Origin of the sequence: Pseudomonas putida, assembly GCF_001636055.1 — a bacterium.
Taxonomy (GTDB): domain Bacteria; phylum Pseudomonadota; class Gammaproteobacteria; order Pseudomonadales; family Pseudomonadaceae; genus Aquipseudomonas; species Aquipseudomonas machongensis.
Genome location: NZ_CP011789.1, coordinates 1,538,743 through 1,594,675, shown reverse-complemented (window position 1 = coordinate 1,594,675; position 55,933 = coordinate 1,538,743). Strand labels below are relative to the sequence as shown.

General features: G+C 64.2%; 57 protein-coding genes (2 of these 57 running past the window's edge). 28 read left to right on the top strand and 29 right to left on the bottom strand.

Annotated features, from left to right (window positions below):
- Together AB688_RS07320 and AB688_RS07315 are read right to left on the bottom strand one after the other, a co-directional pair.
- Positions 1-65, bottom strand: the beginning of a protein-coding gene (locus tag AB688_RS07320) for an amino acid permease (RefSeq protein WP_063543144.1). 1,297 nt of this gene lie to the left of the window's left edge; only the first 65 of its 1,362 coding nucleotides appear in the window; its start codon is at positions 63-65; its stop codon lies off the left edge, out of view.
- A gap of 52 nt (positions 66-117) precedes the next feature.
- Positions 118-1,059 (bottom strand): AEC family transporter, encoded by a 942-nt coding sequence (locus AB688_RS07315; protein WP_054894405.1) that lies wholly within the window; start codon positions 1,057-1,059, stop codon positions 118-120.
- 190 nt (positions 1,060-1,249) lie between these two features.
- Here AB688_RS07315 and AB688_RS07310 point away from each other — a divergent pair, with 190 nt between their 5' ends.
- Both AB688_RS07310 and AB688_RS07305 read left to right on the top strand, forming a co-directional pair.
- Positions 1,250-2,875 (top strand): phospholipase, encoded by a 1,626-nt coding sequence (locus AB688_RS07310; protein ID WP_155738191.1) that lies wholly within the window; start codon positions 1,250-1,252, stop codon positions 2,873-2,875.
- 14 nt (positions 2,876-2,889) lie between these two features.
- Positions 2,890-3,078 (top strand): hypothetical protein, encoded by a 189-nt coding sequence (locus AB688_RS07305; protein ID WP_063543140.1) that lies wholly within the window; start codon positions 2,890-2,892, stop codon positions 3,076-3,078.
- Between the two features lie 58 nt (positions 3,079-3,136).
- On the opposite strand, the gene AB688_RS07300 is transcribed toward AB688_RS07305, so the two are convergent.
- Both AB688_RS07300 and AB688_RS07295 read right to left on the bottom strand, forming a co-directional pair.
- Positions 3,137-3,697, bottom strand: coding sequence for a response regulator transcription factor (locus AB688_RS07300; RefSeq protein ID WP_054894408.1), 561 nt, complete (start codon positions 3,695-3,697; stop codon positions 3,137-3,139).
- Positions 3,694-4,953 carry an ATP-binding protein gene (locus AB688_RS07295; protein WP_054894409.1) on the bottom strand — a complete coding sequence of 420 codons (1,260 nt, stop codon included), beginning with the start codon at positions 4,951-4,953 and terminating at the stop codon, positions 3,694-3,696. Before AB688_RS07295 ends, AB688_RS07300 begins: the two co-directional genes overlap by 4 nt.
- Before the next feature lie 199 nt (positions 4,954-5,152).
- On the opposite strand from AB688_RS07295, the gene AB688_RS07290 reads away from it, so the two are divergent.
- The 9 genes from AB688_RS07290 to AB688_RS07250 all read left to right on the top strand — a co-directional run bounded on the left by AB688_RS07290 (position 5,153) and on the right by AB688_RS07250 (position 16,834).
- The gene (locus AB688_RS07290) at positions 5,153-5,866 is read left to right on the top strand and encodes an SIMPL domain-containing protein (RefSeq protein WP_063543138.1); all 714 of its coding nucleotides are present in this window, start codon (positions 5,153-5,155) and stop codon (positions 5,864-5,866) included.
- A 374-nt stretch (positions 5,867-6,240) separates the two neighbouring features.
- Complete coding sequence (locus AB688_RS07285) at positions 6,241-7,866, top strand: ABC transporter substrate-binding protein (protein ID WP_063543137.1); 1,626 nt, start codon at positions 6,241-6,243, stop codon at positions 7,864-7,866.
- Positions 7,867-8,070: 204 nt separating this feature from the next.
- A complete protein-coding gene (locus AB688_RS07280; RefSeq protein WP_063543135.1) occupies positions 8,071-9,663 on the top strand; it encodes an ABC transporter substrate-binding protein in 1,593 nt (530 codons plus the stop codon).
- A gap of 159 nt (positions 9,664-9,822) precedes the next feature.
- Positions 9,823-11,202 (top strand): OprD family porin, encoded by a 1,380-nt coding sequence (locus tag AB688_RS07275; protein ID WP_063543133.1) that lies wholly within the window; start codon positions 9,823-9,825, stop codon positions 11,200-11,202.
- A 69-nt stretch (positions 11,203-11,271) separates the two neighbouring features.
- The gene (locus AB688_RS07270) at positions 11,272-12,867 is read left to right on the top strand and encodes an ABC transporter substrate-binding protein (protein WP_054893479.1); all 1,596 of its coding nucleotides are present in this window, start codon (positions 11,272-11,274) and stop codon (positions 12,865-12,867) included.
- 72 nt (positions 12,868-12,939) lie between these two features.
- Positions 12,940-13,950, top strand: a complete 1,011-nt coding sequence (locus tag AB688_RS07265; protein ID WP_054893480.1) for an ABC transporter permease subunit — start codon at positions 12,940-12,942, stop codon at positions 13,948-13,950.
- Between the two features lie 10 nt (positions 13,951-13,960).
- Positions 13,961-14,887 (top strand): ABC transporter permease subunit, encoded by a 927-nt coding sequence (locus AB688_RS07260; protein ID WP_054893481.1) that lies wholly within the window; start codon positions 13,961-13,963, stop codon positions 14,885-14,887.
- Positions 14,888-14,897: 10 nt separating this feature from the next.
- Positions 14,898-15,866 carry an ABC transporter ATP-binding protein gene (locus tag AB688_RS07255; RefSeq protein ID WP_063543131.1) on the top strand — a complete coding sequence of 323 codons (969 nt, stop codon included), beginning with the start codon at positions 14,898-14,900 and terminating at the stop codon, positions 15,864-15,866.
- Positions 15,866-16,834 (top strand): peptide ABC transporter ATP-binding protein, encoded by a 969-nt coding sequence (locus AB688_RS07250; RefSeq protein ID WP_063543129.1) that lies wholly within the window; start codon positions 15,866-15,868, stop codon positions 16,832-16,834. The genes AB688_RS07255 and AB688_RS07250 overlap by 1 nt, the downstream gene beginning before the upstream one ends.
- 169 nt (positions 16,835-17,003) lie before the next feature.
- Here AB688_RS07250 and AB688_RS07245 read toward each other — a convergent pair whose 3' ends face one another.
- A complete protein-coding gene (locus AB688_RS07245) occupies positions 17,004-17,942 on the bottom strand; it encodes a hypothetical protein (RefSeq protein WP_063543127.1) in 939 nt (312 codons plus the stop codon).
- Between the two features lie 241 nt (positions 17,943-18,183).
- Between AB688_RS07245 and AB688_RS07240 the strand changes: the two genes are divergently transcribed.
- From AB688_RS07240 to AB688_RS07225, 4 genes are all read left to right on the top strand, one after another.
- Positions 18,184-19,008, top strand: coding sequence for an AraC family transcriptional regulator (locus AB688_RS07240; RefSeq protein WP_172964791.1), 825 nt, complete (start codon positions 18,184-18,186; stop codon positions 19,006-19,008).
- 67 nt (positions 19,009-19,075) lie between these two features.
- Positions 19,076-20,482 (top strand): NAD(P)/FAD-dependent oxidoreductase, encoded by a 1,407-nt coding sequence (locus AB688_RS07235; protein ID WP_063543125.1) that lies wholly within the window; start codon positions 19,076-19,078, stop codon positions 20,480-20,482.
- 33 nt (positions 20,483-20,515) lie between these two features.
- Positions 20,516-20,857 (top strand): cupin domain-containing protein, encoded by a 342-nt coding sequence (locus tag AB688_RS07230; protein ID WP_054893487.1) that lies wholly within the window; start codon positions 20,516-20,518, stop codon positions 20,855-20,857.
- A 56-nt stretch (positions 20,858-20,913) separates the two neighbouring features.
- The gene (locus tag AB688_RS07225) at positions 20,914-21,993 is read left to right on the top strand and encodes a polyamine ABC transporter substrate-binding protein (RefSeq protein ID WP_054893488.1); all 1,080 of its coding nucleotides are present in this window, start codon (positions 20,914-20,916) and stop codon (positions 21,991-21,993) included.
- 54 nt (positions 21,994-22,047) lie between these two features.
- Here AB688_RS07225 and AB688_RS07220 read toward each other — a convergent pair whose 3' ends face one another.
- From AB688_RS07220 to AB688_RS07200, 5 genes are read right to left on the bottom strand one after another with little or no spacing between them, the layout of a single operon-like run.
- Positions 22,048-23,025 (bottom strand): FecR family protein, encoded by a 978-nt coding sequence (locus tag AB688_RS07220; RefSeq protein WP_063543123.1) that lies wholly within the window; start codon positions 23,023-23,025, stop codon positions 22,048-22,050.
- A complete protein-coding gene (locus tag AB688_RS07215; protein ID WP_063543121.1) occupies positions 23,022-23,579 on the bottom strand; it encodes an RNA polymerase sigma factor in 558 nt (185 codons plus the stop codon). The genes AB688_RS07220 and AB688_RS07215 overlap by 4 nt, the downstream gene beginning before the upstream one ends.
- Entirely contained in the window at positions 23,576-23,902 is a 327-nt protein-coding gene (locus AB688_RS07210; protein ID WP_063543119.1) for a DUF3325 domain-containing protein, read from the bottom strand. Before AB688_RS07210 ends, AB688_RS07215 begins: the two co-directional genes overlap by 4 nt.
- Complete coding sequence (locus tag AB688_RS07205) at positions 23,902-25,473, bottom strand: PepSY-associated TM helix domain-containing protein (RefSeq protein WP_063543117.1); 1,572 nt, start codon at positions 25,471-25,473, stop codon at positions 23,902-23,904. The genes AB688_RS07210 and AB688_RS07205 overlap by 1 nt, the downstream gene beginning before the upstream one ends.
- Positions 25,470-25,775, bottom strand: a complete 306-nt coding sequence (locus AB688_RS07200) for a DUF3649 domain-containing protein (protein ID WP_054893493.1) — start codon at positions 25,773-25,775, stop codon at positions 25,470-25,472. Before AB688_RS07200 ends, AB688_RS07205 begins: the two co-directional genes overlap by 4 nt.
- Before the next feature lie 215 nt (positions 25,776-25,990).
- Here AB688_RS07200 and AB688_RS07195 point away from each other — a divergent pair, with 215 nt between their 5' ends.
- From AB688_RS07195 to AB688_RS07175, 5 genes are all read left to right on the top strand, one after another.
- Positions 25,991-26,485 (top strand): sigma-70 family RNA polymerase sigma factor, encoded by a 495-nt coding sequence (locus AB688_RS07195; protein ID WP_063543115.1) that lies wholly within the window; start codon positions 25,991-25,993, stop codon positions 26,483-26,485.
- On the top strand, positions 26,482-27,405 hold the full coding sequence (locus tag AB688_RS07190; protein WP_063543113.1) for a FecR domain-containing protein: 924 nt from the start codon (positions 26,482-26,484) through the stop codon (positions 27,403-27,405). Before AB688_RS07195 ends, AB688_RS07190 begins: the two co-directional genes overlap by 4 nt.
- 93 nt (positions 27,406-27,498) lie before the next feature.
- Positions 27,499-29,814, top strand: coding sequence for a TonB-dependent Fe(3+) dicitrate receptor FecA (gene fecA / locus AB688_RS07185; protein WP_063543111.1), 2,316 nt, complete (start codon positions 27,499-27,501; stop codon positions 29,812-29,814).
- Between the two features lie 368 nt (positions 29,815-30,182).
- Complete coding sequence (locus AB688_RS07180) at positions 30,183-30,527, top strand: HPF/RaiA family ribosome-associated protein (RefSeq protein ID WP_054893497.1); 345 nt, start codon at positions 30,183-30,185, stop codon at positions 30,525-30,527.
- 158 nt (positions 30,528-30,685) lie between these two features.
- Positions 30,686-30,985: a DUF3509 domain-containing protein gene (locus AB688_RS07175; RefSeq protein ID WP_063543109.1), complete on the top strand. Its 300-nt coding sequence runs from the start codon at positions 30,686-30,688 to the stop codon at positions 30,983-30,985.
- A 59-nt stretch (positions 30,986-31,044) separates the two neighbouring features.
- Here the strand turns inward: AB688_RS07175 and AB688_RS07170 are convergent, their stop codons facing one another.
- From AB688_RS07170 to AB688_RS07135, 8 genes are all read right to left on the bottom strand, one after another.
- Positions 31,045-31,971, bottom strand: a complete 927-nt coding sequence (locus tag AB688_RS07170; protein WP_063543107.1) for an aliphatic sulfonate ABC transporter substrate-binding protein — start codon at positions 31,969-31,971, stop codon at positions 31,045-31,047.
- Complete coding sequence (locus AB688_RS07165; RefSeq protein ID WP_063543105.1) at positions 31,968-32,984, bottom strand: ABC transporter substrate-binding protein; 1,017 nt, start codon at positions 32,982-32,984, stop codon at positions 31,968-31,970. The genes AB688_RS07170 and AB688_RS07165 overlap by 4 nt, the downstream gene beginning before the upstream one ends.
- Before the next feature lie 18 nt (positions 32,985-33,002).
- Positions 33,003-35,672, bottom strand: coding sequence for a TonB-dependent receptor domain-containing protein (locus AB688_RS07160; protein WP_419555262.1), 2,670 nt, complete (start codon positions 35,670-35,672; stop codon positions 33,003-33,005).
- A gap of 138 nt (positions 35,673-35,810) precedes the next feature.
- Positions 35,811-36,761 carry a DUF4880 domain-containing protein gene (locus AB688_RS07155; protein WP_063543103.1) on the bottom strand — a complete coding sequence of 317 codons (951 nt, stop codon included), beginning with the start codon at positions 36,759-36,761 and terminating at the stop codon, positions 35,811-35,813.
- A gap of 1 nt (position 36,762) precedes the next feature.
- On the bottom strand, positions 36,763-37,269 hold the full coding sequence (locus AB688_RS07150; protein ID WP_054893502.1) for a sigma-70 family RNA polymerase sigma factor: 507 nt from the start codon (positions 37,267-37,269) through the stop codon (positions 36,763-36,765).
- Between the two features lie 114 nt (positions 37,270-37,383).
- Positions 37,384-38,175, bottom strand: coding sequence for a phosphate/phosphite/phosphonate ABC transporter substrate-binding protein (locus AB688_RS07145; protein ID WP_063543101.1), 792 nt, complete (start codon positions 38,173-38,175; stop codon positions 37,384-37,386).
- 14 nt (positions 38,176-38,189) lie between these two features.
- The gene (locus AB688_RS07140) at positions 38,190-39,131 is read right to left on the bottom strand and encodes a fatty acid desaturase (RefSeq protein ID WP_063543099.1); all 942 of its coding nucleotides are present in this window, start codon (positions 39,129-39,131) and stop codon (positions 38,190-38,192) included.
- Between the two features lie 151 nt (positions 39,132-39,282).
- Positions 39,283-39,756 (bottom strand): phosphate-starvation-inducible protein PsiE, encoded by a 474-nt coding sequence (locus tag AB688_RS07135; protein WP_054893505.1) that lies wholly within the window; start codon positions 39,754-39,756, stop codon positions 39,283-39,285.
- 256 nt (positions 39,757-40,012) lie between these two features.
- Here AB688_RS07135 and AB688_RS07130 point away from each other — a divergent pair, with 256 nt between their 5' ends.
- Positions 40,013-40,276: a YebG family protein gene (locus AB688_RS07130; protein ID WP_054893506.1), complete on the top strand. Its 264-nt coding sequence runs from the start codon at positions 40,013-40,015 to the stop codon at positions 40,274-40,276.
- Between the two features lie 64 nt (positions 40,277-40,340).
- Here the strand turns inward: AB688_RS07130 and AB688_RS07125 are convergent, their stop codons facing one another.
- Positions 40,341-41,360 carry a Leu/Phe/Val dehydrogenase gene (locus AB688_RS07125; RefSeq protein ID WP_063543097.1) on the bottom strand — a complete coding sequence of 340 codons (1,020 nt, stop codon included), beginning with the start codon at positions 41,358-41,360 and terminating at the stop codon, positions 40,341-40,343.
- A 123-nt stretch (positions 41,361-41,483) separates the two neighbouring features.
- On the opposite strand from AB688_RS07125, the gene AB688_RS07120 reads away from it, so the two are divergent.
- Positions 41,484-42,290 carry a SirB1 family protein gene (locus AB688_RS07120; RefSeq protein ID WP_063543095.1) on the top strand — a complete coding sequence of 269 codons (807 nt, stop codon included), beginning with the start codon at positions 41,484-41,486 and terminating at the stop codon, positions 42,288-42,290.
- On the opposite strand, the gene AB688_RS07115 is transcribed toward AB688_RS07120, so the two are convergent.
- From AB688_RS07115 to hmgA, 4 genes are all read right to left on the bottom strand, one after another.
- Positions 42,279-43,613 (bottom strand): MFS transporter, encoded by a 1,335-nt coding sequence (locus tag AB688_RS07115; RefSeq protein WP_063543093.1) that lies wholly within the window; start codon positions 43,611-43,613, stop codon positions 42,279-42,281. The two genes, AB688_RS07120 and AB688_RS07115, sit on opposite strands and share 12 nt — an antisense overlap.
- A 91-nt stretch (positions 43,614-43,704) precedes the next feature.
- Positions 43,705-44,331 (bottom strand): maleylacetoacetate isomerase, encoded by a 627-nt coding sequence (gene maiA / locus AB688_RS07110; protein ID WP_063543091.1) that lies wholly within the window; start codon positions 44,329-44,331, stop codon positions 43,705-43,707.
- Between the two features lie 12 nt (positions 44,332-44,343).
- Entirely contained in the window at positions 44,344-45,636 is a 1,293-nt protein-coding gene (gene fahA / locus AB688_RS07105) for a fumarylacetoacetase (RefSeq protein WP_063543089.1), read from the bottom strand.
- Positions 45,637-45,639: 3 nt separating this feature from the next.
- Positions 45,640-46,941 carry a homogentisate 1,2-dioxygenase gene (gene hmgA / locus AB688_RS07100; RefSeq protein WP_063543087.1) on the bottom strand — a complete coding sequence of 434 codons (1,302 nt, stop codon included), beginning with the start codon at positions 46,939-46,941 and terminating at the stop codon, positions 45,640-45,642.
- Between the two features lie 199 nt (positions 46,942-47,140).
- Here hmgA and AB688_RS07095 point away from each other — a divergent pair, with 199 nt between their 5' ends.
- The gene (locus AB688_RS07095; RefSeq protein ID WP_054893513.1) at positions 47,141-47,917 is read left to right on the top strand and encodes an IclR family transcriptional regulator; all 777 of its coding nucleotides are present in this window, start codon (positions 47,141-47,143) and stop codon (positions 47,915-47,917) included.
- A 270-nt stretch (positions 47,918-48,187) separates the two neighbouring features.
- Here AB688_RS07095 and AB688_RS07090 read toward each other — a convergent pair whose 3' ends face one another.
- From AB688_RS07090 to AB688_RS07075, 4 genes are all read right to left on the bottom strand, one after another.
- On the bottom strand, positions 48,188-49,102 hold the full coding sequence (locus AB688_RS07090) for an SDR family oxidoreductase (RefSeq protein ID WP_063543085.1): 915 nt from the start codon (positions 49,100-49,102) through the stop codon (positions 48,188-48,190).
- 118 nt (positions 49,103-49,220) lie between these two features.
- The gene (locus AB688_RS07085; protein WP_063543083.1) at positions 49,221-50,126 is read right to left on the bottom strand and encodes an alpha/beta fold hydrolase; all 906 of its coding nucleotides are present in this window, start codon (positions 50,124-50,126) and stop codon (positions 49,221-49,223) included.
- A gap of 176 nt (positions 50,127-50,302) precedes the next feature.
- Complete coding sequence (locus AB688_RS07080; RefSeq protein WP_063543081.1) at positions 50,303-50,989, bottom strand: LrgB family protein; 687 nt, start codon at positions 50,987-50,989, stop codon at positions 50,303-50,305.
- Positions 50,979-51,365 carry a CidA/LrgA family protein gene (locus AB688_RS07075; protein WP_063543079.1) on the bottom strand — a complete coding sequence of 129 codons (387 nt, stop codon included), beginning with the start codon at positions 51,363-51,365 and terminating at the stop codon, positions 50,979-50,981. Before AB688_RS07075 ends, AB688_RS07080 begins: the two co-directional genes overlap by 11 nt.
- Positions 51,366-51,462: 97 nt before the next feature.
- On the opposite strand from AB688_RS07075, the gene AB688_RS07070 reads away from it, so the two are divergent.
- Positions 51,463-52,347 (top strand): LysR family transcriptional regulator, encoded by an 885-nt coding sequence (locus AB688_RS07070; RefSeq protein WP_063543077.1) that lies wholly within the window; start codon positions 51,463-51,465, stop codon positions 52,345-52,347.
- A gap of 69 nt (positions 52,348-52,416) precedes the next feature.
- On the opposite strand, the gene AB688_RS07065 is transcribed toward AB688_RS07070, so the two are convergent.
- Complete coding sequence (locus AB688_RS07065) at positions 52,417-52,872, bottom strand: flavodoxin (protein WP_054893519.1); 456 nt, start codon at positions 52,870-52,872, stop codon at positions 52,417-52,419.
- A 92-nt stretch (positions 52,873-52,964) separates the two neighbouring features.
- Here AB688_RS07065 and AB688_RS07060 point away from each other — a divergent pair, with 92 nt between their 5' ends.
- Positions 52,965-53,396 carry a PAS domain S-box protein gene (locus AB688_RS07060; protein WP_063543075.1) on the top strand — a complete coding sequence of 144 codons (432 nt, stop codon included), beginning with the start codon at positions 52,965-52,967 and terminating at the stop codon, positions 53,394-53,396.
- Between the two features lie 73 nt (positions 53,397-53,469).
- Entirely contained in the window at positions 53,470-54,087 is a 618-nt protein-coding gene (locus tag AB688_RS07055) for a hypothetical protein (RefSeq protein WP_063543073.1), read from the top strand.
- On the opposite strand, the gene AB688_RS07050 is transcribed toward AB688_RS07055, so the two are convergent.
- Positions 54,072-55,013 carry a MerR family transcriptional regulator gene (locus tag AB688_RS07050; RefSeq protein ID WP_063543071.1) on the bottom strand — a complete coding sequence of 314 codons (942 nt, stop codon included), beginning with the start codon at positions 55,011-55,013 and terminating at the stop codon, positions 54,072-54,074. The genes AB688_RS07055 and AB688_RS07050 overlap by 16 nt on opposite strands.
- Positions 55,014-55,227: 214 nt before the next feature.
- Between AB688_RS07050 and AB688_RS07045 the strand changes: the two genes are divergently transcribed.
- Both AB688_RS07045 and folM read left to right on the top strand, forming a co-directional pair.
- Positions 55,228-55,800, top strand: coding sequence for a hypothetical protein (locus tag AB688_RS07045; protein ID WP_063543069.1), 573 nt, complete (start codon positions 55,228-55,230; stop codon positions 55,798-55,800).
- Between the two features lie 74 nt (positions 55,801-55,874).
- A protein-coding gene (folM, locus tag AB688_RS07040) for a dihydromonapterin reductase (RefSeq protein ID WP_414154815.1) crosses the window boundary here: on the top strand, positions 55,875-55,933 show its start. It continues 634 nt past the right edge of the window; 59 of the gene's 693 nt are visible here — the first part of the coding sequence; it begins with the start codon at positions 55,875-55,877; the stop codon falls past the right edge of the window.

Here is a 55,933-nt window from a genome sequence, read left to right as displayed (position 1 = left end):
ATCAACTGGATATGGCGATTCTTCAGCCCGCGTTGCAACCCCGCGGGCGTGCTCTGGTCTTGCATGAAGTGTCCTTTAGTTCAGGAGGCAGTGTTGTTGTGTTGTGGCGGCCAGCATCTAGATCCACCCGCCCCATTGCAAGATGAATATGCCGATATTGGTGGTGATCGCCGCCATTAGCGTCGTGATCACGATGATAGACGCAGCCAGCTCGTGATTGCCATTGGCTGCGCGGGCCATGACATAACTGGCCGCCGCCGTCGGGCTGCCAATGTAGAGAAACAGGATCCCCAGCTCCGCGCCGCGAAACCCGCACAGCCAGGCGCCCAGGGTGGCCACCAGCGGCAGCCAGACCATCTTCACCAGGCTGGCATCCACCGCGAGCTTGCCGCTGTCGCGCAGGGCCGCCAGCGACAGGGTGCCGCCGATGCAGATCAGCGCCAGTGGCAGGGTCATCTGCGCCAGGTAGTCGCCCGAGGTCAGCAACCAGTTGGGCAGGGGCACCTGCCCATACGCCATGGGCGTCGCTGCCAGCACGCTGATGATCAGCGGGTTGCTGAAGATGCTCTTGCACAGGCTCCACGGGTCGGATTTCAAGCTCGGGCTGTACACCGCCAACACCACCGTCGACAGCGAGTTGTAGAGCAGGATTACCAGCCCGGCGAGTACCGCACCGAGGGAAATCCCGTAGTCGCCATAGAGGCTGGCCGCCAGTGCCAGGCCGATCACTCCGTTGTTGCCGCGAAACGCACCTTGCGTGTAGATGCCGCGGTCCTCTGGCGGGCTGCGCCAGATCGCCAGCCCCCAGGAGAGCGCAAAGCACACCAGGGTCGCGAGGATGAAGTAGAGGATGACCCCGGGCTTGACCGCCGTCGACAGGTCGGCGTGATAGATACCCAGGAACAGCAGCGCCGGCATGCAGGTGTTGAACACCAGCGAGGACGCGACCTTGATGAAGTTGTCGTCGATCAAGCGGATGCGCTTGAGGAGCACGCCCATGAACAGCATGGCGAAAACCGGAGCCGTGATGTTCAACGTCTGGATAAGAAGGGCGAGCATTGCGCGCGATCCTGGAGAAGGTTGCCGATAGGGGGCTAATCATACGTCAGTGCCACGTGATTGCGTCCGCCATGGATGAAGGATCTGTCCACAAACAGATCTTGACGTAGAAAATTTCCATCCTATTATCAAAACAACTGTATATACGTACAGTTAATTGGAATTTTTCAGACATCGCATGGAGCAAACAATGTCAGAAATGCAATCACTGCCCGCAACCGGCCAGGCCAATCTGCTGGTCGCGGACCTCGACCGCTTGTTCGACCCTGAGGGCGTCCCCCTGGAGGGAGCGCACACGCATCTGGTGCTGGTGGTGGACGGCCATCACACCGTCAAATATCACCGCCTGCCGCCACTCGACACACCGAAGCCCAGCGGGCCCGAGCTGCGTTTCGAAGGCGGCGAACACACCGCCATCGGCGACAACGTCCTGCTGCGCTTTGCCGCCAACCAACCACCGGTCGTGGCGCACCAGTCACCCCTGCCGTTGCCCAATGGCCTGAGCCTGACCTACGGCCAAGTGGTGGCTCTGGGCGGTGACTTCTATGGTGTGCCCGAACGCCCCATCGCCGATGGAGCAACACCCTCCGAGCGCATCGAACGTTTCCTCCAGGCTTTCGACTCCTTGGCCCGCCTGCCGGCCTCCCGTGCCGAAGCCCAGGACATTCTGGCGGTCATGCAGGAAGAGATCTCGGCGGCCAATCGCGCCATCAAGGACGGCCGTCAACCCCATGAAGCCTATGACGCACTGGGCGACAGCCTGTCGGCGCGCTGGAATCGCATCACCGGAGGCGGCAGCGTGGCTTCGGATCTACTGCCACTGGGCCGCTACCTGAAACTGGCCGCCAGCAACTGGGACCATTTCGGCCGGTCGGCCCTGCTGGCTTACCAGGCCGGCCACGGCGCAGCACTGCAGCAGGCACTGCGCGCCCGTGACAGCGGCGACGAACGCGACCTGCAACTGGCCTATGCCATGAACGCCTTCGCCGACCACTTCCTTACCGACCTGTTCTCCGCCGGCCACCTGCGCGTACCGCGCAAGGCCCTGGCCGACACGGTCACGCCGAGCGATATCGGCTCGCTGGTGTCGCGCTTCATGCATGACGAGGACAGCAAGTATGGCCTGCGCGTACGCAATGCCGAAGGCGAGCAATGGCGGGCCTATGGCGACAAGCGTTATTTCGACAGCGTCGATGTGGCCAACCGACGCCAGGTCGGCCGCGCGGTACAGCGTTCGGCCGACGAAGTGCTCCAAGCCTTCGACAAGGGGCAGGCCACGTCGCCGGAGCAGTACGCCGCCCTGCGCCTGACGCCAGACCTGCAGGCAGCCGAACAGGACCTGGTGCCCGGCAATTTCGCTCCGCTCTACCGCCAGCAAGGCTCGACGGTGCTGCGACGCAAGAATGTGGCCGACCTCAACGACAGCCAGTACACCCGTGATTGGTGGGGCTGGAGCACTTACCTGCTGCTCAAGGACTACAAGCCCAACCGCCCGACGGGCTTCATCGATGCCCCGACAGCCTCGCCAGCCATCGTTGCCAACGGTTGGCAACGCCGCGAGCCGGATGGCCTGAACTGGCGTCGGGGTAACGCCGTGCGCTATGCCTTCAGTGTCGACGAGGGCATCAACGAATCCTATATCGGCCCTTGGAATCCCTATAGCGAGCTGGGCGAGCAGTTCCACCCGACCGTGCAACTACCGCTCGATGCCCAACGCCGTGGGCGCAACCTGTTCCGCCAGTTTCGCGATGGCGCACCAGAGCTGATCGCTCGCCTCGACGGGCAGGCCACCACCTATATCGACCGTAACGCGTGACAAGGAGGTCACCGATGAACATCAGGATCAAACTGGAACTGGCTTCAGGCCAGTCGCTGCGAGGGATGCCGCTGGAGTTGCTGCGCGATGGGCAAGTGGTCGGGCGGGCGCAGGTGGCGCGGGATGGGGAGGTGTCGTTCGCGGTCGAGCCAGGCACGGGTGCGCTGGCGGTGCGAATGGATCGAGCAGTGATCGGGGGCTGATCTTCGCGGCGCCTGCTTCAACGGCAAGTCGGAGCAGACGCCGCGGTCTACCGATGGATCAGCGCCGCACCGGGCGCTTCTGCAGCTTGCGCTGCAAGGTGCGCCGGTGCATGCCCAGCGCCCGCGCCGTCGCCGAGATATTGCCCTCGTGCTCGGTCAACACGCGCTGGATGTGTTCCCACTGCAGACGGTCCACCGACATCGGGTTTTCCGGCACCAGGGTATCGAGGTCGGCATGTTCGGACAGCAGCGCCGCCAGCACATCGTCGGCGTCGGCCGGCTTGCACAGGTAGTTGCAAGCACCGCGCTTGATCGCCTCAACCGCAGTGGCGATGCTCGAATAGCCGGTCAGGATCAGCACGCGCATCTCCGGGTCCAGTTCCAGCAGCTTGGGCAACAGGACCAGGCCCGAGTCGCCCTCCATCTTCAAGTCCAGCGTGGCGTAGTCCGGCAAGTCCTGCTGCGCCAGGATCAATCCCTCTTCGGCGCTGGCGGCGGTGCTCACCCGAAAACCGCGGCGGCTCATGGCACGGGCCATCACCCGGGTAAAGGTGGCGTCATCATCCACCAGCAGCAGGTGCGGCAGCTCTTCGCCTTCGATCTGGTTCTCGTCGCTCATCGTTCATCTCCTCGCTTGCCATGGGGCAGGCGCAGCTCGGTCAGGGTGCCGCCCTCTTCATGACTATAGAGTTTCACCGAGCCCCCCGCGCGGGTCACGCTGGCCTTGCTCAGGAACAGGCCCAGGCCGAAGCCTTTGCCCTTGGTGGTAAAGAAAGGTTTGCCGATCGCCTCGGCGATGGCCACCGGTACGCCGGCGCCATGGTCGCGGATGCTGATCAGGATATCCTGTGCATCCCAGTCCAGACGCACTTCGAGGTCATTCGGACAGGCATCGGCGGCGTTGTTCAGCAGGTTGAGCAGCGCCTGGGTGAGGTCGGGTGGCGGAATCAGCCGCGGCACCTCGCCATCGCGCAGGCGCTGGAAGCGGTAACTGGCTTCAGGGCGCATCAGGTGCCAGCGGTTGAGCGCCTCGTCGAGCCAGGCGGTGACCTCCTGCTCCTGCACATTCATGCGCCGGTTGGCTTCGGCGGCACGCACCAGTTGCTGCAGCGTCTGCTTGCACAGCTTGACCTGGTCCTGCAGTACCGCAAGGTCTTCCTGCAACTGCGGATCGGTATGGTCCTGGCGCATCTCGTTGATCAGCACGCTCATGGTCGCCAACGGCGTGCCCAGCTCGTGGGCGGCCCCAGCCGCCTGGGTGGCCACGGCCAGCAACTGTTCATCGCGCAGGCTTTCCTCGCGCCGCTCGGCACGCATCTGCTCCTGGCGGCGCAGCTCTTCGGCCATGCGCGCGGCGAAGAAGGTAATGACAGCAGCGGCCAGGGCGATGCTCAGCCACATGCCATACACCTGCATGGTGTCGCGCGCCAGCGGCAGCGTCTCCAGCGGGTAGAACTGCACCAGCAGCAGGCTGTAGGCGACCAGCGCAATGCCCGACAACACCAGTGAATAGATCCACGGCAGGGTCACGGCAGCAATCGCCAGCGGCACCAGGTAATAGGACACGAAGGGGTTGGTCGAGCCCCCCGAGTAGTACAGCAAGGCACTGTGGATCAGCAGGTCACAGGCCAGTTGCAGGGCGTACTCCATCTCCGTGACCGGCAAGGTCAGGCGCAGCCGCAAGGCGGTGAAGGCACACAGCAGCGACGATAGCGCCAGGGTTGCCACCAGCGACAGCCATGGCAGCGGCAGCAACTCGGTCCAGTAGGCCACGCCCACGGAGCCGGCCTGGGCGGCCAGGACCAGGATGCGAATGATGGTCAGGCGCCAGAGGTTCTGGCGAGTGGCGGACATTGGGTGTGCGGGGGCGAGCATGAGCTCTCCTGATGAGTGCTCCAGGACAATCGGCTGGAGTATACCGAAGCCATGGCCCCCGCTGCAGCAATGCGGCAAAGCGCCACACTCTGTCACAAAGTCATGATGGCATTGTTGAACCCACTCCACTGTTTCCGGTCTGATTGGCCATGCGTGGAATGGACATCATCCCCACGCTTTCTATTTGAAGGAGTCATACATGCACATTTCCCGTCGCAGCGCCGCGTTCGTCCTGTCTTGTGGCATGCTCGCCAGCCTGCCGGCCCTGGCCGCAGACGAGCCACGCTACAACCAGGTTTCGCTGCGCGCCGAGGTCAGCAAGGAAGTGGCCCGCGACCTGATGGTCGTCACCCTTTACAGCGAAGCGCAGAACACCGACCCGGGCAAGCTCGCCAAGCAGATCACCGAGACCATGAACAAGGCGGTCCAGCAGGCCCGCGAAGTCAAGGACGTGAAGATCAGCCAAGGCAGCCGTAACAGCTATCCGGTCTACGACACCAAGGGCCAGAAGATCACCGGCTGGCGCGAGCGCGCCGAACTGCGCCTGGAAAGCGCCGACTTCCCTGCCCTGTCCAAGCTCACCGGTGAACTGCTGCAGGAACTGAAGATGGGCGGCATGGACTTCTCCATCGCCCCGGCCACCCGCAAGGCCAGTGAAGACGAGCTGCTCAAGGATGCAGTCAACGCCTTCAAGGCCCGCGCCCAACTGGCCACCGAGGCCCTCGGCGGCAAAGGCTACAAAGTGGTCAGCCTGAACCTCAACAGCAGCGGCTACCCGCGCCCTTACATGCGCAGCGCACCGATGGCGATGAAAGCCATGGCTGCGGATGAAGCGGCCTCGCCGGATATCGAAGCGGGCACCAGCGAAGTCAGCATGAATGCCGACGGGCTGATCGAAGTACAGATGCCGTGATCGCGGCTGCGCTCGATTGAGCGACCGGGGCCGCCGCCAGGACGGCCCCTTCCCTCCCCATCTCGCCGCACCTGTCGCAATGACAGCGGCGAAGCCCATACCGCAGCTCTTCAGATGAATATTCCTACGCACCCTTAAAGTGCATCCTACATCCCTCAACGCTTCGAAACATGTCGCAAAATGCCAGCTTTTTTCTTGCGCAAACGTTCAACCTACGCAAAATTTACATGAATGCGACATCCATGTACGACCGTGCCACATTTCTGGCGCCGACTATCCTGTTGAGTGTTGCAATGGGTACACCCCCTGCATAAGTATCCGCAGGTCGGCTCACGAGGCCACCTCAAATCAAAAATGACAACAATGAGGCCACCATGCTCAAACACGCAGTCATTCCGTTCCTGGTAGGCGCAGGCCTGCTGGCTGGCGCCCCTGCCGCCCTCGCCGCGTCCAACCTGGTGTTCTGCTCCGAAGGCAGCCCCGCGGGTTTCGACCCGGGCCAATACACCACCGGAACCGACTTCGACGCCTCGGCCGAAACGATCTTCAACCGCCTGACCCAGTTCGAACGTGGCGGCACCGCCGTCGTCCCCGGTCTGGCCACCAAATGGGACGTTTCCGACGACGGCAAGACCTATACCTTCCACCTGCGTGAAGGGGTCAAGTTCCACACCACCGACTACTTCAAGCCAAGCCGTGAATTCAACGCCGACGACGTGCTGTTCACCTTCAACCGCATGCTCGACAAGGACATGCCGTTCCGCAAGGCCTACCCCACCGAATTCCCGTACTTCACCGACATGGGCATGGACAAGAACATCGCCAAGCTCGAGAAGGTCGACGAACACACCGTACGCTTCACCCTCAACGAAGTGGACGCCGCGTTCATCCAGAACCTGGCGATGAGCTTCGCCTCGATCCAGTCCGCCGAGTACGCCGACCAGCTGCTCAAGCAGGGCAAGGCCGCCGACATCAACCAGAAGCCGATCGGCACCGGTCCATTCGTGTTCAACAGGTACCAGAAGGACGCGCTGATCCGCTACAAGGGCAACAAGGACTACTGGAAACCGGACGACGTGAAGATCGACAACCTGGTCTTCGCCATCAGCACCGACGCCTCGGTGCGCATACAGAAGCTCAAGCGCGACGAGTGCCAGGTCACGCTGTTCCCACGCCCAGCCGATATCGAGCCGCTGAAGAAGGATCCGAAGCTGCAGATGCCTGAACAGGCCGGCTTCAACCTCGGCTACATCGCCTACAACGTGATGGACAAGATCAAGGGCAGCAACGAGCCCAACCCCATGGCCCAGCTCAAGGTGCGCGAGGCGCTGGACATGGCGGTGAACAAGCAGCAGATCATCGATTCGGTGTACCAGGGCGCCGGCCAGCTGGCGGTAAATGCCATGCCACCGACCCAGTGGTCCTACGACACCACCATCAAGGACGCCAAGTACGATCCGGAGAAAGCCAGGCAGTTGCTCAAGGAGGCCGGCGTCAAGGAGGGCACCGAGATCACCCTGTGGGCCATGCCGGTGCAACGCCCCTACAACCCCAACGCCAAGCTGATGGCCGAGATGCTGCAGTCGGACTGGTCCAAGATCGGCATCAAGGCCAAGATCGTCAGCTACGAATGGGGCGAGTACATCAAGCGCTCCAAGGGCGGCGAAAACGGCGCCATGCTGATCGGCTGGAGCGGCGACAACGGTGACCCGGACAACTGGCTCGGCACCCTGTTCGGTTGCGACGCACTGGAGGGCAACAACTTCTCCAAGTGGTGCTACAAGCCGTACGACGACATCATCAAGCAGGCCAAGGCCACCTCCGACCAGGCCAAGCGCACGGAGCTGTACAAGCAAGCGCAGCACATCATCAAGGAGCAGGTGCCGATGACCCCTATCGCCCACTCCACTGTCTATCAGCCGATGAGTGCGAAAGTGAAGGACTTCAAGATCAGCCCGTTCGGACTGAACTCCTTCTATGGCGTAAGCGTGGAGAAATAGCGCCCAGCCAGCCCCGTCATCTGTCGGGGCTGGCGTGAGCACGGCGGGGCGCCGAAATTTCTCGGCAAACTTCCGAAATTTCTTACGCCACTAGACATATTCATTACCTGTCTCGCCCTTCCTGATGCCGCTAACGTCAGGAACGGGCTTCTGTTGCCGCCCGTTCAGTGTGCGGCAGCGCAAACAGATGAGGAAAGGATCGCCATGCGCCATACCACACTGCTCGGCACCGTGCTGGGCCTGGGACTGCTCAGCCAGGCCCTCCCTGCCCAGGCCAACAACCTGGTGTTCTGCTCCGAAGGCAGCCCGGCGGGCTTCGACACCGCTCAATACACCTCGGCCACCGACAACGATGCCGCCGAACCGATCTACAACCGCCTGGTCGAGTTCGAGCGTGGGGGCACCGCTGTGCAGCCAGGCCTGGCCACCGACTGGCAGGTCTCCGAAGACGGCCTGCGCTACACCTTCCACCTGCGGCCCGGGGTGAAGTTCCACCACAACAAGGACTTCAAGCCCACCCGCGACTTCAACGCCGACGACGTGCTGTTCACCTTCAACCGCATGCTCGACAAGGACCATCCGTTCCGCAAGGCCTACCCGACCGAGTTCCCCTACTTCATCAGCATGGGCCTGGACAAGAACATCGCCAAGGTCGAGAAAACCGACCCGCTCACGGTGGTCTTCAGCCTCAACACGGTCGATGCCGCGTTCATCCAGAACATCGCCATGGCCTTCGCCTCCATACTCTCCGCCGAATACGCCGAGCACCTGCTGGCCAGCGGCAGGCCCAGCGACATCAACCAGAAGCCGATCGGCACCGGCCCGTTCGTGTTCCAGCGCTACCAGAAGGACTCGCAGATCCGCTTCAAGGGCAACAAGGACTACTGGGCGCCTGACCGGGTGAAGATCGACAACCTGGTGTTCTCGATCAACATCGACCCTTCGGTGCGCATCCAGAAGCTGCGCCGCAACGAGTGCCAGGTCACCCTTCACCCACGCCCGGCCGATCTGCCTGCGCTCAAGCAGGACAGCAAGCTGCAGGTCATGACGCAGCCCGGCTTCAACCTCGGCTACATCGCCTACAACACCCAGCACCCACCGTTCGATCGACTTGAAGTGCGCCAGGCGATGGACATGGCGGTCAACAAGCAGGCGATCATCCAGGCGGTCTACCAGGACGCCGGGCAAACGGCAGTCAACGCCATGCCTCCCACCCAATGGTCCTACGACGATACGCTCAAGGACGCGCCGTTCGATCCGCAAAAGGCCAAGCAGGTGCTGGAGCAGGCCGGGGTCAAGCCAGGCACGGAAATCACCCTCTGGGCCATGCCGGTGCAACGCCCTTACAACCCCAATGCCAAGCTCATGGCCGAAATGCTCCAGGCCGACTGGAGCAAGCTCGGCTTCAAGGTCCGTATCGTCAGCTACGAATGGGGCGAATACCTCAAGCGCATGAAAAATGGCGAACACGACATCGCCCTGATCGGTTGGACCGGCGACAACGGCGACCCGGACAACTGGCTTGGAACCCTGTTCAGCTGCGATGCCATTGGCAGCAACAACTACTCGCAGTGGTGCGACAGCCAGTACGACGAACTGGTCAAGAAGGCCAAGCAGGTCACCGACCGCGAACAGCGCACCCACCTCTACCAGCAGGCCCAGCAACGCCTCAAGCAGCAGGTACCGATTACCCCGGTGGCCCATTCGACGGTCAACCAACCCCTCAGCATCAGTGTGAAAGACTTCAAGGTCAGCCCCTTCGGACGCAACGTTTTCTCCGGCGTCAGCATCGATTGACCCTGTATCGCCAGACCGGGAGTGCCCCACTCCCGCGACCGCGTGCAGCCCGGATTTGCCTGGCAATCCCAGGTGAACACCCGCAGTACCGCGTCACCGAGCCAAGCCCGACCCACAAGATCGGGCCACAGATATAAGAATAGAAAGGGAGCTTTAACCTTGAAACGAACCACCAAAACCGCGCTGGCCCTGTCCATCGGCGCCTTCTGCGCCGCCGCCCAGGCAGAACCTGTCAGCCAGGACTTCTACCCGCTGAGCCTCAAGTCGGGCAGCGAGCAGGCCGATGCCTCGGGCTTCTTCGAAGGCCAGAGCCTTTCCGGCAGCACCCGCAACTGGTACGCCCGCGAACGCGCCACCCGTGCGCCGCTGTGGAAGTACTACAAGAGCGACGGCACCCGCCACGACACCCACAGCCGTGACAACTGGGTACAGGGCACCATCCTCAACTACAGTTCGGGCTTTACGCAGGGCACCGTGGGCTTCGCCACCGAAGTCGCCGCCTACAACGCCATCGCCCTCGAGCGTGGTCGCGCAGCGATTGCCGGGCCGAACAACCGTACCCTGACCCATAGCGATGGCGACCCTGTCGGCCAGTGGAGCAAGGCGGGCCTGGCCAACGTCAAGGCGCGCATCTCCAACACCACCCTCACCGTCGGCCGCCAGTCCCTGGACACGCCGATGATCGCCTACATCGGCAACCGTGCCCTGCCTTCGAGCTTCCAGGGCGTGGCGTTGCACAGCGCCGAGTTCGACAACCTGTCGTTCGACATCGGCACCTTCGACCGCGTCTCGCCGCGTACCGAACAGAGCCTGAGCAAATTCCGCTCCGAATACAGCGCCACCGGCGTGGAAACCGACCGTGCCAGCACCGCCGGCATCAACTACCAGCCGTTCAAGAGCCTGACCACCAGCCTGTACGCCACCAAGGTCGACGACTTCTGGAACCAGTACTACTTCGGCGCCAACCACGTGTTGGGCGACAGCGCGGTGCTGAGCCTGACCACCGGCCTGAACTACTACAAAACGGTCGATGCCGGCAGCAAGAAGATGGGCGATATTGACAACGATACCTACAGCCTGTCGTTCGGCCTCACCCACCAGGCGCACACGCTCACCGCCTCCTGGCAGCAGGTCAACGGCAACGAGTACTTCGACTACCTGCACGAAACCAACGGTATCTACCTGGCCAACTCCCTGCTGTCGGACTTCAACGGCCCGAACGAGAAATCCCTGCAGATTTCCTACGTGCTGAACATGGCCCAGTACGGCGTACCAGGCCTGAAGTTCAACCTGTACAACGCCCGCGGCTGGGGCATCGACGGTACCCACTACCGCGGTACCGCCTACGACGTGCGTGGCATGGATGGCGAGACCCACTACGAGTGGGGCATCGGCACCAGCTATGCGGTGCAGAGCGGCATGCTGAAGGACACCAGCATCCGCGCCACCTATACCGCTCACCGCGCCAGCAAGGCCCAGGCCGATGGCAGCCTGGACGAGCTGCGCATCGTGACCACCATTCCGTTCAACATTCTCTGACCGCCAACGCCATGGCCCGGACTATCCGGGCCGTGACGTCTACGCTGGAGTCATTCGCAGGGAGGTTCCATGAAATCGCTTCCGCTACGCGCTGCCCTGGCAGCGATCATCCTGGGCGCTGCCGGCAACCTCGCGGCCAAGCCACTGGTGGTGTGCACCGAAGCCAGCCCCGAAGGTTTCGATATCGTTCAATACACCACCGCGGTCACCGCCGACGCCTCGGCCGAAACCGTGTTCAACCGCCTGGTCGACTTCAAGCCCGGCACCACCGATATCCAGCCGGCCCTGGCCGACAGCTGGGAAATCAGCGCCGACGGCCTGACCTACACCTTCCACCTGCGCCAGGGTGTGAAGTTCCACACCACCGACTACTTCACCCCCACCCGCGACTTCAATGCCGATGACGTGCTGTGGAGCCTGAACCGTCAGTTCGATGCCAAGCATCCGTGGCATGACAAGACCAGCGTCGGCTACCCCTATTTCGAGAGCATGGCCTTCGGGCAACTGCTCAAGTCGGTGAGCAAGACCGACGACCACACCGTGGTGATCACCCTGACCCGCCCCGAAGCGCCGTTCCTGCGTGACCTGGCCATGGCCTTCACCTCGATCTACTCCGCCGAATACGGCGACCAGTTGCTCAAGGCCGGCAAGACCGGCGACCTCAACAGCAAGCCGATCGGCACCGGGCCATTCGTGTTCCAGCGCTACAACAAGGACGCCCAGGTCCGCTTCAAGGCCAACCCCGACTATTTCCGCGGCAAGCCGCCCAGCGAAACGCTGGTGTTCGCCATCGCCACCGACAACAACGTGCGCCTGCAGAAACTGCGGGCCAACGAATGCCAGATCGCCCTGTACCCCAAACCCGACGACGTCCCGGCGATCAAGACCGATCCCAAGCTCAAGGTCGCCGAGATCGAGGCCCTGGTCACCGGCTACATCGCCATGAATACCGAGCACAAGTACCTGAGCGACGTGCGTGTGCGCAAGGCGATCAACATCGCCTTCGACCGCCAGACCCACGTCGACCAGTTGTTCGGCAAGGGCAACGCGCTGGTCGGGGTCAACCCCTACCCGCCGACCATGATCGGCTACAACACCGCCAACAAGAACCCGCCGCGCGACCTCGACAAGGCCCGCGCCCTGCTCAAGGAAGCCGGCGTCCCCGAGGGCACCGCCATCACCCTGTTCACCCGCAACGGTGGCGGCCCGACCAACCCCAATCCGCGTTTGTCGGCAGAGATGCTGCAGGCCGACCTTGCCAGGATCGGGCTCAAGCTCGACATCCGCGTGATGGAGTGGGCCGAGATGCTGCGCCGCGCCAAGAAGGGCGAGGCGGACCTGGTCTCCGCCGGCTGGGCCGGCGACAACGGTGACCCGGACAACTTCCTGACACCAATGCTCAGCTGTGATGCCGCCAAGACCGGCGAGAACTATGCGCGCTGGTGCAACCCTAAGTTCCAGGAACTGATCACCCGTGCCCGCGAGATCATCGACAACGATGAGCGTGCCAAGCTCTATAGCGAGGCGCTGGCGGTGTACGATGAGGATCAACCGTGGATCAGCATGGCCCACCCGAAGATGTTCACGGCCATGCGCGACAACGTAGAGGGATATGTCATCAACCCTCTGACCAATAACAACTTCGCCACCACCAAGGTGAAGTAGAAGAAAAACATGACCGCCGGCCTCTGCAAGGGCCGGCGGCTGCCTTGACCGGCCGATGAGGTACCTCCGACGATGTTGAGTTTTATTGCCCGGCGCCTGGGCCTGCTGATACCGACCTTCTTCGGTATCACCCTGCTGACCTTCGCGCTCATACGCCTGATCCCCGGCGACCCGGTGGAAGTGATGATGGGCGAGCGCAGGGTGGACCCTGAAATGCACGCCCAAGCCATGGAACGCCTTGGCCTGAACAAACCCCTGCCAGCCCAGTACATGGATTACATCGGCAAGCTCGCCCAGGGCGATCTCGGCGAATCGCTGCGCTCGCGCGAGAGCGTGTGGAACGAGTTCACCACGCTGTTCCCCGCGACGCTGGAGTTGGCGTTCTGCGCATTGATCTTCGCCGGGGTCTTCGGCCTGTTGGCCGGGGTGATCGCGGCGCTCAAGCGCGGATCGTTATTCGACCATGGGGTGATGGGCGTCTCGCTCGCCGGCTATTCCATGCCCATTTTCTGGTGGGGCCTGATCCTCATCATGTTCTCGTCGGTGAGCATGGGCTGGACGCCCGTGTCCGGGCGCATCGACCCGCTGTACGACGTCGAGCCGGTGACCGGCTTCATGCTGATCGACACGCTGCTGGTGGGCGATGAAGGCTCGTTCAAGGATGCGTTCATGCACCTGATCCTGCCGACCATCGTGCTCGGGACCATCCCGCTGGCGGTGATCGCCCGCATGACTCGCTCCTCGATGCTCGAGGTGCTGCGCGAAGACTACATCCGTACCGCCCGCGCCAAGGGCCTGTCGCCGGCCCGCGTGGTGTTCGTGCACGGCTTGCGCAATGCGCTGATCCCGGTGCTGACGGTGTTCGGCCTGCAGGTCGGCACACTGCTCGCCGGTGCCGTGCTCACCGAAACCATCTTCTCCTGGCCGGGCATTGGCAAATGGCTGATCGAAGCCATCGGCGCCCGTGACTACCCCGTGGTCCAGAACGGCATCCTGTTGATCGCCTGCCTGGTGATCCTGGTCAACTTCGTCGTGGATATCCTCTACGGCCTGGCCAACCCACGCATCCGTCATCAGCGCTGAGGGCCCCGCCATGACTAACCCGACTTCCAACGCTGTGACCCAGGCTCCCACCGCCGACCACAGCCAGCTCTACCCCTCCCCGTACAAGGAGTTCTGGCAGGCCTTCTCGCGCAACAAGGGCGCAGTGGCAGGCCTGGTCTTCATGTGCCTGATCGTGTTCTGTGCGCTGTTCGCCCCCTGGGTCGCGCCACACAACCCCAGCGAGCAATACCGCGACTTTCTGCTGACCCCGCCGGTCTGGCTCGAGGGCGGCACCTGGCAATTCATCCTCGGCACCGACGAACTGGGCCGCGACCTGCTCTCGCGCCTTATTCAGGGCGCACGCCTGTCGCTGCTGATCGGCCTGTCATCGGTGGTGATGTCGCTGATCCCCGGCATCCTGCTGGGCTTGTTCGCCGGTTTCTTCCCGCGTCTGCTCGGCCCGTCGATCATGCGCCTGATGGACGTGATGCTGGCCCTGCCTTCGCTGCTGCTGGCCGTGGCCATCGTCGCCATCCTCGGCCCTGGCCTGATCAACACCGTGATCGCCATTGCCGTGGTGTCGCTGCCCTCCTACGTACGCCTGACCCGTGCCGCGGTGATGGGCGAGCTGAACCGTGACTACGTCACCGCCGCACGTCTGGCCGGTGCCAGCCTGCCACGCCTGATGTTCGTCACCGTGCTGCCCAACTGCATGGCACCGCTGATCGTGCAGGCTACCTTGAGCTTCTCCTCGGCGATCCTCGACGCCGCTGCCCTGGGCTTCCTCGGCCTCGGCGTCCAGCCGCCCACGCCTGAGTGGGGCACCATGCTGGCCTCTGCTCGCGACTACATCGAGCGCGCCTGGTGGGTGGTGAGCCTGCCTGGCCTGACGATCCTGCTCAGCGTGCTGGCAATCAACCTGATGGGCGACGGCCTGCGCGACGCGCTGGACCCGAAACTCAAGAACGCCGCCTGAGGAGAGCGCCATGTCACTGTTGCAGATCAACAACCTGAACGTGCGCTTCGGCGACACCAATGCCGTACCTGTGGTAGACGGCCTCGACCTGTCGGTGGACGCCGGCGAGATCCTCGCCATCGTCGGCGAGTCCGGCTCCGGCAAGTCGGTGACCATGATGGCCCTGATGGGCCTGATCGACGCCCCCGGCCGCATCACCGCCGACAGCCTCACCTTCGACGGCACCGACATGCTCAAGCTCAGCGGTCGTCAACGGCGCAAGGTGGTAGGCAAGGACATCGCCATGGTCTTCCAGGACCCGATGACCGCACTCAATCCCAGCTACACCGTGGGCTACCAGATCGAGGAAGTGCTACGCCAACACCTCGGTCTGAAGGGCAAGGCGGCGCGCCAGCGCGCGTTGGAGCTGCTCAAGAAAGTCGAGATCCCGGCCGCCGAAAGCCGTCTTGACGCTTACCCGCACCAGCTCTCCGGCGGCATGAGCCAGCGCGTCGCGATCGCCATGGCGATTGCTGGCGAACCCAAGCTGCTGATCGCCGACGAACCGACCACCGCCCTCGATGTGACCATTCAGGCACAGATCATGGAACTGCTGGTCAACCTGCAGAAGGAGCGCAACATGGCGCTCATCCTGATCACCCACGACCTGGCAGTGGTCGCCGAAACCGCCAGGCGTGTGTGCGTGATGTATGCAGGACAGGCAGTGGAAGTGGGCCAGGTGCCGGAACTGTTCGACATCCCCGCACACCCTTACAGCGAAGCGCTGCTGGCGGCGATCCCCGAGCACAGCATCGGCGCCGAACGGCTGGCCACACTGCCCGGCATCGTGCCTGGGCGCTATGACCGCCCCCAGGGTTGCCTGCTGTCGCCGCGCTGCCCTTATGTCCGTGACAACTGCCGGGCACAGCGTCCGGCCCTCGATCCCCAGGCCCACAGCCTGGTGCGCTGCTTCTACCCGTTGAACCAGGAGGTGGCGTGATGACTGTCGTTCTGTCCGCCCGTGAACTGACCCGTCACTACGAAGTCTCCCGCGGCCTGTTCAAGGGCCATGCACTGGTGCGCGCGCTCAATGGCGTGTCGTTCGAACTGGAGGCCGGCAAGACCCTGGCCGTGGTCGGCGAGTCTGGCTGCGGCAAGTCCACCCTCGCCCGTGCCCTGACCCTGATCGAAGAGCCGTCCTCAGGCTCGCTGCAAATTGCCGGCACCGAGGTCAACGGCGCCGACAAGGCCCAGCGCAAGCAACTGCGCCGTGATGTGCAGATGGTCTTCCAGAGCCCCTATGCCTCACTCAATCCGCGGCAGAAGATCGGCGACCAACTGGCCGAGCCGCTGCTGATCAATACCTCGCTGAGCAAGACCGAGCGCCGCAACAAAGTGCAGAAGATGATGCAGCAGGTCGGTCTGCGCCCCGAGCACTACCAGCGCTACCCGCACATGTTCTCCGGCGGTCAGCGCCAGCGTATCGCCCTGGCCCGGGCCATGATGCTGCAGCCCAAGGTACTGGTCGCGGACGAACCCACCTCGGCGCTCGATGTGTCGATCCAGGCCCAGGTCCTGAACCTGTTCATGGACCTGCAGAAAGAGTTCAACACCGCCTATGTGTTCATCTCGCACAACCTCGCGGTGGTGCGGCATGTCGCTGACCAGGTGCTGGTGATGTACCTGGGGCGCCCGGCGGAAATGGGGCCGAAGGAAGATATCTACGAGAAGCCGCTGCATCCCTACACCCAGGCACTGCTCTCGGCGACTCCGGCCATTCACCCCGACCCGCTGAAGCCGAAGATCCGCATCGCCGGTGAGCTGCCCAACCCGCTGAACCCGCCTGATGGCTGCGCCTTCCACAAGCGCTGCCCCTATGCCACCGAGCGTTGTGGCAAGGAGATTCCGGCGTTCAGGCAGGTCGGGACGCGGCAGGTGGCGTGTCACTATGCTGAGCAGTTCCTGTAAAGCGGCATAAAGCCGCTTCTGCGGGTTTTACAGTTGCGAGAAGGGCCGCATTAGCGGCCCTTTTCTATTAGTGCATGAAGATCGCGATCAGAATGATCACCGGGATTGGCACCCCAAGCATCCAGAGCAGAATCGAGCGCATGATGGTTCCTCCAGTCGTGAATTCGAATTAACGGACAACAGTGGTCGAAGCATGCAGGGCACGCGGGTCTTCTTCGACCCAACGAGCACGGTCACGCAGGCGACCACCGAACAAGGCTGCGAAGCTTGCGAAGAACGCACCGCACAGCAGGGCAATGAAGGTCCAGATGGCGGTCCAGGCCGCAACCTTCGCTGCTGTCTCGGCAGCTTCCTGCGCAGCCTGCTTGGCCTGCGCGGCATCCTGACGCGCCTCTTCATAGACTTGCTCGACGCGGGCCTGGGCCTCGGCCTGGGTCAGGCGAGTACGCTGGGCCACCAGTTGCGCCAGGTAGGTGCGATCCTCGGCAGCCATCCCGCCATCGGCAGCCAGGCCGCGGATCAGGATCCGGCTGGCCACGCCATTGGCCGCATCCTCGCTTACCGCGACCGGGCCGTCGCCACGGAATAGACGATCTACGTAGTAGCCCATAGGGTCGGCGGCGCCTGAAGGCTTGCTCTTGTCATCATTCATGGAAACGCTGGCCACGGCACCCGAGGCGGCAGCAGCACCCGCCGAAGCACCAGCACTGGCAAGCCCCCCTGCCGAAGACACGACCATCAACACCGTGACCAGGGTCGCGATGGCCCAAGACAGGAAGCCATGGGCGGTATCGCGGAAATACACCTCGTCACCGTGCAGGTTGGCCCACTTCACTCGCAAGCGGCCAGCCATGTACCCGCCCAGCCCGGAGGCGAGGATCTGGGTAATCAGCAGCCACACAATGGTGGATATCCCCAGCGCCTTGGCGCTGGCACCTTCGTTGGCCCAAGGCGAGGAGGCGGCAAAGCCCAGGCCCGCGCCCAGTATCACGAGGATCAACGACAACGCAGCCGCAGCAGCGGCACCGGCGAAGATGGCAGCCCAGGAAACGCCCGAGCGGTTCGGGGCCTCGGAGACAGCAGTTGGCAGATCGGCAGTGGTAATCATGATTCGGCGCCTTATGAGGGTGAGCAAAACTTCCGTTTTGTTTGCCACTCGATTGGTGCAGCGCGCGTGCCAGTTGTGACAAAAAATGACTCCCAACTAAATCAAGCACTTAGGCAAAAACCACTTCCTAGGATCGTGCGAATCGCCCGAACCCACCCAGTTGAACAGGGCGTTATGCAGTATCCACAGCCCTCGGGCCTCAACGGTCAGACTGCACGCCCTTGTCGGCTGAAGCAGCCCGATGCATTATCGGCCCATGACCGCCACTCTCCTTCCAGACGGCCCCGCCCAGACCCCGCTCACTGCGGAAGTCGTCATGCGCTACCACTTGTGCTGGAAGCATCGTGACCTGGATGGGGTCATGGCGCTGTATCACCCGGAAATCCAATACCACGACTTTTTCCAGAACCGCGTGCTCGGCTTCGATGAGCTGCGCGAGTACGTGCGCGTCTCGTTGCCGCACGAAGCGGGGGAGGACATCGTCCACAGCGACCGCATCCGGGTCGACGGTTGCACAGCCTTCATCCAGTACCAGGTGACGGTCCAGGGCGGTGAAGGCCTGGTGGCTTTCCAGTCCAGCGAGGCGATCACGGTCAAGGACAACCTGATCTGGCGGGTCAATGAATACGGCACGCTGATCCGCCGCGACGGCAAGGGTGCCAGCGCGTCCGGGCCGCGTCCCGCCACCAGCCGCCTGGGTCTTTCGCCCCGCCAGTTGAGCACCATGGCCCAGGACCTCGAACACTATTTCCAGGCCCAACGTCCCTACCTTGACCCTGAACTGGACCTGCAGCAGGTGGCAGAAGAAAGCGGCTATAGCCGCAACCAGATTTCCTACCTGCTCAACCAGGTGCTCGGCCAGAGTTTCTACCGCTACGTCAACCAGGCCCGCCTGCAGCATCTTCTGGCCGGGCTCGAAAGCGCAGGCTGCCGAGCCCCCATCGACGAACTGGCTTTCGACGCCGGCTTCAATTCGCTGTCGGCTTTCTACAAGTGCTTCCGCGAACACACCGGGCTCTCGCCCAAGGCCTACGTGAAGCAGATTTCTCTGCGTGCACGCACGTAAGACAGCGAAGCGCCCGCACTACTAGCATCGCTCCCAGAACCTTGAACGGAAGTGGGAGCAGTACCTGATGCAAGCCTGGCGCACTATCAGCCTCTGGATGGACCAGCTCGACGAGCCGCTCGACGCTCGCCCGTCGCTGCAGCAGGACCTGGATGTCGACGTGTGCATCATCGGCGCCGGCTATACCGGCCTGTGGACAGCCTACTACCTCAAGCGCCAGGCCCCGGACCTGCGCATCGCCATCCTCGAGGCCAACACCGCAGGCTTCGGCGCCTCCGGGCGCAACGGCGGCTGGCTGATGGGCAACCTGCTGGGCGAAGACCGTCTGCTGGCCACCCTTTCCCCACAGCAACGCCGCGCCAGCGTCGACCTGCTGCACGCCATCCCCGACGAAGTGCACGGCGTGCTGCAACGCGAAGGCATCGACTGCGACTACCGCAAGGGTGGGGTCATCTACTGCGCCGCCCGCTACCCGGAGCAGGAGCGCAGCCTGCGTGCCTATCTCGACGACCTGTACCGCCAGGGCATGAACGAAGACGACTATCGCTGGCTCAAGCCCGAACAACTGGCCGGACAACTGCGGGTCAGCAACGCCTACGGCGCGATCTTCAGCCCCCACGTCGCGACCATCCAGCCCGCCAAGCTGGTGCGCGGCCTGGCACGCGTGGTCGAGGGCATGGGCGTGCCCATCTACGAAAACACCCCGGCCAGCGACTGGCAGACCGGTGAAGTGCGCACCGCCCAGGCCAAGGTCCGTTGCCAATGGGTCGTGCCGGCGGTCGAAGGCTACGCCGCCAGCCTGCCGCCGCTGGGTCGCCATCAACTGCCCGTGCAAAGCCTGCTGGTGGCCACCGAGCCGCTGCCGGAATCGGCCTGGGAGCAGATCGGCCTGAGCCAGGGCCAGGCCTTCAGCGAAGGCAGCCGCCAGGTCACCTACGGTCAGCGCACCACCGACAACCGCCTGGTGTTCGGCGCCCGCGGCGGGTATCGCTTCGGTGGCCGCCTGCGCGAGGACTTCAGCCTCAGCGACGCCGAGATCGAGCTGCGCCGCTATCTGTTCGGCGAGCTGTTCCCACACCTGAAGAACGTGCGCATCACCCACTCCTGGGGCGGCAACCTGGGGATGGCGCGGCGTTTCCGTCCGCACATGCTGTGCGACCGTCAACGCGGCCTGGCGCTCTCGGGTGGCTATGGCGGCGAAGGTGTCGGCGCCACCAACCTGGGCGGGCGCACGCTCGCAGCACTGATTCTCGGCCAGCACAACGAACTGACAGCCCAGCCCTGGGTCCACGACAACCGCCCGCTGTCGAGCCTGGCCAGTTGGCCGCCCGAGCCCTGCCGCTGGCTAGGCTACAACGCGATCATCCAGAGTTTCGTCCACGAGGACCGCACCCTCGCCAACCCGGCCAGCCCGGCCTGGCGGCGGCGCCTGGCCAGCGCCCTGGCCGGATTCATGGAAGGTTTCATGCACTGAGTTGCACCCACTACCACAAGAGATCCTGCAGTCATGAGCATCACCCAGTTCAAGCACACCGACAGCGCCGCGCTGGAAACCTCCAACCCGGTCGCCGTCCCCCTCGGAGAACCCGTCGCAGTGACCTCGGTCACCTGCGTCGAACGCAACGATGGCGTCGAAACCGGTATCTGGGAATGTACGCCCGGGCGCTGGCGCCGGCAGATCGTGCAACAGGAGTTCTGCCATTTCATCAAGGGCCGCTGCACCTTCACCCCCGACGGTGGCGAGCCCCTGGTCATAGAAGCCGGAGACGCACTGATGCTACCGGCCAACAGCACCGGGATCTGGGATATCCAGGAAACCGTGCGCAAGACCTACGTACTGATTTTCTGATCCGCTGATCGCCTGCCGTTCTTCGATAACAACAGACAAAGCAAGGTAAACCGGACATGCGCAAACTCCTCCTCGCCCCCCTGATGCTGGCTGCTGGCGTCGCCAGTGCCGCCGACTCGGTGAAGATCTACAACTGGTCCAGCTACATCGCACCCGACACGCTGCAGAACTTCCAGAAAGCCACCGGCATCGTGCCCACCTACGATGTCTACGACAGCAACGAAACCCTCGACGGCAAGCTGATGACCGGCAACTCCGGTTACGACGTGGTCTTCCCCTCCAACCACTTCATGGCCCGGCAGATCCAGGGCAAGGCCCTGAAGAAGCTCGACAAGAGCCAGCTGCCGAACTGGCAGAACCTCAACCCGGTGCTGCTCAAGGCGCTGGAGGTGAACGACCCCGGCAACCAGTACGGCTTCCCGTACCTGTGGGGCAGCACCGGCATCGGCTACAACATCGACAAGGTCAAGGCCGTGCTAGGCGACAAGGCACCGGTCGATTCGTGGGACCTGGTGTTCAAGCCCGAGAACATGGAAAAGCTCAAGAGCTGTGGCGTGGCCATGCTCGACAACGGCCCGGAGTTGCTGCCGATCGCCCTGAACTATCTGGGCCTGCCGCCGCACAGTCAGAATCCCGATGACTACAAGAAAGCCCAGGCACTGCTGATGAAAGTACGTCCGTACATAAGCTACTTCCACTCCTCGAAGTACACCGGCGACCTGGCCAACGGCAACATCTGCGTGGTGGTCGGTTTTTCCGGCGACGTGCTGCAGGCCAAGAACAGCGCCGACGATGCGAAGAACGGGGTGAAGGTGGGTTACTCGATTCCCAAGGAGGGTGCACCGCTGTGGTTCGACATGGTCGCCATGCCGGCCGACGCTCCGGACGAGAAGGCAGGCTACGCCTACATGAACTACCTGCTGCAGCCTGAGGTGATGGCCGGCATCAGTAACTCGGTGCAGTACGCCAACGGCAACGCCAAGGCCGATGCTCTGGTCGATCCGGCGCTCAAGCAGAACACCATGATCTACCCAAGCGCGGATGTGATGGGCAAGCTGTTCGCCCTGGAAGCGATGCCGGCGAAGATCGACCGCATTCGTACGCGGCTCTGGACCAGCATCAAAGCGGGTAACTGAAGCTCCGCCTCTCCCCCCGCAGACACCAGGGTGTCTGTGGGGGTACAGGTGATTTCAGCGCACCACCGTCACCCGCCCGAACAGTGTCTGCGGCACGAAGCCCATCACCTTGCCCAACGACGCCAGCGCCAGCATGGGCTCATCCACCGGGAAACTGCCGCTGACCTTGCGTTGCGCCAAGGCCTCGTCGAGCAACAGGATACGCCCCGGGTAATACCGTCCCAGGTCCTCGACCACCTGCGCCAGCGGCACCTGGTAATAGTTCAGCCAGCCCTGGCGCCAGGCCAGGCGACTTTCACTGTCCACGGCACTGATCGCCCCCGCCACGCCCTGGGCATAGTCCAGTTGCTGGTTGGCGGTCAGCTCACGCGCCACGGCGCCGGTAATCGGTGTCACCGCCACCCGTCCACTGCGCACGGTAACCTGGGCGCCGTCGCCCTGCCCGCGTACCTCGAACTGAGTGCCCAGCACCCGCACTTCGCCACCCGCCGCATCGACCAGGAACGGCGCGCCGGTGTGGGTCACCTCGAAGAACGCCGCGCCGCGCAGCAGGCGTACGCGCCGCTCGCCATGGTCGAAATCCACGACCACAGCGCTGTTGGCATCCAAGGTCAGGCGTGACTGGTCGGCCAGGGTGACCTGGCGCACATGCTCGTCACTGCGATAGTCGGCGCGCAGGTCCTGCAACCAGTATTGCGGCTGCCAACCGGCCAGGCTGCCCAGCGCCAGCACCAGACAGGCCGCTGCCGCCAGTGCTCCGCCACGCCGCCCCCAGCGGGCTTTCGGTCGGCGCATGGCCTGCAGGTAGTGCTCGAGGCCCTCGCGTTCCTCTGCGGCCAGACGCGCGGCGGGCGCTTCGCTCTGTTGCCACAGGGCCTGGGCCTCGGCATAGGCGGCGCGGTGCGCCGGATCGGCCAACAACCAGCGCTTGAACTCAGCGCCTTCGGCTGCCGGAGGATGCTCGTTGATGCGGCTCAGCCAGCCCAGGGCCATGCGCGACTGTTCGGCGGTGATCGGATAGGGCTGGCTCATCGACGGTCGCTCCCTGGCCTGCGCAATGGGGTAGCGGGCTCGGCGACACTCGCCTTGCACGCTTCGAGGGCGCGCATCATATGCTTTTCCACCGCACTCTGGGACACCTGCATGGCCTTGGCGATCTCGCCGTACTTGCAGCCGTGGATGCGGTTGAGCAGGAAGATCTGTCGCGTACGTTCCGGCAAGGCGCGCAGGGCCTGCTCGATGCGGCGCAGATCGTGATCGACCTCCAGCGCCTGCTCTGGCGCCTGGGCCGAGAGCGCCTCGTCGCTGATCGACAGCCCTTCGGTGAACCGACCGCGACTGCCTTCGCTGCGCAGGTGGTCGATCGCCAGGTTGCCGGCGCAGCGCAAGAGGTAGGTGTCGAGCGCCTCGACCTTGACCGCAGGCCGACGCCAGAAGCGCAGGAACAGTTCCTGGACCAGGTCCGAGGCCGTGGCACGACAGCCAACGCGCCGGCTGACCAGCGCCTCCATGCGCCCGCGCTGGGCCAGGAACACCTGCAGGAAGCGCGCCCGGCCACCGGCCTCGTCGAGGTCGGGCTCGCTCACGCGCCGAACACCGCCACGACCGGCGCCAACACCAGGCTCGCCGCCGCCAGGCTCAGCAGCAGGCGGGGTTGGTACGGCAGGCCGAATACCCAGAGGGTGAGCCCGGCCATCAACACGGCCGTCCACTCCACCAGCCCCAGCGCCCAGCCACGCAAGTGCACCGCCAGTACCGCCGACAGCACCAGCAGCAGCCAGCCGGCGATGCGCAAGGCACGCAACTGGGCCGGCCGCGGCTTGCGACCCAGCAGGTCGGTGAAGTGTTTTTCCATGGCCAGGCACAAGGCAGCCAGGCCGGCAAAGGTGAACAGGGCCAGGCTCAGCATCAGCTCGCCTCCACGGTTTCGGTGCGGGCCTTGACCTTGGCCGAGCGCTTGGCGACTGGCTTGGGCGCGCGCAGCATCTTGCCGGCCGCCCAGCCGAGGAACAGCCCGGTGGCCAGGGCCGTGAGATCGAAGCCGGCCATCGCCCAGTCACCGGCGATCAGCGAATGGTCCAGGCCTTGGCCTGTGGTCACGGCATTGAGCAGCGGCAACGCAGCGAACACCACGGCACCCAGCGCCAACTGCTCGCCCCAGGCGCGACGACCGGGGCGCAGCATGGCGTGAAGCAGCGACAGTGCCCAGACCATGAAGAACGCATTGACCTCCCAGTCGGCGCGCCCTTGCAGCCCGATCGGCAGCAGGCGATTGGCCCAGAAGAACGCCGCCACGCCCAGCAGCAGGCCGCTCATGCTTGCAATGTTGAGCACCTCGACCAGGCGCAGCTCCGCAGGCATGCGCTCGCTCTTGGCATGCTTGAGCTGACGCTTGCCCAGCCACATCACAAGGCCAGTGCCGATCACCGCCGTGCCGGCGACACCGAAGACGAAGTACAACCAGCGCAGCCATGGCCCGGCGAAGTTGCCCATGTGCAGACCGACAAAGGTAAAGGAGGTCATCATCGCGGCGCTTTCCGGCGCACCTTGGGTAAGCAGTGCACCGGTGGCACCGTCGAAGGTCCAGTTGGCGCTGCGCTTGTACGCGACACTGTCGGCCGAGGCACGGTTCAAGGTGACACGGGCATTCTGGTCGCCAGGATTCTGCACCTGAATGAAGCCCATGCGTGCGCCTGGCGCTTGCTCCTGGACCTTGGCGTACAGGCTCGACAGTGGGACCAGCGGCGTGGCCACCCCGGCCACCTTCGGCACCTCGTCACGGCCGAACAGGTCGTTGAAATAACCGTTGGGGCTGCCATAGCTGGCCATGATTCCGGCCGGCATGACCATGTACATGAAGATCACCAGGCTGCTGTAGCTGATCATCAGGTGGAAGGGCAGTACCAGCACGCCAATGGCGTTGTGGCCATCGAGCCATGAGCGCTGGCCCTTGCCGGGACGGAAGGTGAAGAACTCCTTGAAGATCTTCTTGTGCGTGATGATCCCGGTCACCAGCCCCAGCAGCATGATGAAGGCACAGAAGGTCGACAGCCAGCGCCCCCAGGGGTGGGGCATCTCCAACTGGAAATGGAAACGGTAGAAGAAGTCGCCGCCACGGCTGTCGCGGCCCTCGACCACCTCGCCGCTGGCCGCGTCCAGCTCCTTGCTGGTGAAGCCGCGTCGGCCACCGGCGCTGGGATCGCGATAGCCGACACTCAGCGCCGCCTCGCGCTCGCTGGGCAGGCGGATGAACCAGGTGCTGGCATCGGCGGCGTTGGCTTGCAGGTAGCGCTGCGCCATCTCCAGGCTGGCCGCCGGATTCAGCGGATGGCTGTGGATTTCCGGTTTGGTCCAGTGGTTGATCTCTTCCTTGAAGTAGGCAAGCGTGCCGGTGAGGAAGATGGCGAACAACAGCCAGCCGAAGATCAGGCCGGTCCAGGTATGCAGCCAGGCCATGGCCTGGCGGAAGCCCTCTTTCATGGGTTCTTCATCCAGTAAGCCAGCCCGCCGATCGCGCCCAGCACCAGGCTCGGCAGCAATACGCCCAGCCAGGCGCGCAATGCGCTGCGGCAGGCGAAGCACCAGATGAAGGCGAGCAGGTAGAACACGAACGACAGCATCATCCCGGTCAGTGCCGCATCGACCTGGGCGCCGGGCATCAGCAGGCTGACACAGACGCTGGCCGCCGAGGCCAGCAGGTAGCCGCCCAACAACGCAGCCAGGCTGCGCGAGGTCACAGCCAGGCGGTAGCTCAGGGGCAGGCCGGCGGCTTTGCTTTTCATGGGGCGACGGTCCGGGGCAAGGTCAAGAGGGTGCAATAGTAATGATTTCAATTCTCATAAGCAAAGATTGGAGATGAGCTGCTGCGATCTCTGTTTAGCCGGGTTTGCCCCCGAATACCCCGCAGGTCGAACAGGATTGCTACACCCTGTCGCCCGGAATACAATGCGAACAATTCTTACTCCCAATCGCGTCATCGGACGCCGGAGTCACCTCGGTGTCCAGTGCCCTCTCCTCCACCGTCGAAGGCCTCTACCACGCTCACCACAACTGGCTGACCGGTTGGCTGCGCCGTCGCCTGGGCTGCCCGCAGAGCGCCGCCGACCTGGCCCAGGACACCTACGTGCGCTTGCTCCAGGCCCGCGAAGCGCCACAGTTGATCGAACCTCGGGCCTTTCTCGCCACCGTCGCCAAGCGCGTACTGTGCAACCATTTTCGCCGTCAGGAGCTGGAGCGCGCCTACCTCGAAGCCCTGGCCCAGGTGCCCGAACGCCTGGCACCCAGCGAGGAAGACAAGGCGCTGATCTTCGAAACCCTGCTCGAACTCGACCGCCTGCTCGATGACCTGCCGCCGCTGGTCAAGCGCGCGTTTCTGCTGGCCCAGGTCGATGGCCTGGGCCAAGCCGAGATCGGCCGTGAACTGGGTATCTCCCTGGCGACAGTCAAACGCTACCTGCACAAGGCAGCCCTGCGCTGCTATTTCGCCCTGTGAGCACAGGCATCTCACCCCAGGTTGCCGAGCAGGCGGTGCACTGGCTGATCGAATCACAGGGGGCCGATTTCGACCCGGCCCAGCAGCAGGCATTCGAACACTGGTTGCAGGCTGACGGCGAACACCAGCGCGCCTGGGCGCACATCCAGCAGGTCAACCAGCGGCTGCGTGGTGCGACCTCGCCCGTGGTGCACGCCACCTTGCAGGCACCGCCCTCCCCGGCCCGGCGTCGCGCGCTCAAGGCGTTACTGCTGGCGGGCGTGGCCAGTGCCACCGGGCTCGGATTGCAATCACACAATCCGTTGCCAGGGCTGATGGCCGACTACCGCAGCCCCGTGGGCCAGCGCCGACGCCTGCCGCTGGACGACGGCAGCCTGTTGCGACTGAACACCCGCAGCGCCGCCGATGTGCGGTTCGATGGGCAGCAACGTTACGTGCGCCTGCTCGAGGGTGAGTTGTCGCTAGACGTCGCCCGCGATACCCGCCCGCTGGTGTTGCGCAGCGACGATGGCAGCCTGCACCTCGACAGCGGCCGCTTCAACGTGCGTCAGTTCGAGGGCTACAGCCTGGTCTCGGTGTTCAGCGGCATGGCTCGGCTACAGGGCCAAGTGTTGCTCGCCGGTCAGCAAGCCCGCCTGGCAGCGGGCCATTGGCAAGGTATCGGCGCGCTGGATCGCAACATCGGCGCCTGGGTCGATGGAATGCTGGTGGTCTCGCAGATGCGCCTGGGCGAGTTTCTCGCCGAGCTTTCACGCTATCGCCACGGACAACTGGGCTGCAGCGAGCAGGTCGCCGGGCTGCGGATTTCCGGGTCGTACCCACTGGATGACAGTGAGCGGATCCTGGAGATGCTGGAAGTCGCCTTGCCGGTACGGGTGCGGCGATTCACCCGGTACTGGGTCAAGGTCGAGGCGGTTTGAGCCTGTGCCGACAACTATTTTCTTCCAACCTGAGCCATTTCGCTTCCCTCGCGTGACAGAGCAGGCAGAACCCTTCTTACAGGACCCGACCCCATGCCCCTGCGCCCCACGCCGCTCGCCATCGCCCTGCTGTTCGCCACCAGCCTGAACTTCGCCCAGGCTAGCGAACCGCGCGCCTACCACATCGCCCCCGGCACCCTGGAAGACGCTCTCAACCAATTTGGCCGTGACAGCGGGGCGCTGATTTCGTTCGGTTCCAGCGTCACCCAAGGCTTGCGCAGCCCCGGGCTGGAAGGCCAGTACGACGTACAGCAAGGGCTGCAGGCATTGCTGCGTGGCAGCGGCCTGCAGGCACGCCAGGAGGCCGACAACGCCTACAGCCTGCAACCGCTTGCCGCCTCCAGCAGCGATGCGGCGATCGAGCTGGGTGCCTCTACCGTGGTTGGCGACTGGCTGGCCGAGGCGCGCCAGGACAACGTCTTCGAGCATCCCGGCGCACGTGACGTGATCCGCCGCGAGGAGTTCGAGCGCAGCGGTGCCAACAGCGCCCGTGAGGTGCTCAACCGCATCCCCGGCGTCAATGCCCCGGAAAACAACGGCACCGGCAGCCACGACCTGGCACTGAACTTCGGCATTCGCGGCCTCAACCCTCGCCTGGCCTCGCGCTCAACGGTGCTGATGGACGGCATCCCGGTGCCCTTCGCCCCCTATGGCCAGCCACAGCTGTCACTGGCCCCGCTGAGCCTGGGCAACATGGATGCGGTGGATGTGGTACGCGGCGGCGGCGCAGTGCGCTACGGCCCGCAGAACGTCGGCGGCATCGTCAACTTCGTCACCCGCGCCATCCCGGAGGAGGCGACCTTCAAGGCCGCCATGCAGAACCAGATCAGCCCCTCGTCCAGCCACGACGGTTTCAAGAACAGCGCCAACCTGCTGGTCGGCGGCACCAACGACAACGGCCTGGGCGGCGCCCTGCTCTACTCCGGCACCCGCGGCGGCGACTGGCGCGAACACAGCGACACGCAGATCGACGACCTGATCCTCAAGGGCAAGCTGCAACTGGACGAGGCCAACAGCCTGCACGCCATGGCCCAGTACTACGAGGGCGAGGCCGACATGCCCGGCGGCCTGAGCAAGGCGGCGTTCGATGAAGACCCGTACCAGTCGACCCGCCTGAAGGACAAGTTCTGGGGCCGTCGCACCCTGGTCAACGTCGGCTACGACTACAAGCAGGACGATCGCCAGTTCAGCGTCAACAGCTTCTTCACCAAGACCCTGCGCAGCGGCTACCTCGACCAGGGCAGCTTCGTCTCGCTGTCGCCACGCGAATACTGGGTACGTGGCATCGAGACCCGCTTCTCGCAAGGTGTGGCACTGGGCGACAGCTGGCACGAACTGGGCGTGGGCTACCGCTACATCAACGAGGCCGGCCACGAACTGCGCTTCCGCGAACCGGTGACCGGCAACCTGCCGACCACCGCCAGCCGCAACGACCGCGACACCCGTGGCGCCACCGAAGCCCACGCGATCTACCTGGACGACCGCATCGACATCGGCCGCTGGACCATCACCCCCGGCATCCGCTACGAGATGATCGACTCCGAGCAAAGCAACAAGCTCAGCAACCAGCGTTACCAGGGCAGCTACAACACCGCATTGCCGGCACTGAATGTCATGTACCACCTGACCGACACCTGGAACCTCTACGCCAACACCGAGGGCTCGTTCGGCAGCGTGCAGTACAGCCAGATGCCCAACCGCGTCAGCAGCGGCGAAGTGAAGCCGGAAAAGGCGCGCACCTGGGAAGTCGGTACCCGCTACGACAGCGGCGACCTGCAGGCAGAGATCGGCGCCTTCCTGATCAACTTCGACAACCAGTACGAAAGCAACCAGACCAACGACTCGGTGATCGCCCGCGGCGAAACCCGCCACCAGGGTATCGAGACCAGCGTGCGCTACGCCCTCGACGGCCTGAGCCCGACGCTGGCCGGTTTCGATGTGCACGCCAGCTACGCCTTCGTCGACGCCACCATCCGCGAAGACGGCCCGAACAAGGGCAACCAGGTGCCGTTCTCCTCTCGCCACAAGGGCACGCTGGGGCTTGGTTACACCGAAGGACCATGGCAGTTGAACCTGGATGGCAGCTTCCAGAGCAGCCAGTACGCCGACAACGCCAACACCGCGAGCGAAAGCGCCGATGGCAGCACCGGACGGATTCCGGGCTACATGCTGGTCAGCACCCGCGCCGGGTATGACTTCGGGCCGCAGCTGTCGAACCTGAAGGTGGCGGTGGGGGTGAAGAACCTGTTCAACCGCGAGTACTACACCCGTTCGTTCGACGACAACAACAAGGGCAAGTACGTGGGCGAGCCGCGCACGCTGTATGTGCAGACTTCGGTCGCGTTCTGAGGATGGACACTTGGGAGCGGCCTTGTGCGCTACCAGCCCGTGCACGGTCCTCGGCATCGGTACGGTACCTGTAGGAGCGGGCTTGCCCGCGAAAAAGACACCGCGCTGTCTGGCACGGGCTGCGCCCGTATTCGCGGGACAAGCCCGCTCCCACAGGGGGATTGGGCTGGTCTGTAGATTTTGAACAAGACAGTCGCTCTTGCAGCAACAGCTTCAACCCTGCGAATTGCTACAAAAAATTTATCGAGAAAGGGGCTTGAATTCGGCGCGCCAATCCCTGACCTTAGAGTCAAGAGGCGAAGCTTTCCCCAAGGGCCTCAAGGGCCTAGGCACGCCTCCACGCGAGCAAGCTGAATAAGGATTGAATCATGCAAATCCAGGTCAACAGCAGCAACCATATCGACAGCAGCAGCCGTCTGAACGAATGGGTCCGCAGTACGCTGGAAAGCACGCTGCAGCGCTACGAGGACGACCTCACCCGCATCGAGGTCCACTTGCGTGACGAGAACGGCGACAAGCCCGGCCCGCATGACAAACGCTGCCAAATGGAGGCTCGCCCCAAAGGTCATCAACCGATTTCCGTCAGCCATACCGCCACCTCGCTGGACCACGCGATCGACGGTGCGGCCAGCAAGCTGAACAACGCGCTGGAACATTTCTACGGCAAGCTGCGCAGCAAGCGCAGCGTGGTGCAGCACACTGAAGAAGAGTGATCGGTGACACACAGACGCCCGGTGCCTGGCACCGGGCGTTTTCGTTTCCAGGGTTTCGGGCCCGGACAGGCCACACAATTCATCATTTGATCAACGTCGCTGAACCATCCTCACTGTCTCCCGGTCAATCGGTGAACATTCTTTGCAGATGCCAGCCCATGACCAATCCCTTCGACCTCATCAGCGACGCCTTCGCCCCGTACTACCGGGTCAACCTGAGCATCGAGCGGCTCGATGGCAGCATCATGCTGACCCTCTCCAACGATACCGGCGTGGTCGCCAAGCGACTGATCAGCGCCGCCCAACGCAACGACCCTGTACGCCTGCGCCGAGTAGTGGACAGCATTCGCCTGGGGCTGGCCATCGAACAAGGGGAAGATGCCCTGCAGGTGCTGGCGGCGATGACCGACAGCGCCGGACGCGATCGGGTCTGGCGGGGGGCCGGGATCGCTCGATAGGCCAGTGTCGATCTCTTCGCTCCCACAAGAAATGAGCGAAGAGATCAACACACGCCTCATCACTGCGGATAGACAATCTCCCGCACCTGCACCGCACGCGGGATCAAGCGGTTTGCAAAGAACAGATCGGCAATCCGCTGCTGGGTTTCGATCGCCGCGGCATCTAGCGGGCGGATCGGCGCGTTGTAGCGATGCTCGAAATACAGCTCCACCACTTCACGCTTGAGCCCTAGCACCTTGGTCATGCCGTCGATGCTTTGCTCACGCTGCTCGACCGAAATCTTCTGCGCCTGGCGCAACACCTCCAGCACCTTGTCGATGGTCGCACCGTACTGCTCGGTGAACGGCCGACTGGCAATGTAGTAGGTGCCGCTGGGGTGCACGTCCTCACCGGTGCTCAGGGTGCGGGCGCTACCATCGAGCAAGGCGGCTGCGTAGTAAGGATCCCAGATCACCCAGGCATCCAGCTTGCCCTGCTCGAAGGCCGGGCGGGCATCGGCGGCCGGCAGGTAGACCAGCTCGACATCGCTCAGCTGCAAGCCCGCCTTGATCAGGCTCTTGAGCAGCAGACTGTGGGCACTGGAGCCTTTCTGCAAAGCGATACGCTTGCCCTTGAGATCAGCCAGTGTCTTGGCCGGGCTGCTGCTCGGCACGATGATCGCCTCGCTGCGACCGTCGCTGGGCTCGATACCGATGTAGCGCAACGGAATACCCGCCGCCTGGGCGAAAATCGGCGGAATGTCACCAATGTTGCCCACGTCCAGGCTGCCACCGTTGAGCGCCTCGATCAGTTGCGGCCCCCCTGGGAACTCGATCCACTGCACCTGGGTGCCAGGCAACGCCTGTTCGAGCAGGCGATGCTCGCGGGCCAGGACCATGTTCACCGAACTCTTCTGGTAGCCGATACGCAGCACCTGCGGATCCGCCGCGAGGGCCAGGGTGGTGCCCAGCGCCAGCAACAGGGTGACAAGCATACGCACGATCATTTCAGGTTCTCCTTGACCTTGGCGGCCACATCGGCCGGTAACCAGGCGCTCCACACCTGGGGCTGTTCACGCAGGACCGCTTCGGCGACCACACGCGGATCCAGGCGCTTCTCGGCCATGTGGGCGAGGGTCTGGTTGAGCAACGCCGGTGGCAGATCGACCTTGTCGAAGAACTGCACCAGCTCCGGGTAACGCGCATGGAACGGCGCCGAGACGCCGATCGACAGGCGCGCCGGCAGCGAGCGCGTACCTCTGGGGTGCGCCTCGTTCGGGTTGGACAGGGTCTTCCAGGCCTCGGCATCGAAGGCCGGCTCTTCCAGTTGGACCAGTTTGTAGCGGCCCAGCAGCGGAGTCGGCGACCAGTAGTAGAACAGCACCGGCTTGCCGCGACGGATCTGTGCGGACACCTCGGCATCCAGTGCAGCACTGGAGCCGGAGCGGAAGTTGACGAAACTGTCGGCCAGGCCATAGGCCTTGAGCTTCTGGCTGTTGACGATCTCCGAGGTCCAGCCGGTCGGGCTGTTCAGGAAGCGCCCCTGTTGCGGCGACTCGGGGTCACGGAACACATCCTTGTAGCGAACAAGGTCGGTCACCGACTTCAGCCCCGGCGCCACGGCCTCGATACCGCGCTCAGGATCGCCCTTGATCACGTATTCCGGCACCCACCAACCTTCGCTGGCGCCCTTGACCGTGTCGCCGAGGGCGATCACCTTGCCTTCGGCTTCGGACTTGATCCACAGCGGACTGCGCCCGGCCCACTCTTCGCCGATCACCTGGATGTCATCCTTGGCCAGGGCCGCCTCCAGGCTGACCGTGCTGCCCGGCAGGGTGTCGGTCGGATAACCGTAGCCCTTCTCGACCAGCGTACGCAGGATCTCGGTGATCAGGTTGCCGCTTTCCCAGGTGAGCGCGCCGAAATGGATCGGGGCTGGTGGGCTGGCCGCCAGCAACGGCTGGCTGGCCAGGCCCAGGGCGAGCAGCGCGCCGCCCAGGAGTTTCTTCATCGCAGTCATGCGCAGTCTCGTTGTCGATCAGAAGTCGTAGCTGAGCCGGGTGTAGTAGAACGCCCCTTCCGGTGCCGACGGCGCCAGGTAGCTGTACTGCTGGCCCGGGGTCTGGCGCAGGCGGGTGTTGAAGTCATCCGGCTTGCTGTCGAACAGGTTGTTGGCGCCTACCGAAACGCGCAGTTGCTTGGTGAACGCATAGTTGACGTCCAGGTCGGTGATCCACTGGGCCGAGAAGGTCTGGTCATACTGTGCGTTGGTCGCGGAGGCTGCGTACTTGCGGTACTCGCCGTAGCGGGTCTGGGTCAGGCTGACGGTCCATGGGCCGTAGGTGTGCGTGGCGCCAAGGATCAGCTTGTCCTCGGGATAGCCATGTTCGAGGAAGCCCTGGGCCTCGCGGGTCAGCACGTCGAAACCGAAGGGGTTGCCATGGATCTTCTCGATGGTGGTGCGCGCCTTGGTGTAGCCAGCGGTCAGCGCCAGGTCGCCATAGCGATCCAGGTTCAGGTTGTACTTGCCGACGATGTCCACGCCACGGGTACGGGTGTTGGCGGCGTTGGTCATGAACTGCGCCCAGCTGTACTGGCCGAAGCCTGCAGCGGTGAGGATGCGTTCGGCGTCCGGGCCGGAAATGCCGCCGCTGTAGAGCAGGCGGTCGCGGATATCGATCTGGTAGGCATCGATGGTCAGCGACGCCTGCTCGGTCGGGCGCAGCACCAGGCCCAGCGAGTAGTTGGTGGATTTTTCCGGCTTGAGCGACTGCGCGCCCAGGGCCTGGGCCGCCGGATGGTCGACCGGCAGGATGCGGGTCAGCACCGGATTGCCATTGACGTCGACGTTGGTGGTGGTGGTCCATGAGGTGCCGATCTGGCCCAGGGTCGGCGCACGGTAGGCGCTGTTGAGGGTGCCGCGCAGGCCGACCTGCGGAGTGAACTCGTAACGCGCCGAAAGCTTGCCGGTGGTAGCCGAACCGAAGTCTGAGTAATGCTCGCTGCGCCCGGCCAGGCCTACCTGGAATTTGTCGGTGACCTGGTTTTCCAAGCCGAAATACACCCCGCCCACCTCACGTTTGTAGGTGCCGGCATCGTCCGGCGTCAGGCCCGAAGCCTGCACCCCACCCACCTGCACCCCGTCGATGCCGCCGAACGAGTAGGAGCTGAAATCGCCCGGTTGCAGTTCGTACTGCTCGCGACGGTAGGCCACGCCCGCCGACACGGTCAGCGGATGGGTCGACCAGGCCACGCCCACGTCACGGGCGTAGTCGACGGCCAGGTTGGTCTGGCTGTTGATCAGCGTGGCAATGTCGAACTTGGTCGGGCTATTCACGCCATAGCTGGGGTTGAGCGTGTCGAACGCCACTTCGTCATGCTTGTCGCGGCCATAGGTGGCGCTGATGTCCAGGCGTCCGATGGCCTCGTCCTCGAAGCGCGAGCCGACGGTGACCGAGGCGTCCTCGTAGCGGAAGCGGTACTTGGGGATGGTGCCCTCGGGGTACAGCGCCTGCACGTTGTTGGGGTTGTCGCGCAACAGCGGCGGGGTGTTGTTGATCGACTTGTCCTGGCCATAGGTGGCGAAGCTGTACAGCCGCCACTGGTCGTTCAGGCCGACCTCGGCGTTGGCTGCCAGGTTGAACTTGTCGCGGCTGGCTCCGCCCCAACGGTGCTCCTGCAACTGGCCGTCGGCGACGTACTTGTCGCCGATGTCGGTGGGCTTGGCGTTGACGCCATTGAAGCTCAGGGTCAGGAAGCCGTCGCCCGGCAGACCCAGGCCATACCAGCCATCGACGTTCTTGCGAAAGCCGTCGCCCTGCCCGTACTTGCCCAGTTGCGTGTTGATCTGCCCGCCGCTGTCGCGCTCCTTGAGCACGATGTTGATCACCCCGGCCACTGCGTCCGAGCCGTACTGCGCCGAAGCGCCATCGCGCAGCACCTCGACATGGTCGATGGCGCTGATCGGGATCATGTCCAGGTCGACCGGCTGGGCACCAATGAACGGCACGCCACCGGAGATGTTCACCACCGCCGAGGCATGCCGGCGCTTGCCATTGACCAGCACCAGGGTCTGGTCCGGCGACAGGCCGCGCAGCGAGGCGCCCTTGGGGTTCTGGCCACGGGTGGCGCTCTGGTTCTGCGGGAAGTTGAACGAGGGCAGCAACTGGAACAGCGCCTGGTTCAAGGTGGTGGCGCCAGTCTTGACCAGCTCCTGGCTGTCGATCACATCGACCGGCGCGGCGCTGGTCAGCGCGGTGGCGTCGCTGCGCCGGGTGCCAAGGGCAATCACGCGGTCAAGGGTGGGTGCCGCAGCAGCGCTGGCTTGCCCGACCGGTCCGCTGGGCGCGCGCCGGGCGCTGGCGGCGGCGGTCTCGTCCTTGATGATGAAGGCGCCGCCCGGGCTGACCTGAAGCTGCAAGCCGGTACCGCGCAGCGCGGCGTCGATGGCTTGCTGGGTGGTCAGGTCGCCCTCCACCGCCGAGGACGAGAAGCGCTCGACCTCCGGGGTGAAGGAGATCACCTGGCCGCTCTGACGGCTGATGTCGAGCAGCACCTGGTCGAGCGGGCCGGACTTGATGTGGTAGGCCTGTACCGGCTCGGCGGCCTGGGCGGTGCTGATCAGCAGGCCGAGCAACGGGCCGAGGGCCAGGGCATTGCGCTTGAAGCGCGAGTGAGTAGCAGTGGTCTTCTTCTGGATACGGCGCACAACGATTCCCCCCAAGGAATCCATGACGCTGCCCCCCTCGGCAGCGTTTACAGCAGTGGTGTGGCGCGGGCGCGCAGAATCTTGCAGATCGATTGGTTATGTCGTTAGAACCTGGAAAAGGCCGCCCGCGATCCTGGTTCACACCGCCCCGATACTCAGCCAATACTCCCCATGCCGGCTCACGCGGATCGGCAAGGTCCGCGCCAGCGCCTCGAACACCAGCTCACTCTGGTCGAGCCGAAACAGCCCGCTCACGCGCAATCCGGCCACCGCAGGATCCAGGCGCAGCACGCCGCGTCGATAGGGCCGCAACGCATCGACCACCTCGCTCAACGGGCTGTCGCGCACTTCCAGCAGACCATCGACCCACGCCCCTTCGCCTGGCCGCAACAGCTCAACCGAGGCAATGCTCACCCGGTCGAAATTCACCGCATGCCCCTTGCGCAACTGCACCCGATCACCACCCTGGCTGCTGATCTCCAGCACCCCGGCCAGTGCGCAGACCCGGCACTGCCCGGCACGCTCTGCCACCAGCAAGCGCGCCGATCGCGCACTGACCGTACTGCCCTCGATACGCACCAGAAACGGCCGCGACTCATCGACCACGGTCAGCAATCCCTCGCCACCGCGCCATTCGAGCACACGCAGTTGGCTGTCGAAGCGCACGTCGGCCTGGCTCTGGGCGTTGAGCACCAACTGGCTGCCATCGGGCAGGCTCAAGGTCTGACGTTCACCCGTACTGGTGCTCAGATCAGCCCCCAGGTGCAGGCCAGACATCGGGTTGCCGATCAAGCCCGCACCCACCACCACACCGGCCCCGAGCAAGGCACGCTGGAGAAAACGCCGACGCCCCGAAGGCGCTGCCAGGGCGCGCTGCACCACCCGGCCGTCGACGCCCTGGCTACGCGGCACCTGGAACACCCCGAGAGTGTTCTCCAGGCGCTGGCACAGTTGCTCATGCCGCGGGTCGGCGCGACGCCAGGCCTGGAACGCCAGGTGATCACGCGCCTCGGCCTGGCCCGAACGCAGCAGCACCAGCCACTGGGTCGCCTGCTCGATCAGGTGTTGCTGCTCATCGGGGTCGCGCATGTCAGTCCAGGGAAAGTTTCAGGCAACGGTTGAAAGCCTTGGCCATGTAGTCGCTCACCGAGCGCTGGGAGATCCCCAGTTCAAGGGCGATCTGCGGATAGGTCAGGCCGTTGAGCTGCGACAGCAGGAAGGTCGCCTTGACCTTGGCCGGCAGGCCGTCGAGCAAGGTGTCGATGGCTTGCAACGCCTCGATCATCTGCGCATGAGCTTCGGGCGATGGCGCCAGATGGTCGTCATCCTCGAGCAAGGCATCAAGGTAGGCGCGCTCCAGGTCGCGGCGGCGCCACAGCTGGTACATCAGGCGCTGGGCGATGGTGGTCAGCAGCGCGCGCGGCTGGCGGATCGGCTCCGGGACCGGCGCACTGAGCAGTTGCACGAAGGTGTCGGCGGCGATGTCCTCGGCGGCACCGTCACCCAGGTGTCGGCGCAGGCGTCCGCACAGCCAGGGGTAGTGGCTGCGGAACAGACTGCCGACATATTCGCCATGAGGGTTTTCGCGACCGGACATGAGGCTTCCATCCAGGAGTGGATACAAAGAGGTCCGGTCGTCCGGTGAGCGCATCCTAGTCTGGCGGCTTATGCTTTAAAAATACTTAAAAGTGATTTTTATATTCCGTTTTCATTATTCGAGAGTGACTAAACCAAGCCGCTTCGCTTCGTGCTCGTAATCCAGCAGCACTTGGTAATCGTTCGTCGCGGCCGGTAGCACCCGATCGATGGCCAGGGCCTCGGCCACCGCCGGCAACTCGGCCAGGGCCTGGTTCATCGCGTGGCGAATCCACTCGGCCTCTTCGGCACTGCGCCAACCGGCAGTGATGTACGGCAGGCTCGGCCCCCAGGCGGTCTGGCCGAGGATGCGCAGGCCCTCGACCTCCTCACTGTGATCGCGCGCCAGGTAGCCGTAGGTGACGCTGTCGATGGCCGCCAGATCGCCTTGGCCCTCGCGCAGGGCGCGCATGCTGTTGCGGTGCCCACCGGTATGGCTGACCTGCGAGAAAAACCGCCCTTCACGCTGCAAGGGTGCCAGCGCGTGGCGCAGCAGATTCATGCCGGAGTTGGAGTCCGGGCCGTTGACCAGCCCGTGGCTGTCGAAGAACGCCGCCAGGTCCTGGCGCGGATCATCCTCGCGCACCAGCAGCAGGCTGCAGTGCTGACCTTCGCGCACATATGGCAGGCGATAGCGTGGCTGCCCGACCACTCGTACGTGCCCACGCAGCGCGGTCATCAACGGGTAGCCGCAGGTCTGGCTGAGCAGCAGTTGCGGCGAGCGCCAGACCTGCAGCAACGGCTGCGTACCCACCGCTTCACCCCGCGCATCGAGCAGCAACAGAATGCGTTGCAGCCAGGCCGCGCTGGCCTGGTTGATGCGCTCGGGGGCGACGTACATCGACAGGTCGACGAATCCCTGGGTCATGGCATGGCTCCTGTTCAGGCGAAGGGGTGACGTGGGCTGTCGATCGGCGCAAGGCCGTGGCGACGCAGCAGCGCCCCATAGCCCGGCACCAGGAAGTGCCCGCTGCGCAGCAGCCATTGCGCGCGGTGACGCTGGTAGACACGCGGGATGAAGTACCAGGGCAGGCCCGGAAGATCGTGGTGCACCAGGTGCAGGTTGTTGTTCAGGAACAGCAGCGACCAGAGGCGCCCAGCCTCGTTGATCACCGTGCGCTGCTCAGGCAGCGGGTGCGGCCGATGCTCGTAGAACGAACGCAGCATCGCCAGGCCAACGGCCGGCACGCTGACCAGGAACACGTAGTGCAGCACCGACAGTGCGCTGAACCGCGCAACCAACATCATCAGCAATACGCTGCACAGGCCGTGGGTCAACCACATCAGCCAGGCCTGGCGATCACCGCGCCCCAGCCGCGCCAGCTCCTTCCGGGCCAGCCCGAACAGACCCAGCGGCGCGCCGACCAGCACACGTCCGGGGACCGTCTTGCCCAGCCACAGCACCCCTCTGTGCCACCGGGTGCTGCGCTGCCAGTGCCGGTCGCTCAGGTAGCGGCTTTCAGGATCCAGGCCTGGCAAGGTGAGGTCGTGATCGCGGTGATGAATCAGGTGGCTGTCGCGATACAGGGTGTAGGGATACCAGAGGGCAAAGGGCGCGTAGCCGAGCAACTTGTTCAGCCAGGGAAAACGGGTCGGGTGCCCGTGCAGCAACTCGTGCTGCAACGACAGCCACAGCACCAGCAGCGGGATCAGCAACAGGGTGGTCGGCCACACGCCCAGCGCATGGCTGAGCGGCAGCAGCGCCGTCCAGCCGCCATAGACCATCGCCAGCAACAGCCAGGTCGGCCATTCGGTACGGCCGGTGAAAGTGCATTGAAGATGCTGCACGTCTTCGCGCTGGGCATCGTCGAGGTAATGGGGCATTGCGGCGTCCTGCGTGATCTCCGGTATAGGCTTGTGGCGTGACGCGGAGAAATCTTGCAGAACGATTGGTTATCAAAACCCCTTTCAACTAAATATTTGTCCATAAGGCAGGGCAAGCCGCCACCGCTTGCCCAAGTCGCTGCCGGATGGGTCAGACCTTGCCGTCGTCCATATCCTTGCCGTTGGCATCGATCGCCCGTGTCGACGGGTAGCGGTACGAGGCAAAGCGCACCACCAGGATCGCGAAGGCCAGCAGCAGGATGCCGCCACACACGTACAGCAAGCCAACATCCGGCGCCTTGTGGTGCGAGACATCGCCGATCAGCAAGCGTGTCAGCGCGGTGATCGCCACGTACAGCAGAAAGCGGATCGGCATGTGGTTGGTCTTGAAGTAGATCCCCACCATGGCTCCCAGCTCGAGGTAGATGAACAGCAGCAGGATGTCATCGACGCTGATGCCACCCTTCTCCAGCATCTCGATGAAGGTCGCCACGGCGGCATAGGCCGTGATCGCACCGATGCCGAACAGGGCCAGGTAATGGAACGACTCGACGAACAGATTTCCCAATGCGTCGGCGGGCGCATGCAGGCCCTTGCGCAGCTTTTCTGGCCATTTGGATTTCACGATGCAGGATTCCTCGATACGACATGAAGGATGATGCGCCACCGATGTGACGCTTGTGACATGCAGTTAAAGGGCCAGGCCCTGTACTTGGAAGGCGACCGATTGCCGCAAGGCACCTATGGGCTAGGCTTCGGCGAGAGCATCGGGGCAAATCAGAACGCCACTATCCGATTGCCAAAGAATCCGCTATGCTCGACACTGTATAAAGATACAGTTGTCGTCCAACCCACATACACAAAAGGCACAGAGGTGATGAATGGCCGTCGAAGTGGTGTACCGCAGCAGCCGCGACCCGGAGCGCTTGTTCATGGATAAGGCCGAAGCAGACCGTCACGACAAGATGCTCGAGCTGGCCGAACGGCTGGCCGAAGTACTGCAAAAGGCCGTGCCGTCGCTGAGCGAGCAGCAAGTCGAAGAAGCGGGCATCTACATGGCCAAAAACCGCGACGTGTTCGCCCGGGCATTCAAGAGCCAGCCCGATGCGCTGGCTGAACTGCTCGAAGGCGAGGCAGCGGAATAAGGCACCTGCCGCAGCGTCTGCGGCTCCTGTACATCGGGGCGTGGATGCTGGAGCCAGCGCTCGCTCAACCGTACAACAGCCGCTCCGCCAGCATCTGCGCCACACGCGCAGGCGAGCGCTTCTCGGCCTGGGCATGGGCGAATACCTCGGTCAGACGCGTAGGGATACGCGCCAGATGCGCGGTGATGGTGCTCAGGTCAGCGCCTCGGTGAGTCAACGCCACGTAGATCAGCCCACCGGCATTGATCACGTAGTCCGGGGCATACAGAATCCCGCGGCTCTCGAGCTGATCGGCCACCTGCAAGGTGGTCAACTGATGATTGGCGGCGCCGGCCACCGCCGCGCAACGCAACTTCATCACGCTCTGGCCGTTGAGCACCGGCCCTACCCCACAGGGCGCGAAGATATCGCAGGGCGTGCTGATCAGCGCATCGTTGGTCACCGGATGTGCCCCGAACTGCTCCACCGCCAGCCTCACCCGCCCCGGGTCGAGGTCGCTGACCAGCAACTCCGCCCCTGCCGCATGCAACTGCTCGGCCAGTGCATAACCCACATTGCCCAGCCCTTGCACTGCCACGCGCAACCCTTCGAGATTGTCGCTACCCAGCCGTGCCATCGAGGTGGCGCGAATACCGGCGAACACGCCCATGGCCGCGTGCGGCGAGGGATCGCCCGAGGCGGTGGTGCTGATGACATGAGGGGTGGACTGGGCGATGCAGTCCATGTCCAGCGTCGAGGTGCCGCTGTCCACGGCAGTGATGAAACGCCCTTGCAGGCTGTCGACGAAACGCCCGAACGCCTCGAACAGCGCCGCGCGGTTTTCCACATGGGGGTTGCGCACGATCACCGCCTTGCCACCGCCCATCGCCAGCCCGGCCAGGGCAGCCTTGTAGCTCATGCCTTGGGCCAGATGAATGGCATCGCTCATCGCACTTTCATCGTCGGCGTACGGCAGGTAGCGACAGCCCCCCATGGCTGGCCCCAATTGCTCGCTATGAATCGCCACCACGGCTTTCAAGCCAGTGGCGGGGTCGTTCCACAGGTGCAGGGACTGGGTACGGGTGCTTTGCATGAGCGCGAACATCGACGGGCTCCCCACAAGGTGCTCACATCAGTATAGGCAGCCGGCGACTGTCCAGGGCCTGGGCGGACCACTGGACGAATCGGTGCGCCGGGGCTAAAAATCTAGTGTGTGTGGAGAAGTCCGATGAACCCACGTAAAGCCTGCCTGGCCTGCCTCGACCGCATTCCGGTCGCCCTGTTGGAAGCCACCCTCTGGATCGCCGCCGAGCATGATCGCGAGGTTGATCCCGCCGCCTGTCTTGCGCAATTGCACGACCTGCATCGGGAAATCAACGCGCGCCTGCCAATGCTGCCCGTCAGCGAGCTCGCCCAGCCACTGCTGCGTCAACTCAACGCCCTGGGTTTCCAGCAGGACGAATACCACCCGCTACGTCCGCAAGCGGCGCTGATGGACAAGGTGCTGCAGCGCCGTCGAGGCCAGCCGCTGCTGCTGGCGATCCTCGCACTGGAGATGGCCCAACGCCTGTCGATCCCACTGGAGGGGGTGAACTTCCCTGGCCACTTCCTGTTGCGCGTACCGGGCGCCGATCACCTGCTCGACCCCTGCGGCGGTCGACGCCTGTACCCCGCGGATTGCCGCGAACTGCTCAACCGCCAGTACGGCCCGCACATGACCCTGACTGCCGAACACCTGCACAGCGCCAGCCCGATGCAGATGCTGCAGCGCCTGTCGCGCAACCTGCGCCAACTGCACAGCAGCAACGACAACGACCTGGCTGCGCTGATCGATGCAGAACGGGTGATGCAACTGGGGCCAGTGCAGGTCTCCGACTACTTGGCCCGCGCCACCCTCTACCAGCACCTGGACTGCCCCCAGGCCGAACGCTTTGACCTGGAGCACGCACTGCTGTTGAGCGACGATCCGGTGCAACGCCTCAAACTGGGCGAGCGCCTCGCCCAACTGCCTTCTACAAACCGTTCAATCCACTAGCGCATCGGCCTGCTTGCCCGGCGCACGCACCTGGCTGATCAGCAGCGCCGCGATCACTGCCGGAATCGCACAGAAGAAGAAAATCCACTCCACCGGCATGTGCATGGCCAGCAGCAGGCTGCCGAACAACGGCCCGAGGATCGAACCGAAGCGCCCGACGCCCAGCGCCCAGCCGGCGCCGGTCGCACGAACCTGAGCCGGGTAGAAGTTGCTGACGAAGGCATTGAGTGTCAGTTGTCCGCCGATGATGCAGAAACCTGCAGCGAACACGCTCGGCACCAGCCAGCGCGGATCGGCGTGGTTCAACCCGACCAGCACGCTGAAGACCGCAGCGCCCACCAGGACCGCCGCCAGTAACCTGGCCTTGTTGGCCATGCGATCGGCGCACCAGGCCAGGCAGATCGCGCCGAAGGTCCCGGCAAACAGGAACAGCGAAGTCACCAGGTTGGCTTGCTTGAGCGCCAGCCCGCTCTCCAGCAACAGCGACGGCAGCCAACTGATCATGAAATACAGCAGGATCAGGCTGACGAAGAAGGTCCCCCAGATGAGCAGCGTCGGCCGGGCGAAGCCATCGCGGAACAAGCCCAATACGGTCAGTTTGTCTGCCGCCGGCTCATCCACTGCACGCTGTGCCGCAGGCACTTGCCAGCCGGGTAGCACGCGCGCTGCCAGGCGTTGCAGACGGGCGTAGGGAGGTGCATCACGCAACAGCCGGGGCAAGGACTCGGGCAGGAACATCACCAGGAAGGGAAACAACAGCAGCGGCGCCACGCCACCGGCCAGAAACACCGCCTCCCAACCGAACCTGTCGATGAAGCCTGCCGCGACGAAGCCACCCGCCGCGCCGCCGAGGGAGAAACCGCAGGCCGCGAGGGTCACCATCAAGGTGCGCAGGCGCGGCGGCGCATAGTCGGCCATCAGCGCCATTGCACTGGGCATCGCCCCGCCCATGCCGATACCGCACAAAAAGCGCGCCAGCATCAGGCTGTTCAACGAGGTGGAAAACACCATCAGCAGGGTCAGGCTCGCGTACAGCAGCACGCACCAGAGCAGCACCCTGCGCACGCCGAAGCGATCGGCCAGTGGGGTGACGGCGAGCGAGCCCAGTGTCAGCCCCAGCAGGTTGGCGCTGAACACCGGTCCGAACGCCGCCTTCTCCAGGCCCCAGTCCTGGGCCAGGGCCGGAATCACGTAACCCAGCACCTGGGCGTCATAACCGTCGGTCACCAACAACAGGATCAGCAGCGCCAGCAGGCGCCATTGGTAGGAAGACACAGGACGCCCATCGAGGGCCGCGCGAAAGCTGGCTATCTGGTTGTGCATCGCAAGGTACCGGGTTGTTTTTGTTGTAGGGGTGCGAAGCAGCGTCGGCGCAGTGGGAACGGGATTGCCCGCAAAAAGGCCGACGCCGTGCTCAGGGCGTATCCGGCTGGTTCGCCGGGTGCGCTTTGACGAAGGCTGGATGCTGCCCAGCCAGGGCGGCGACCCTACGAATACGCGGGTAGTCGTCCAGATCCACATTGAACCGTTCGGCCGCGTACAACTGCGGCATCAGGTACACATCCGCCAGCCCCGGCGTATCGCCAAAGCAGAAACCCTGGTCGCCGATCAGTTGCTCCACTGCCGCCAGCCCCTGGCCAATCCAGTGGGCGATCCACTGGTTGACCTGGGTTTCATCGTGCCCCAGCTGACGCAACTGGTTGAGCACGCTGACGTTGTGCAGTGGATGCACGTCGCAACCGATGATCGCCGCGACCCCACGCACCTGTGCCCGAGCGTCCTCGCCCTGGGGCAAAAGCGGCGTGTCGGGGAAGCGCTCTTCCAGGTACTCGATGATCGCCAGCGACTGCACCAGCAATTCGCCGCTGTCCGTGCGCAGCGCGGGCACCCGCCCCTGGGGGTTGAGCGCCAGGTAGTCCGCAGCACGGTGCTCGCCCTTGAGCAGGTTGACCGGCCGGGCCTGATAATCCAGGCCCTTGAGCGCCAAGGCGATGCGCACCCGGTAAGAGGAGGTGGAACGGAAGTAGGTGAACAGCTCCATCGCCCTGCCCCCTCAGTTGGCCCCGACCACCGTGCCACGGCATTCGCCGAAACCGATGCTGGCAACGCCATCGCGCACGCAACGCGCACGCAGGATGATTTCGTCGCCGTCCTCGAGGAACGTGCGCACCTCACCACTGGCCAGTTGCACCGGTTGCTTGCCGCCTTCGGTGATCTCCAACAGGCTGCCGAACGAACCCGGCACAGCCCCGGACAGCGTGCCCGAGCCGAACAGGTCACCGGCTTGCAACTGGCAACCGTTGACACTGTGGTGCGCCACCATCTGTGCCACGGTCCAGTACATGCTGCGGGTATTGCTCAGGGTGAGGCGGTGCGCCGGCAGGCCCTCATCACGCATGCGCTCGGTCAGCAACAGCACTTCCAGTTCGATGTCGAAGGCGCCGGCGGCCTGGTCACGATTGTCTAGCAGGTAAGACAAGGGCTGCGGATCGCCTTCCGGGCGAGCGGGTTGCGCACAGCGGAACGGCTCCAGCGCCTCGGCGGTTACCACCCACGGCGAGACGCTGGTGATGAAGCTCTTGGACAGGAACGGCCCCAGCGGCTGGTACTCCCAGGCCTGGATATCACGCGCCGACCAGTCGTTGAGCAGGCAGAAGCCGGCCACGTGCTCGGCTGCATCACCGATCGCGATCGGCTGCCCCATGTCATTGCCCTGACCGATCCAGATACCCAGCTCCAGCTCGTAGTCCAGCCGCGCACACGGGCCGAAACTCGGCTCGGTCTGCCCGGCCGGGAGCTTCTGGCCCTTGGGGCGGCGCACATCGGTGCCGGACGGGCGCAAGGTCGAGGCGCGGCCGTGGTAGGCGATCGGCACGTGCTTGTAGTTGGGCAGCAGCGGATTGTCTGGGCGGAACAGCTTGCCGACGTTCCTGGCGTGCTCGATACCGACGTAGAAGTCCGTGTAGTCACCGACCCGGGCCGGCAGGTGCAGGGTGCATTCGCCAGCCGAATGCAACGCCGCTTGCAACACGGCCCGATGCTCGCTGTGCTCGCCGAGCAGAACCTGCAAGCGCTCACGCAGGGCCACCCGGGCGGGGCGGCCGAGGGCGAAGAAGGCGTTCAGGGCGCCGCCGCGGGTAGCCTCGACAGCAGCCTTGGCCGCGCCCTCGAACACACCGGCGGCGAGTGCGGCCTCCAGGTCGAGGATGGCGTCGCCGATGGCCACGCCGCAGCGTGGTGCCTGGCCCGGGCGACTGAAGATGCCCAGCGGCAGGTTCTGCAGCGGGAAGTCGCGGTGCCCGTTGGCGTGTTCGACCCAGCTACGGGCAATGGCGGTCTGGTTCATCGGTCATCTCCGGTTCGGATTGAAGGTGCTTGGCAGCGTTGCCCAGCAACTGTCGTAGTCGGCCTGCAATTGCGGGCTCTCGAGGGCCTGCTGGCTCGGACGCAGCACCTGGCTGGTCTCGAACATGAAGGCCATGGTGTGGTCGATCTTGTGCGGCGCCAGCTCGGCGGCGATCGCCTTGTCGCAGGTTTCGGCGTCTGGCCCGTGGGCGCTCATCACCCCATGCAGCGACGCGCCCCCCGGCAGGAAGCCCTCGGCCTTGGCATCGTAGGCGCCGTCGATCAGGCCCATGAACTCGTTCATCAAGTTGCGGTGGAACCACGGGGGACGGAAGGTGTTCTCGGCCACCATCCAGCGCGGCGGGAAGATCACGAAGTCCATGTTGGCCAGGCCGTGCACGCTGGTGGGCGAGGTCAGCACGGTGAAGATCGAGGGATCCGGATGGTCGAAGCTGACCGTGCCGAGGGTGTTGAAGCGGCGCAGGTCGTACTTGTAAGGCACATTGCTGCCGTGCCAGGCCACCACGTCCAGCGGCGAATGCTGCAGTTGGCAGGCCCAGTGCTCGCCAAGGAACTTCTGCACCAACTGCACCGGGCCATGGGTTTCTTCGTAGTGCGCGACCGGGGTGAGGAAGTCGCGCGGGTTGGCCAGGCCATTGCTGCCGATCGGCCCGAGGTCAGGGAGGCGTAGCGGCGCGCCGTGGTTCTCGGCGATGTAGCCGCGTGCCTGGCCATCAGGCAGCTCGACGCGGAACTTCATACCGCGCGGAATCACCGCGATCTCCTGCGGCCCGACCTGCAGCACGCCCAGTTCGGTGGCAATGCGCAGTCGCCCCTGCTGTGGCACCAGCAGCAACTCGCCGTCGGCATTGAAGAACACCCGCTCCATGGAGCGATTGGCGCCGTAGATATAGATGCTCACCCCGGCCGGTTTGTCAGCGGCCGCATTGGCCACCATGGGCAACCAGCCCTCGATGAAGTCGGTCGGGACCGACGGGATTGGCTGCGGGTTCCAGCGCAGGCGATTGGGGTTCGCCGCAGCGAGCGGGCCGGCCAGGGGCTGACGCGCCAGGCGCTCGAAGCGCGGGTGCAGCGCAGAGGGGCGGATACGGTACAGCCAGGTACGCCTCAGTTCGCTGCGCGCCATGGTGAAGGCGGTGCCCGACAGCAACTCGGCGTACAGCCCATAGGGTGCTTTCTGTGGAGAGTTCTGCCCGACCGGCAGCGCACCGGGCAAGGCTTCGCTGGCGAATTCGTTGCCGAAGCCGCTCAGGTAGCTGAGTTCGGGGGAGGTGTCGCGGGTCATCGGGGTCTCCAGGCTCGGTGGAGCCATTGATAGCAGAGAGCTGCAGCCCCGAATCGGCTGATGGACCGACCACTGCCAGGGGACACACAGCACATCTGAATTTATATTTATCGTAATCCGATTACGAATAACGTAATTTGCTCGGCAAGAGGCGTCAAGCTATAAAGTCGGCCAGAATGAATCCCGGAAGCGTCTTACGATGTCCAGAGACAAAACTGCAGCTGACAACAGCAAACAGAAGGTCCGTTCCGCTGAAGTCGGCACCGACATCCTCAAGGCGCTGGCCGAACTGTCGCCCTCCACCTCACTGTCGCGCCTGGCCGAACATGTGCAGATGCCCGCCAGCAAGGTCCATCGCTACCTGCAGGCCTTGATCGCCAGCGGTTTCGCCGAGCAGGATGCTGCGACCAATCACTACGGGCTCGGGCGCGAAGCCTTGCGCGTGGGGATGGCGGCGCTGGGCAGCATCGATGTGCTGAAGGTCGCGGCCCTGCCGCTGTCGCAACTGCGCGACGCGCTCAACGAGAGCTGCTTCATCGCCGTGTGGGGTAACCAGGGCGCAACCGTGGTGAACATCGAGCCTGCAGTGCGCGCCGTGACGGTAGTGACCCAGATCGGCTCGGTGCTGCCACTGCTGAGTTCATCCACCGGGCTGGTATTCGCCGCTCACCTGCCAGAGCGGGAAACCATCGAGTTGCGCGACCGCGAACTGGCCGCACGGGGGCAACAGGTCGAGCACTACGTGGACCTGTTCACGCAGATCCGCACACGCGGCCTGCACCATGTTCACGGTTTGCTGATGCCGGGGGTGGATGCGTTGTCGGCGCCGGTGTTCAACGCCATGGGCCAGATTGCAGCGGTGATGACGGTCGTTGGCCCGACGTCGATCTTCCATGCCGATGAAGATGGCCCGGCCGCCCGGCAATTGCTGAGCGCGGCGCGCACCGTCAGTTGGCGGATGGGCTACGAAGCCTGAGATGGAACGGGGTTTCACGGCCCTGCACTGTCGTGATGCGGCCTGACTGTTTTTGGCGCACTTTTACCCGAAACGTAAAGGTGAATGTCACCCAGGGCTATTTTTCCCGTGGGATCAGCGGCTTATTCTGTTTTCACTGGCTGGCGCGAAAGGCACTCCCCCGTCGTTCGGGCCGCCACGTGTGAACGACGTTGATTTTGAAGCTCCTTGATCTGACGTCTCGATTGGCCGCTGCCGATGCAGCGGCCTTTTTTTTGCGCTCGAAACCCACTATCCCAGCGGGTGCTTCTGCAGATTCGCCATCATCTGCTGCAAAGCCTGCAACGTATCCTGCGGATGAGTCGCCCCCTCGAAGTCGCCGATCTGCGCCCAATGCTCGGCTACCTGTTCCGGCGTGAACCCGCCATTGGGGTCGAATCCAACGCCAAGGCTTCGCTCCCATCGGACCTTGCCGACCCAGCCACCGCCCACTTCATACAACTGCCCCGTGTCCTGGCACTGCTCGCTGCCCAGGTACACCACCACCGGGCTGATCAGCTCAGGCTTGAGACGTTCGAACACCTGCGGCGGGATCAGGCCTTCTGTCATGCGCGTGCCCCCTGTGGGCGCGATGGCGTTGACCAGAATCCCATGCTTGCGGCCTTCGATGGCCAGGGTGCGGGTCAGCCCATAGAGGCCGAGCTTGGCCATGCCATAGTTGGCCTGGCCGAAATTGCCGTAGATGCCGGACGTGGAGGCGGTGAAGATCACCCGTCCCCAGTTCTGCTCGCGCAGGTGCGACCAGGCGGCGCGGGTCACCTTGTAGGCGCCTTCGACATGGACCCGGTAGACCTGGTCCCAATCGGCGTCCTCCATCTTGTGGAAGGTCTTGTCGCGCAGGATGCCGGCGTTGTTCACCAGCACATCGACCCGCCCGAAACTGTCCAGCGCCTGCTCGACGATACGCGCCCCCTCGGCCACCGAATCGTGGTTGGCCACCGCGGTACCGCCTGCGGCGCGAATCTCCTCCACCACCCGGTCGGCCGCCGATGCGCTGGCGCCTTCGCCATGGGTCGAGCCGCCCAGGTCGTTGACCACCACACGTGCACCACGGGCCGCGAACAGCAGCGCGTGGGCCCGGCCCAGGCCACCGCCGGCCCCCGTGACGATCACTACGCGGTCTTGCAGATTTACCGGCTCGCTCATGCTCAAGGCTCCAGGCAAGAATTGGGATACCTGGAGTGTCCGCCAGCCATCGGCAGCGGACAATCAAGCGCAGTGACGCTGAATGGCAGGCGATAACACAAGGCGATGATCGCCGCGTTCAGGACCAGGCAACCCGCTGCGGTATATAGCTCAGGGGCTGCTCGCGAAACGCCAGGTAATGACGCAGCACCTGCACCGGCGCTTCGGTGTGCGGATAGTGGCCGATCCCCTGCAACACCACGGTATCGGGGTCAGGCACCAGTTGCCGGTAGCGCTCGACCATGTGCGCCCCCGACAGCGGATCCACCGCGCCATTGATCAGGCGCAACGGCACGCCCTCCGTCTGCAGTGCACCAATCCAGCGTTGCCGCTGTGCCTGACGCTCCGGCACATAGGCCATCAACTTGTGCAGGATGCGCGTCCCGCGGTTTGACACCATCAGGCTCCAGCAATCGTCCAGCGCGCTTTCGCTGGGGTGGGTGCAAGGGCCGTAGACCTGGCTGACATTGCGCACCAGATCATCCCGCCCGAACGAACGCGCCACCAGCCAGCCCAGCGGGCTGAGCAGCAGCTTCTGCACCAGCAGCAACGGACACAGCTCGGGGAACAGCGCGCTGTTGAGAAACGCGCAACTGGCAATGTCGGCACGCCCTTCGTGATGGCGCGCGAGCAACTCCTGGGCGACGCTGCCACCGTAGTCGTGGGCCAGCAGGTGCACCGGCTGTTCGATTCTCAGGTGGTCAAGCAGCGCCTGTTGCAGATCGGCCTGCTCCATCAGGCTGTACTCGTGGTCGGCAGGCTTGGCCGAATCGCCGAAGCCGAGCATGTCGCAGGCCACGACGCGAAAGCGCTGCGCCAAGGGTGCCCACAGGTAGTGCCAGTCCCAGCTGGCGGTAGGGAAGCCATGTAACAGCAGCAAGGGCTCTCCTTGCCCTGCTGTCCAGTAACGGATGCTCTGGCCCCGGAAGGAAAAACTCTGTCCCCGGGTACGCCAGACGCACAATGGAATTTCGGCCAAAGGCATCGGAATCGTCCCGCTGATTAGGTGTTGACGGTATAGGGCAAGGCTGCGCTCATTGTATGTCACCTCGGCACTTGCATGTGCTCTCTATGTCGAGGCTGAGTCTAGTCAGCGCCTTGAATGGCGGAACTTACCTTGGCAGCCAGCTTGATGACCTTGCAGGACACTGGCACGAACGGTCATAGCAGGCAGGCGAGCAATGGCGCGGCGAACAGGTTGAGCAGGCCGGTCAGCACCATCACCAGCCCCGCCACCGAGCCTTCCTCCCCGCCCACTTCATGGGCGCGGCTGACCCCGGCGCCATGGGCACCGACTCCAAACAGTGCGCCGCGCGCCAGTGACGTACGCAGCGGCAACACTCGCAACAGCAGACCGCCGAACACGGCCCCCAGCACACCGGTGAACATCACGAACACCGCGGTCAGCTCGGGCACACCGCCCAGGTCGTGGGCCAACGGCATGGCGAACGGCGTGGTGATCGAGCGCGGCACCAGTGACAGGCTGACCGACTCATCCAGCGCCAGCAGGTGCGCCAGCCCCCAGGAACTGGAGATCGACGCCAGGCTGCCCGCCAGCATCCCCAGCAACAGCGCCGGCCAATGTCGCGCCAGCATCGCCCGCTGCTGCCAGATCGGCACGGCGAAGGCCACGGTGACCGGCCCCAGCACGCCGATCAGCCAATGGGTGTTGCGGGCATACTCGGCGTAGGCGGTGTGCAGCGGAACCGCCACCGCCAGCAGCAGCGCCGGGACCAGCACCAGCGGCGACAGCAGATAACGGCCAGTGCGCCCATACAGCCAGCGGCTGAACAGGTAGGCCCCCACAGTCAGCGCAAGCCAGAACAGCGACATCGGTTCAAGCTTCATGGCGCAGGCTCCAGCGGCAGACCAGTTCGACCGTAAGCGCCGTGACCACCATCACCACCAGGGTGCTCAAGGCGATCACCAGCAGGATGCGCCACCCCTCGCTGCGCATCAGGCTGCCGTAGTCGAGCAGGCTCATCAGCGCCGGGATGAAGAACAGCAGCATCTGCGCCATCAACCAACCAGCGCCACGTTGCAACGTGCCCGGTTTCACGGCCCCCACGGCAAACAACACCAGCAACAGCGCCATGCCCATGACCCCGGCCGGGATCGGCCAGCCAAGCCAGGCGACGAGTTCGCCGCCAACCAGATACAGCACAAACAGCACGCACAGCTCGGCGAGCAGGGGGGTCAAGGCATTCGATACGATGGCTTTCATGATGGGTTTCCTCGGGATGGGCCCATTTTAAAAAGCTGCTGCCAAGGCCAAAAGCGAATTGTTAGACTGCCATCCATTCCAATCTGGAATTCAGGCAATGGAATTCAAGCAACTGCGCAGCTTCATCGAAGTGGTTCATCGAGGGGGATTCACCCAGGCCGCACACACGCTGCACATCAGCCAGTCGGCGGTGAGCAAGCAAGTGGCCCAGCTCGAGGAAGACCTCGGCCAACCCCTGCTCGAGCGCCAGGGCTCGCAACTGCATCTCACCGCCGCCGGACGCATCGTGCTCGAACGCGGCGAGGCCCTGCTGCGCCAGCGCCATGAGTTGCTGACCGAACTCGACGACCTGAGCCAGATGGCCCGCGGCGAACTGCGCCTGGGTTTGCCGGTGGTCGGCGGCGAGGCCCTGTTCGCCAGCCTGTTCGCCGAATACCGGCGGCGCTATCCGAACATCACCGTGCACCTGGTCGAAGGCGGCAGCCGGATCGTCGAACAGGGAGTCAGGAGTGGCGAGCTCGAATTGGGTGGCAGCGTCACCCCGAGCGACCCGGCCTTCGACTATCAACCCTTCTGCAACGAACCGCTCGATGCATTGCTCCCAGACAACCACCCCTTGGCCGAACGCGACGGAGTGACCCTGCGCCAACTGGCCGATACGCCGTTCCTGCTGTACCACCGCAGCTTCATGCTCAACGACAAACTGCTCAGCGCCTGCGAGCAGGCAGGTTTCACCCCAAAGGAGGGCGGGCGCAGCGGCCAGGCGGATTTCCTCACCGCGCTGGTGGCCGCAGGACAGGGCGTGGTACTGCTGCCCAGCGTGGTGGCACGTGGGCTGGAGCGTGATGGGGTGGTGAGAGTGCCGCTGGTGGAGCCTGGCCACCTGCGCTGGGACATCGCGTTCATCTGGCGGCGCGGAGCGTACCTGTCGCGAGCGGCGCAGGCGTGGCTGGCGTTGGTGCAGGAGCGCAAAGGAGGGTGAGCGGCGAATCGCCACTCACCCTCCCTGGAAGAAACCTTGCTCGCAAGAAGATCGCGCAGCCCCCGCGGCTTACGCCTTGAGCAGCTGCGCCAGCTCTGCCAGCCAGGGCTCTGCGTCCGTTTCCGGGGTCACGGTCTCGCTGGCATCCAGTCGCAGCATCGGCTGCACTTCCCGCACGCCGAGCTCGGCAAACAGCTCGCGCATCTGCTCGCCCCCGCCGCAGTAGGTGTCGCCATAGCTCGAATCGCCCAGGGCCAGCACCGCGCCCGGCAAACCGCGCCACTCGCCCGGCAGTACATCGCGAATCGTGCTGTACAGCGGCATCAGGTTGTCGGGCAGCTCACCCATCCCGGTGGTCGAGGTCACCGCCAGCAGCGCCTGCGGCGCAAAACCGCGCAGATCCTCAAGGGTGGCACGCGCCGCATGCCAGGCGTCGAACCCGGCAGCCTTGAGCAAGGATTCGGCATGACGGGCGACTTCTTCGGCGGTGCCATACACCGAGCCTGAAATAATGGCGACTTTCATCAGGAGAGGATTCCGAAACTGAGTGAAAACGTAGGATACTACCATTCAACAGTGGCAAAAGGCCGCTCCACTTGACTCCCATGGCCAGGAACATGATCAACGCGCAACTGCTACACGCCATGATCGACGCGTCGAACGACGGCATCGTGGTCGCCGAACAGGAAGGTGACGACACCATCCTGATCTACGTGAACGCAGGCTTCGAACGCCTCACCGGATACGCGCGCGACGAGATCCTCTACCAGGACTGCCGCTTCCTCCAGGGCGACGATCGCGACCAACTGGGCCGCGCCCGCATTCGCAAGGCCCTGGCCGAAGGCCGGCCGTGTCGCGAGGTACTGCGCAACTACCGCAAGGACGGCAGCGGGTTCTGGAACGAACTGTCGATCACCCCGGTGTACAACGAGGCTGATCAACGCACCTATTTCATCGGCATCCAGAAGGATGTCAGCCGTCAGGTCGAACTCGAACGCGAGCTGGCCGACGCACACACCCGACTGGCCGGGCAACCATCCGTCCAATGACCTGAACCAAACGCCCCGGGCACAGTCCATGGCAATGAAGAACCCACCGACGACGCCCGACCCGAGTCCGATCATGCAAGCAGACGCCCTCCTTACTCAGGATGAGCTGGATTTCATTCAGGACATGCAGCACACGCCCCAATTGAACCTGGCCGACCCCACCTCGAGCCTGCTGGTCAATGGCGACCGTCGTCTGCAGCAATTGCTCACCCGCCTGGTGGCCAACGAGCAGGTCACCCTGCAGGCGCAATTCAACAACCAGCAGATCAGCATTCCCCTGCAACTGGTAGAAGACGAGTTCCACGCCCTGCACCTGCAACTGGGCTCACCGGAAATCTACGAAGACGGCCCGATGCTGCGGCCCTGGCGCCTCTCGCTGGACCAGCCGGCCGCACTGGTCGACGCCCGCGGCACTCAGAGCGAGCTGTGGGTGCGCGATATCTCGTTCAAAGGGGTACTGCTGCAAGTGAACGGCCAGGCCCAGGCGCCCAGCCACTTCGAGCTGTTCTTCGCCCCACCGGGCATCGAGCCGATCGGGCTGCACGGCACGCTGCGCCGCCGCATCGGTCCGGACCTGGCGGCCTACGACCTCAGCCACAGCCCAGACGACGAAATCGACCGCCTGCGTGAGTACATTCTCCAGGCCCACCGCAAGGCGCACCCAGAGCTGCACGCTCAGGTATCGATCTGACCGGCGAGGAACTGGCGCAACCGCTGTTTCATCGACACCCCGTGGGCGCCCAGACAGCCTACCGGCCCGCCCTCTAGATTGTCCTGAGCCATTTCGGCGGTCTCGCCCGCCAGGAACAGCGGGCAGTTCACCCGCTGCGCCAGGCGTGCCAGGCGCTTGTCCAGGTCATTGGCCGGGCGATGGTTGTCGAACAGCACCAGTGCATCCGGCGCCAACCGCTCGCAGACCAACGCCAGCTCTTCGACAGGCTGCCCCGACGCCAGCACCGTGACCGCCACCTCGTCACTGCTCAGCAGCAGCCCGGCCACCAGCAACTCGAGTTCCTGGCATTCTGCCGACAACGGTGACACCAGTATCCGGCGGCTCTTGGGCTCACGTGCCAGTTGCAGGCGCAACAGCACCCGCGCGCGCAGGAACTGGTCGAGGAACAACCACTCGCTGGCCTGCCCATACCCCGCCTGGCTGGCGCGCAGGGCCTGCCATACCGGCATGAACACCTCACCGAAGACCTGCTCCAGCGCATGGCTGGCAAACACCTGCTCGAACAACCGCCCCAACTGCGCGGCATCGAACTGGCGCACGGCCTCGCGCACCTGGGCCTGCCAGCGTGAGCGGTCGCCAACCGTGCTTCCGGCCCAGGCCCCCTCCGCCGGACCCTGGCTACGCGCCAGGATACTGCCGACCTTGCTCACCGCGACGCCACGGCGCAGCCAACCCAGGATACTGTCGATGGCGTCGATGTCGGCCTGCGAATACAGACGATGGCCACTCTCGGTGCGGGTCGGCTGGATCAGCCCATAGCGGCGCTCCCAGGCACGCAGAGTCACCGGGTTGACGCCAGTCAGGCGCGACACTTCGCGGATCGGAAACAGCTCCTGATGCACCAGCCCATGTGCGATCAGGGCACTCGCTTGTGGCTCTTTCATGAGCGTGACAACTCTGTCTCGTAGATGTGTGACGGCCATTCTACGCCGGTATCGGCCAGGGGTCAGCGCAACCTTGCGGTCACAACACTGACCGGTCACGAAATATACGCGATAATCCGCGCCCGATTCTTGCATCCACGCCTGCGTCGCCCACCACCCCGGGCACAGGCCAAGGGGCCGGCTACCCGCCAGCCCCGTCGTAAGGAGATACACGATGTCTACCGCACCCGTCACCCTGATGGTGTCGCGCCGCGCCGCCCATGGACGCTACCAGGACCTGCTGGCCTGGCTCCATGAAGGCGAGCAACTGGCCACCGACTTCCCCGGCTACCTGGGCTCGGGCATCCTCGCGCCGCCCGCTGACAGCGATGCCTTCCAGATCATCTTTCGCTTCAACGACGAACGGACCCTGCACGCCTGGGAACATTCCGCCTCGCGACGCGCCTGGCTGCAGCGTGGCGATGGCCTGTTCGAGCGCCCCGAAGAGCGGCGCTTCAGCGGCATCGACGCCTGGTTCGGCACCGAAACGGTGCATAAACCGCCGCGCTGGAAGCAGGCTACCGCCATCTGGCTGGCGTTCTTCCCGGTGTCGCTGCTGTTCAACCTGTTGTTCGGCCACTGGCTGGCACCGCTGGACCTGCTGCCCCGGGTACTGCTGAGCACCCTGGTGCTGACGCCGCTGATGGTTTACCTGTTCATTCCGTTGTCCACCCGCCTGCTGGCCGGCTGGCTCAATCCCCCGGCGCGCCCGGCGCCACGGCGCCGCGAAGGGTTGCGCAGCCGCTGAGGAGCGGGCTCGCAAGCCCGCGCAGTTCGGGTATGCTGGGGCACGAACGAACAGACGAACAGACTGCCCCGAACATGAACAGCCCTATCCTCATCACCGGAGCCAGCCAGCGCGTCGGGCTGGCCCTGGCCCA

Bases quoted from the DNA above. Each gene is read 5' to 3' on its own strand.
- AB688_RS07315 (WP_054894405.1), bottom strand. From the start codon at position 1,059: ATGCTCGCCCTTCTTATCCAGACGTTGAACATCACGGCTCCGGTTTTC.
- AB688_RS07310 (WP_155738191.1), top strand. From the start codon at position 1,250: ATGTCAGAAATGCAATCACTGCCCGCAACCGGCCAGGCCAATCTGCTG.
- AB688_RS07305 (WP_063543140.1), top strand. From the start codon at position 2,890: ATGAACATCAGGATCAAACTGGAACTGGCTTCAGGCCAGTCGCTGCGA.
- AB688_RS07300 (WP_054894408.1), bottom strand. From the start codon at position 3,697: ATGAGCGACGAGAACCAGATCGAAGGCGAAGAGCTGCCGCACCTGCTG.
- AB688_RS07295 (WP_054894409.1), bottom strand. From the start codon at position 4,953: ATGCTCGCCCCCGCACACCCAATGTCCGCCACTCGCCAGAACCTCTGG.
- AB688_RS07290 (WP_063543138.1), top strand. From the start codon at position 5,153: ATGCACATTTCCCGTCGCAGCGCCGCGTTCGTCCTGTCTTGTGGCATG.
- AB688_RS07285 (WP_063543137.1), top strand. From the start codon at position 6,241: ATGCTCAAACACGCAGTCATTCCGTTCCTGGTAGGCGCAGGCCTGCTG.
- AB688_RS07280 (WP_063543135.1), top strand. From the start codon at position 8,071: ATGCGCCATACCACACTGCTCGGCACCGTGCTGGGCCTGGGACTGCTC.
- AB688_RS07270 (WP_054893479.1), top strand. From the start codon at position 11,272: ATGAAATCGCTTCCGCTACGCGCTGCCCTGGCAGCGATCATCCTGGGC.
- AB688_RS07265 (WP_054893480.1), top strand. From the start codon at position 12,940: ATGTTGAGTTTTATTGCCCGGCGCCTGGGCCTGCTGATACCGACCTTC.
- AB688_RS07260 (WP_054893481.1), top strand. From the start codon at position 13,961: ATGACTAACCCGACTTCCAACGCTGTGACCCAGGCTCCCACCGCCGAC.
- AB688_RS07255 (WP_063543131.1), top strand. From the start codon at position 14,898: ATGTCACTGTTGCAGATCAACAACCTGAACGTGCGCTTCGGCGACACC.
- AB688_RS07250 (WP_063543129.1), top strand. From the start codon at position 15,866: ATGACTGTCGTTCTGTCCGCCCGTGAACTGACCCGTCACTACGAAGTC.
- AB688_RS07245 (WP_063543127.1), bottom strand. From the start codon at position 17,942: ATGATTACCACTGCCGATCTGCCAACTGCTGTCTCCGAGGCCCCGAAC.
- AB688_RS07240 (WP_172964791.1), top strand. From the start codon at position 18,184: ATGCATTATCGGCCCATGACCGCCACTCTCCTTCCAGACGGCCCCGCC.
- AB688_RS07235 (WP_063543125.1), top strand. From the start codon at position 19,076: ATGCAAGCCTGGCGCACTATCAGCCTCTGGATGGACCAGCTCGACGAG.
- AB688_RS07230 (WP_054893487.1), top strand. From the start codon at position 20,516: ATGAGCATCACCCAGTTCAAGCACACCGACAGCGCCGCGCTGGAAACC.
- AB688_RS07225 (WP_054893488.1), top strand. From the start codon at position 20,914: ATGCGCAAACTCCTCCTCGCCCCCCTGATGCTGGCTGCTGGCGTCGCC.
- AB688_RS07220 (WP_063543123.1), bottom strand. From the start codon at position 23,025: ATGAGCCAGCCCTATCCGATCACCGCCGAACAGTCGCGCATGGCCCTG.
- AB688_RS07210 (WP_063543119.1), bottom strand. From the start codon at position 23,902: ATGCTGAGCCTGGCCCTGTTCACCTTTGCCGGCCTGGCTGCCTTGTGC.
- AB688_RS07205 (WP_063543117.1), bottom strand. From the start codon at position 25,473: ATGAAAGAGGGCTTCCGCCAGGCCATGGCCTGGCTGCATACCTGGACC.
- AB688_RS07200 (WP_054893493.1), bottom strand. From the start codon at position 25,775: ATGAAAAGCAAAGCCGCCGGCCTGCCCCTGAGCTACCGCCTGGCTGTG.
- fecA (WP_063543111.1), top strand. From the start codon at position 27,499: ATGCCCCTGCGCCCCACGCCGCTCGCCATCGCCCTGCTGTTCGCCACC.
- AB688_RS07180 (WP_054893497.1), top strand. From the start codon at position 30,183: ATGCAAATCCAGGTCAACAGCAGCAACCATATCGACAGCAGCAGCCGT.
- AB688_RS07175 (WP_063543109.1), top strand. From the start codon at position 30,686: ATGACCAATCCCTTCGACCTCATCAGCGACGCCTTCGCCCCGTACTAC.
- AB688_RS07170 (WP_063543107.1), bottom strand. From the start codon at position 31,971: ATGATCGTGCGTATGCTTGTCACCCTGTTGCTGGCGCTGGGCACCACC.
- AB688_RS07165 (WP_063543105.1), bottom strand. From the start codon at position 32,984: ATGACTGCGATGAAGAAACTCCTGGGCGGCGCGCTGCTCGCCCTGGGC.
- AB688_RS07155 (WP_063543103.1), bottom strand. From the start codon at position 36,761: ATGCGCGACCCCGATGAGCAGCAACACCTGATCGAGCAGGCGACCCAG.
- AB688_RS07150 (WP_054893502.1), bottom strand. From the start codon at position 37,269: ATGTCCGGTCGCGAAAACCCTCATGGCGAATATGTCGGCAGTCTGTTC.
- AB688_RS07145 (WP_063543101.1), bottom strand. From the start codon at position 38,175: ATGACCCAGGGATTCGTCGACCTGTCGATGTACGTCGCCCCCGAGCGC.
- AB688_RS07140 (WP_063543099.1), bottom strand. From the start codon at position 39,131: ATGCCCCATTACCTCGACGATGCCCAGCGCGAAGACGTGCAGCATCTT.
- AB688_RS07130 (WP_054893506.1), top strand. From the start codon at position 40,013: ATGGCCGTCGAAGTGGTGTACCGCAGCAGCCGCGACCCGGAGCGCTTG.
- AB688_RS07125 (WP_063543097.1), bottom strand. From the start codon at position 41,360: ATGTTCGCGCTCATGCAAAGCACCCGTACCCAGTCCCTGCACCTGTGG.
- AB688_RS07120 (WP_063543095.1), top strand. From the start codon at position 41,484: ATGAACCCACGTAAAGCCTGCCTGGCCTGCCTCGACCGCATTCCGGTC.
- AB688_RS07115 (WP_063543093.1), bottom strand. From the start codon at position 43,613: ATGCACAACCAGATAGCCAGCTTTCGCGCGGCCCTCGATGGGCGTCCT.
- maiA (WP_063543091.1), bottom strand. From the start codon at position 44,331: ATGGAGCTGTTCACCTACTTCCGTTCCACCTCCTCTTACCGGGTGCGC.
- fahA (WP_063543089.1), bottom strand. From the start codon at position 45,636: ATGAACCAGACCGCCATTGCCCGTAGCTGGGTCGAACACGCCAACGGG.
- hmgA (WP_063543087.1), bottom strand. From the start codon at position 46,941: ATGACCCGCGACACCTCCCCCGAACTCAGCTACCTGAGCGGCTTCGGC.
- AB688_RS07095 (WP_054893513.1), top strand. From the start codon at position 47,141: ATGTCCAGAGACAAAACTGCAGCTGACAACAGCAAACAGAAGGTCCGT.
- AB688_RS07090 (WP_063543085.1), bottom strand. From the start codon at position 49,102: ATGAGCGAGCCGGTAAATCTGCAAGACCGCGTAGTGATCGTCACGGGG.
- AB688_RS07085 (WP_063543083.1), bottom strand. From the start codon at position 50,126: ATGCCTTTGGCCGAAATTCCATTGTGCGTCTGGCGTACCCGGGGACAG.
- AB688_RS07080 (WP_063543081.1), bottom strand. From the start codon at position 50,989: ATGAAGCTTGAACCGATGTCGCTGTTCTGGCTTGCGCTGACTGTGGGG.
- AB688_RS07075 (WP_063543079.1), bottom strand. From the start codon at position 51,365: ATGAAAGCCATCGTATCGAATGCCTTGACCCCCCTGCTCGCCGAGCTG.
- AB688_RS07070 (WP_063543077.1), top strand. From the start codon at position 51,463: ATGGAATTCAAGCAACTGCGCAGCTTCATCGAAGTGGTTCATCGAGGG.
- AB688_RS07065 (WP_054893519.1), bottom strand. From the start codon at position 52,872: ATGAAAGTCGCCATTATTTCAGGCTCGGTGTATGGCACCGCCGAAGAA.
- AB688_RS07060 (WP_063543075.1), top strand. From the start codon at position 52,965: ATGATCAACGCGCAACTGCTACACGCCATGATCGACGCGTCGAACGAC.
- AB688_RS07055 (WP_063543073.1), top strand. From the start codon at position 53,470: ATGCAAGCAGACGCCCTCCTTACTCAGGATGAGCTGGATTTCATTCAG.
- AB688_RS07050 (WP_063543071.1), bottom strand. From the start codon at position 55,013: ATGAAAGAGCCACAAGCGAGTGCCCTGATCGCACATGGGCTGGTGCAT.
- AB688_RS07045 (WP_063543069.1), top strand. From the start codon at position 55,228: ATGTCTACCGCACCCGTCACCCTGATGGTGTCGCGCCGCGCCGCCCAT.